The organism is Ruegeria sp. CDSA020 (assembly GCF_059612345.1).
This window is the reverse complement of record NZ_JBXWQK010000004.1, coordinates 346030-401345: the sequence shown is the minus strand read 5'-3', so window position 1 is coordinate 401345 and position 55316 is coordinate 346030. Positions and strand designations below refer to the sequence as shown.

General features: G+C 55.0%; 58 protein-coding genes and 3 pseudogenes (2 of these 61 only partly in view). 28 read left to right on the top strand and 33 right to left on the bottom strand.

What is annotated here, in order from left to right; genetic code table 11:
- Positions 1-766, top strand: partial view of a DUF2950 family protein gene (locus AC2FJW_RS09400; RefSeq protein ID WP_496749934.1) — the 3' portion only. Its footprint begins 125 nt before the window's first position; the window shows 766 of its 891 coding nt (coding positions 126-891); the start codon falls outside the window, past its left edge; its stop codon occupies positions 764-766.
- Positions 767-1109: 343 nt separating this feature from the next.
- On the opposite strand, the gene AC2FJW_RS09395 is transcribed toward AC2FJW_RS09400, so the two are convergent.
- Together AC2FJW_RS09395 and AC2FJW_RS09390 are read right to left on the bottom strand one after the other, a co-directional pair.
- Positions 1110-1583, bottom strand: coding sequence for a tyrosine-type recombinase/integrase (locus tag AC2FJW_RS09395; protein ID WP_496749933.1), 474 nt, complete (start codon positions 1581-1583; stop codon positions 1110-1112).
- A 304-nt stretch (positions 1584-1887) separates the two neighbouring features.
- Positions 1888-2745, bottom strand: coding sequence for a LysR substrate-binding domain-containing protein (locus AC2FJW_RS09390; protein ID WP_496749932.1), 858 nt, complete (start codon positions 2743-2745; stop codon positions 1888-1890).
- A gap of 85 nt (positions 2746-2830) precedes the next feature.
- On the opposite strand from AC2FJW_RS09390, the gene AC2FJW_RS09385 reads away from it, so the two are divergent.
- A complete protein-coding gene (locus AC2FJW_RS09385) occupies positions 2831-3853 on the top strand; it encodes a permease (RefSeq protein ID WP_496749931.1) in 1023 nt (340 codons plus the stop codon).
- 239 nt (positions 3854-4092) lie between these two features.
- Positions 4093-4368: a hypothetical protein gene (locus AC2FJW_RS09380; protein ID WP_496749930.1), complete on the top strand. Its 276-nt coding sequence runs from the start codon at positions 4093-4095 to the stop codon at positions 4366-4368.
- Between the two features lie 188 nt (positions 4369-4556).
- Here AC2FJW_RS09380 and AC2FJW_RS09375 read toward each other — a convergent pair whose 3' ends face one another.
- From AC2FJW_RS09375 to AC2FJW_RS09325, 11 genes are all read right to left on the bottom strand, one after another.
- Positions 4557-5000, bottom strand: a complete 444-nt coding sequence (locus AC2FJW_RS09375; protein WP_496749929.1) for a YqfO family protein — start codon at positions 4998-5000, stop codon at positions 4557-4559.
- An 80-nt stretch (positions 5001-5080) separates the two neighbouring features.
- On the bottom strand, positions 5081-5566 hold the full coding sequence (locus AC2FJW_RS09370) for a hypothetical protein (RefSeq protein WP_496749928.1): 486 nt from the start codon (positions 5564-5566) through the stop codon (positions 5081-5083).
- A gap of 1326 nt (positions 5567-6892) precedes the next feature.
- On the bottom strand, positions 6893-7150 hold the full coding sequence (locus AC2FJW_RS09365) for a hypothetical protein (protein WP_496691457.1): 258 nt from the start codon (positions 7148-7150) through the stop codon (positions 6893-6895).
- Between the two features lie 13 nt (positions 7151-7163).
- Positions 7164-7865, bottom strand: a complete 702-nt coding sequence (locus AC2FJW_RS09360) for a NapC/NirT family cytochrome c (protein WP_496749927.1) — start codon at positions 7863-7865, stop codon at positions 7164-7166.
- A gap of 29 nt (positions 7866-7894) precedes the next feature.
- On the bottom strand, positions 7895-8332 hold the full coding sequence (locus tag AC2FJW_RS09355; RefSeq protein WP_200818550.1) for a nitrate reductase cytochrome c-type subunit: 438 nt from the start codon (positions 8330-8332) through the stop codon (positions 7895-7897).
- A 12-nt stretch (positions 8333-8344) separates the two neighbouring features.
- Entirely contained in the window at positions 8345-9262 is a 918-nt protein-coding gene (gene napH / locus AC2FJW_RS09350; protein ID WP_496749926.1) for a quinol dehydrogenase ferredoxin subunit NapH, read from the bottom strand.
- Entirely contained in the window at positions 9259-10077 is an 819-nt protein-coding gene (napG, locus tag AC2FJW_RS09345; RefSeq protein ID WP_496749925.1) for a ferredoxin-type protein NapG, read from the bottom strand. Before napG ends, napH begins: the two co-directional genes overlap by 4 nt.
- Before the next feature lie 27 nt (positions 10078-10104).
- Positions 10105-12597: a nitrate reductase catalytic subunit NapA gene (napA, locus tag AC2FJW_RS09340; RefSeq protein ID WP_496749924.1), complete on the bottom strand. Its 2493-nt coding sequence runs from the start codon at positions 12595-12597 to the stop codon at positions 10105-10107.
- The gene (locus AC2FJW_RS09335) at positions 12594-12887 is read right to left on the bottom strand and encodes a chaperone NapD (protein WP_496749923.1); all 294 of its coding nucleotides are present in this window, start codon (positions 12885-12887) and stop codon (positions 12594-12596) included. The genes napA and AC2FJW_RS09335 overlap by 4 nt, the downstream gene beginning before the upstream one ends.
- Entirely contained in the window at positions 12884-13399 is a 516-nt protein-coding gene (gene napF, locus AC2FJW_RS09330) for a ferredoxin-type protein NapF (RefSeq protein WP_496749922.1), read from the bottom strand. Before napF ends, AC2FJW_RS09335 begins: the two co-directional genes overlap by 4 nt.
- Positions 13400-13582: 183 nt before the next feature.
- On the bottom strand, positions 13583-13783 hold the full coding sequence (locus AC2FJW_RS09325) for a transposase (RefSeq protein ID WP_496749921.1): 201 nt from the start codon (positions 13781-13783) through the stop codon (positions 13583-13585).
- 22 nt (positions 13784-13805) lie between these two features.
- Between AC2FJW_RS09325 and AC2FJW_RS09320 the strand changes: the two are divergent.
- Positions 13806-14066 (top strand): annotated as a pseudogene (locus AC2FJW_RS09320) (IS110 family transposase); the annotation flags it as partial.
- A gap of 350 nt (positions 14067-14416) precedes the next feature.
- Here AC2FJW_RS09320 and AC2FJW_RS09315 read toward each other — a convergent pair.
- The 3 genes from AC2FJW_RS09315 to AC2FJW_RS09305 form a co-directional block, all read right to left on the bottom strand.
- Positions 14417-15124: a hypothetical protein gene (locus AC2FJW_RS09315; protein WP_496749920.1), complete on the bottom strand. Its 708-nt coding sequence runs from the start codon at positions 15122-15124 to the stop codon at positions 14417-14419.
- 486 nt (positions 15125-15610) lie between these two features.
- Complete coding sequence (locus AC2FJW_RS09310; protein ID WP_496704945.1) at positions 15611-16237, bottom strand: DUF2306 domain-containing protein; 627 nt, start codon at positions 16235-16237, stop codon at positions 15611-15613.
- Positions 16230-16940: a hypothetical protein gene (locus tag AC2FJW_RS09305; RefSeq protein ID WP_496749919.1), complete on the bottom strand. Its 711-nt coding sequence runs from the start codon at positions 16938-16940 to the stop codon at positions 16230-16232. The genes AC2FJW_RS09310 and AC2FJW_RS09305 overlap by 8 nt, the downstream gene beginning before the upstream one ends.
- Before the next feature lie 83 nt (positions 16941-17023).
- Here AC2FJW_RS09305 and AC2FJW_RS09300 point away from each other — a divergent pair, with 83 nt between their 5' ends.
- From AC2FJW_RS09300 to AC2FJW_RS09285, 4 genes and pseudogenes are all read left to right on the top strand, one after another.
- A complete protein-coding gene (locus AC2FJW_RS09300) occupies positions 17024-17476 on the top strand; it encodes a MarR family winged helix-turn-helix transcriptional regulator (RefSeq protein ID WP_496749918.1) in 453 nt (150 codons plus the stop codon).
- Between the two features lies 1 nt (position 17477).
- The gene (locus AC2FJW_RS09295) at positions 17478-17702 is read left to right on the top strand and encodes a hypothetical protein (protein ID WP_496749917.1); all 225 of its coding nucleotides are present in this window, start codon (positions 17478-17480) and stop codon (positions 17700-17702) included.
- 5 nt (positions 17703-17707) lie between these two features.
- Complete coding sequence (locus AC2FJW_RS09290; RefSeq protein ID WP_496749916.1) at positions 17708-18331, top strand: SAM-dependent methyltransferase; 624 nt, start codon at positions 17708-17710, stop codon at positions 18329-18331.
- A 438-nt stretch (positions 18332-18769) separates the two neighbouring features.
- Positions 18770-18942: pseudogene (locus AC2FJW_RS09285) on the top strand (IS6 family transposase); the annotation flags it as partial.
- Between the two features lie 264 nt (positions 18943-19206).
- Here the strand turns inward: AC2FJW_RS09285 and AC2FJW_RS09280 are convergent.
- From AC2FJW_RS09280 to AC2FJW_RS09270, 3 genes are read right to left on the bottom strand one after another with little or no spacing between them, the layout of a single operon-like run.
- The gene (locus AC2FJW_RS09280; protein WP_496749915.1) at positions 19207-20583 is read right to left on the bottom strand and encodes an MATE family efflux transporter; all 1377 of its coding nucleotides are present in this window, start codon (positions 20581-20583) and stop codon (positions 19207-19209) included.
- A gap of 12 nt (positions 20584-20595) precedes the next feature.
- On the bottom strand, positions 20596-21183 hold the full coding sequence (locus AC2FJW_RS09275) for a helix-turn-helix domain-containing protein (protein ID WP_496691476.1): 588 nt from the start codon (positions 21181-21183) through the stop codon (positions 20596-20598).
- A gap of 11 nt (positions 21184-21194) precedes the next feature.
- Positions 21195-21773 carry a carboxymuconolactone decarboxylase family protein gene (locus AC2FJW_RS09270; RefSeq protein ID WP_496749914.1) on the bottom strand — a complete coding sequence of 193 codons (579 nt, stop codon included), beginning with the start codon at positions 21771-21773 and terminating at the stop codon, positions 21195-21197.
- 334 nt (positions 21774-22107) lie between these two features.
- Here AC2FJW_RS09270 and AC2FJW_RS09265 point away from each other — a divergent pair, with 334 nt between their 5' ends.
- Genes AC2FJW_RS09265 through AC2FJW_RS09245 form a run of 5 tightly spaced genes read left to right on the top strand, consistent with a single transcriptional unit; the run spans position 22108 to position 26110 of the window.
- Positions 22108-22836 carry an amino acid ABC transporter ATP-binding protein gene (locus AC2FJW_RS09265; RefSeq protein WP_496749913.1) on the top strand — a complete coding sequence of 243 codons (729 nt, stop codon included), beginning with the start codon at positions 22108-22110 and terminating at the stop codon, positions 22834-22836.
- Position 22837: 1 nt separating this feature from the next.
- Complete coding sequence (locus AC2FJW_RS09260) at positions 22838-23680, top strand: amino acid ABC transporter permease (RefSeq protein ID WP_496749912.1); 843 nt, start codon at positions 22838-22840, stop codon at positions 23678-23680.
- A gap of 36 nt (positions 23681-23716) precedes the next feature.
- The gene (locus AC2FJW_RS09255) at positions 23717-24550 is read left to right on the top strand and encodes a transporter substrate-binding domain-containing protein (RefSeq protein ID WP_496691480.1); all 834 of its coding nucleotides are present in this window, start codon (positions 23717-23719) and stop codon (positions 24548-24550) included.
- 55 nt (positions 24551-24605) lie between these two features.
- The gene (locus AC2FJW_RS09250; protein ID WP_496691481.1) at positions 24606-25487 is read left to right on the top strand and encodes an amino acid ABC transporter permease; all 882 of its coding nucleotides are present in this window, start codon (positions 24606-24608) and stop codon (positions 25485-25487) included.
- A gap of 14 nt (positions 25488-25501) precedes the next feature.
- Positions 25502-26110: a glutathione S-transferase family protein gene (locus tag AC2FJW_RS09245; protein WP_496749911.1), complete on the top strand. Its 609-nt coding sequence runs from the start codon at positions 25502-25504 to the stop codon at positions 26108-26110.
- 30 nt (positions 26111-26140) lie between these two features.
- On the opposite strand, the gene AC2FJW_RS09240 is transcribed toward AC2FJW_RS09245, so the two are convergent.
- From AC2FJW_RS09240 to AC2FJW_RS09230, 3 genes are all read right to left on the bottom strand, one after another.
- Entirely contained in the window at positions 26141-26458 is a 318-nt protein-coding gene (locus AC2FJW_RS09240; protein WP_496691483.1) for a non-heme iron oxygenase ferredoxin subunit, read from the bottom strand.
- Between the two features lie 3 nt (positions 26459-26461).
- Positions 26462-27418: a fatty acid desaturase family protein gene (locus AC2FJW_RS09235; protein ID WP_496691484.1), complete on the bottom strand. Its 957-nt coding sequence runs from the start codon at positions 27416-27418 to the stop codon at positions 26462-26464.
- Positions 27419-27574: 156 nt separating this feature from the next.
- Entirely contained in the window at positions 27575-28660 is a 1086-nt protein-coding gene (locus AC2FJW_RS09230; protein WP_496702243.1) for a hypothetical protein, read from the bottom strand.
- Positions 28661-28754: 94 nt separating this feature from the next.
- Between AC2FJW_RS09230 and AC2FJW_RS09225 the strand changes: the two genes are divergently transcribed.
- Complete coding sequence (locus AC2FJW_RS09225; RefSeq protein WP_496698230.1) at positions 28755-29684, top strand: LysR substrate-binding domain-containing protein; 930 nt, start codon at positions 28755-28757, stop codon at positions 29682-29684.
- Between the two features lie 96 nt (positions 29685-29780).
- A complete protein-coding gene (locus AC2FJW_RS09220; RefSeq protein WP_496749910.1) occupies positions 29781-30830 on the top strand; it encodes an aromatic ring-hydroxylating dioxygenase subunit alpha in 1050 nt (349 codons plus the stop codon).
- A 43-nt stretch (positions 30831-30873) separates the two neighbouring features.
- Here AC2FJW_RS09220 and AC2FJW_RS09215 read toward each other — a convergent pair whose 3' ends face one another.
- The gene (locus AC2FJW_RS09215; RefSeq protein WP_496749909.1) at positions 30874-31662 is read right to left on the bottom strand and encodes a phytanoyl-CoA dioxygenase family protein; all 789 of its coding nucleotides are present in this window, start codon (positions 31660-31662) and stop codon (positions 30874-30876) included.
- A gap of 356 nt (positions 31663-32018) precedes the next feature.
- Here AC2FJW_RS09215 and AC2FJW_RS09210 point away from each other — a divergent pair, with 356 nt between their 5' ends.
- The 6 genes from AC2FJW_RS09210 to AC2FJW_RS09185 all read left to right on the top strand — a co-directional run bounded on the left by AC2FJW_RS09210 (position 32019) and on the right by AC2FJW_RS09185 (position 38345).
- A complete protein-coding gene (locus AC2FJW_RS09210; RefSeq protein WP_496749908.1) occupies positions 32019-33269 on the top strand; it encodes an FAD-dependent oxidoreductase in 1251 nt (416 codons plus the stop codon).
- Between the two features lie 13 nt (positions 33270-33282).
- Positions 33283-33540 carry a sarcosine oxidase subunit delta gene (locus AC2FJW_RS09205; RefSeq protein ID WP_496698237.1) on the top strand — a complete coding sequence of 86 codons (258 nt, stop codon included), beginning with the start codon at positions 33283-33285 and terminating at the stop codon, positions 33538-33540.
- Complete coding sequence (locus AC2FJW_RS09200; protein WP_496749907.1) at positions 33527-36397, top strand: 2Fe-2S iron-sulfur cluster-binding protein; 2871 nt, start codon at positions 33527-33529, stop codon at positions 36395-36397. The genes AC2FJW_RS09205 and AC2FJW_RS09200 overlap by 14 nt, the downstream gene beginning before the upstream one ends.
- 1 nt (position 36398) lies before the next feature.
- Positions 36399-36896: a sarcosine oxidase subunit gamma gene (locus tag AC2FJW_RS09195; RefSeq protein ID WP_496749906.1), complete on the top strand. Its 498-nt coding sequence runs from the start codon at positions 36399-36401 to the stop codon at positions 36894-36896.
- Positions 36897-36909: 13 nt separating this feature from the next.
- Entirely contained in the window at positions 36910-37320 is a 411-nt protein-coding gene (locus AC2FJW_RS09190; protein WP_496702232.1) for a RidA family protein, read from the top strand.
- Between the two features lie 92 nt (positions 37321-37412).
- On the top strand, positions 37413-38345 hold the full coding sequence (locus AC2FJW_RS09185; protein ID WP_496749905.1) for an AEC family transporter: 933 nt from the start codon (positions 37413-37415) through the stop codon (positions 38343-38345).
- Positions 38346-38367: 22 nt separating this feature from the next.
- On the opposite strand, the gene AC2FJW_RS09180 is transcribed toward AC2FJW_RS09185, so the two are convergent.
- Genes AC2FJW_RS09180 through AC2FJW_RS09150 form a run of 7 tightly spaced genes read right to left on the bottom strand, consistent with a single transcriptional unit; the run spans position 38368 to position 45993 of the window.
- The gene (locus tag AC2FJW_RS09180; RefSeq protein ID WP_496749904.1) at positions 38368-39666 is read right to left on the bottom strand and encodes an amidase; all 1299 of its coding nucleotides are present in this window, start codon (positions 39664-39666) and stop codon (positions 38368-38370) included.
- Positions 39663-40853, bottom strand: coding sequence for a YlbE family protein (locus AC2FJW_RS09175; RefSeq protein WP_496749903.1), 1191 nt, complete (start codon positions 40851-40853; stop codon positions 39663-39665). The genes AC2FJW_RS09180 and AC2FJW_RS09175 overlap by 4 nt, the downstream gene beginning before the upstream one ends.
- Positions 40853-41479 (bottom strand): hypothetical protein, encoded by a 627-nt coding sequence (locus tag AC2FJW_RS09170; protein WP_496749902.1) that lies wholly within the window; start codon positions 41477-41479, stop codon positions 40853-40855. The genes AC2FJW_RS09175 and AC2FJW_RS09170 overlap by 1 nt, the downstream gene beginning before the upstream one ends.
- Positions 41479-42111 (bottom strand): hypothetical protein, encoded by a 633-nt coding sequence (locus AC2FJW_RS09165; protein WP_496749901.1) that lies wholly within the window; start codon positions 42109-42111, stop codon positions 41479-41481. Before AC2FJW_RS09165 ends, AC2FJW_RS09170 begins: the two co-directional genes overlap by 1 nt.
- Positions 42108-43478, bottom strand: coding sequence for a Rieske 2Fe-2S domain-containing protein (locus tag AC2FJW_RS09160; RefSeq protein WP_496749900.1), 1371 nt, complete (start codon positions 43476-43478; stop codon positions 42108-42110). Before AC2FJW_RS09160 ends, AC2FJW_RS09165 begins: the two co-directional genes overlap by 4 nt.
- A gap of 31 nt (positions 43479-43509) precedes the next feature.
- Complete coding sequence (locus tag AC2FJW_RS09155; protein ID WP_496749899.1) at positions 43510-44970, bottom strand: aldehyde dehydrogenase; 1461 nt, start codon at positions 44968-44970, stop codon at positions 43510-43512.
- Positions 44971-45993 (bottom strand): succinylglutamate desuccinylase/aspartoacylase family protein, encoded by a 1023-nt coding sequence (locus tag AC2FJW_RS09150; RefSeq protein WP_496691501.1) that lies wholly within the window; start codon positions 45991-45993, stop codon positions 44971-44973.
- Between the two features lie 131 nt (positions 45994-46124).
- On the opposite strand from AC2FJW_RS09150, the gene AC2FJW_RS09145 reads away from it, so the two are divergent.
- From AC2FJW_RS09145 to AC2FJW_RS09135, 3 genes are read left to right on the top strand one after another with little or no spacing between them, the layout of a single operon-like run.
- The gene (locus AC2FJW_RS09145) at positions 46125-47219 is read left to right on the top strand and encodes a pyridoxal phosphate-dependent aminotransferase (protein ID WP_496749898.1); all 1095 of its coding nucleotides are present in this window, start codon (positions 46125-46127) and stop codon (positions 47217-47219) included.
- Positions 47219-47767 carry a decarboxylase gene (locus AC2FJW_RS09140; RefSeq protein WP_496749897.1) on the top strand — a complete coding sequence of 183 codons (549 nt, stop codon included), beginning with the start codon at positions 47219-47221 and terminating at the stop codon, positions 47765-47767. The genes AC2FJW_RS09145 and AC2FJW_RS09140 overlap by 1 nt, the downstream gene beginning before the upstream one ends.
- The gene (locus AC2FJW_RS09135; RefSeq protein WP_496749896.1) at positions 47764-48336 is read left to right on the top strand and encodes a thiamine pyrophosphate-dependent enzyme; all 573 of its coding nucleotides are present in this window, start codon (positions 47764-47766) and stop codon (positions 48334-48336) included. Before AC2FJW_RS09140 ends, AC2FJW_RS09135 begins: the two co-directional genes overlap by 4 nt.
- Here AC2FJW_RS09135 and AC2FJW_RS09130 read toward each other — a convergent pair.
- Together AC2FJW_RS09130 and AC2FJW_RS09125 are read right to left on the bottom strand one after the other, a co-directional pair.
- On the bottom strand, positions 48323-49213 hold the full coding sequence (locus AC2FJW_RS09130; RefSeq protein WP_496691505.1) for a LysR substrate-binding domain-containing protein: 891 nt from the start codon (positions 49211-49213) through the stop codon (positions 48323-48325). The two genes, AC2FJW_RS09135 and AC2FJW_RS09130, sit on opposite strands and share 14 nt — an antisense overlap.
- 141 nt (positions 49214-49354) lie before the next feature.
- Positions 49355-49933, bottom strand: coding sequence for a helix-turn-helix domain-containing protein (locus AC2FJW_RS09125; protein WP_496698260.1), 579 nt, complete (start codon positions 49931-49933; stop codon positions 49355-49357).
- A 269-nt stretch (positions 49934-50202) separates the two neighbouring features.
- Between AC2FJW_RS09125 and AC2FJW_RS09120 the strand changes: the two are divergent.
- The 4 genes and pseudogenes from AC2FJW_RS09120 to AC2FJW_RS09105 form a co-directional block, all read left to right on the top strand.
- Positions 50203-50400 (top strand): annotated as a pseudogene (locus AC2FJW_RS09120) (IS6 family transposase); the annotation flags it as partial.
- A 300-nt stretch (positions 50401-50700) separates the two neighbouring features.
- A complete protein-coding gene (locus AC2FJW_RS09115) occupies positions 50701-51663 on the top strand; it encodes a LysR family transcriptional regulator (protein ID WP_496749895.1) in 963 nt (320 codons plus the stop codon).
- A gap of 95 nt (positions 51664-51758) precedes the next feature.
- Positions 51759-53459, top strand: coding sequence for a hypothetical protein (locus AC2FJW_RS09110; protein WP_496749894.1), 1701 nt, complete (start codon positions 51759-51761; stop codon positions 53457-53459).
- Positions 53456-54190: a DUF3726 domain-containing protein gene (locus AC2FJW_RS09105; protein WP_496749893.1), complete on the top strand. Its 735-nt coding sequence runs from the start codon at positions 53456-53458 to the stop codon at positions 54188-54190. The genes AC2FJW_RS09110 and AC2FJW_RS09105 overlap by 4 nt, the downstream gene beginning before the upstream one ends.
- A 199-nt stretch (positions 54191-54389) precedes the next feature.
- Here AC2FJW_RS09105 and AC2FJW_RS09100 read toward each other — a convergent pair whose 3' ends face one another.
- Positions 54390-55316, bottom strand: the 3' portion of a protein-coding gene (locus tag AC2FJW_RS09100; RefSeq protein WP_496749892.1) for a nuclear transport factor 2 family protein. The gene runs 75 nt beyond the window's last position; 927 of the gene's 1002 nt are visible here — the last part of the coding sequence; the start codon falls outside the window, past its right edge — the gene reads right to left on this strand; it ends in the stop codon at positions 54390-54392.

Genomic DNA, 55316 nt, shown 5'->3' with positions numbered 1-55316 from the left:
TGATCAGAACAAGCTGCTCGAGATTTTCGGACCAGAGGCAGAAGATCTAATCGGAACGGGTGATCCGGTGGAAGATCAGCAAAGAAGGCAGGAAGTGCTTGGCATGTATGCTGAGGGATACCGCTTTCAGCCCGAGGATGATGGGGTTTTTCTTCTGCTTGGCGAAGATAGTTGGCCCTTTCCGATCCCAATTCTGCAAGCTGAGAATGGTTGGAAGTTTGATTTAGAAGCCGGGGTAGAGGAGCTTTCCGCCCGTGAAATCGGACTGAATGAATTGGAAGTAATCGAAACGCTTGAGGCCTATGTTGATCTTCAGGCGGCGTTTCGTCTTGTGGACCACAATGGCGATGGCGTCATGGAATTTGCCCAAACGATCATATCGGATCCCGGCGCACGAAACGGCCTCTTCTGGCCAGAAGAAGACAGTTTTGTCGGTGAAGCCCTTGCCCGCGCCACCGCCTCGGGGTGGAGCGACGGTGCGGATGATTTCGAACCCGAACCTTTCCTCGGTTACTACTTCGCAATTTTGCAGGGGCAGGGACCAAATGCTCCGGGTGGTGCCTATTCCTATTTTGTCGGCGATCGGTTCGTGGCAGGTCACGCCTTGCTTGCGGTGCCTGCGGACTACGGAGAAACGGGTATCCATTCTTTTCTCGTGGGTGAAAACGGCACCGTGTTCGAGGCGGACTTTGGGCCGGATACGCTTGAAAAAACAGCTGAGATATCGACCTATGATCCCGGCCCAAATTGGTCACCAGCCGAGTAAAATTAGATCGGCGGCGACGCTTAGTTGCAGGGCTTTGGTTTGACCGATTTTTTGCCGTGTGCAGGTGTAGATTGAATGCAATTTTCGACTTAAGTGGCACTGGTTCGGGAAGGATCGATTTTGGGAAATCTAATTAATCGATGAAATAACTGCCCTTGATTCAATTTGACCCAACTTGCCCGCAATGGTTTGACCGAACGGCCGCTTTGTCCGCGTTCTGTGAGTCCGCTTGTGTTGAGATATTGCTGTCGTAGCGAATGACCGCAAAGTGGGCTGCAACTGCAGCATAGTGACGGCATGTCGAGTGACCGGTAAGGGCCGACCGTGTAGGCGGCCCAGAATGTTAGATTTCAATGGCTTCAGCAATGGCCAAGGCATCCTCAAGTTCAACGCCAAGATAACTGACTGTACTGTCCATCTTTGTGTGCCCCAACAGAAGCTGAACGGCGCGAAAGTTGCCAGTCTTCTTGTAGATCTGAGTGACTTTCGTGCGCCATATCGAATGCGTGCCATATGCACTGGCTTCCAATCCGATCGACGTGACCCAGTCCCGAACAATCCGCGCATACTGACGTGTCGATATGTGAAGCCGCTCATGAAAACGGCCTGGCCAAAGATACTCTGATCCGACCATCAGTTCGTCTTCGATCCATTTCTCGACGGATGTGCGGGTGCCTTCCGATATCTCAAACCGAACTGACTTCTGCGTCTTGTTCTGTAGCACTGAGGCGCGTTCCTTGATCTGGCCTGACGCCATCACATCCACAACTTTCATCTTCACAAGGTCGCAGCCGCAAAGCTTGCTGTCGATTGCCATATTGAACAGAGCAAGATCACGATGGTTCTCTGCCAATTCAAGCCGCACCTAGATTGCTCAGACATGCTTAGGTTTCAGTGGCCGCTTCTGACCGACAATGCGGCCCTTGTTCCAGGCTAGCCGAAGTGCGCGAATGGCAGGTAAGTTTGGTATTTCCATGACTAATCCTCCGATCCGCCATGCCCTCCCAAAACGACGACCCGACGTTGGCACAGGCGTCATACCACAGGATGCCGCGCCGCCTCCGATGTCAGGAACCGAGTCCGACCTGCCCATTCGACAGAGCGCAGCGAAAGTCAGCTTTTTATGGCTTGGCCATAAATGCGGCTCGGATCGCCTCCTTCATAGCGTCCTGAGGCCCTCGTTCTTTCGGCTTGCTGGATGCCATCACCAGCTTGGAGGCAGGTGTGTTCCCGAAGCCCAATGCGTCGTTCACCACAGATAGACCTGCGTGAAACGACGAGCGACCAAGTAGACCTACTGCAATCCCAGCTTCAACCGCTGCAATCACGCCAGAGACGCTCTGGCTGGAATATACAACGCGATATGGCTCTCCGCGGGCCTGCAATGAATTGACTGCCGCGTCGCGCCACCAGCATGCATGATCGAACAAGGCAACCGGAAGGCTTTCATCGATCTGAAAATTGCGGCGCGCCGACGACACCCAACAAGTTGGGTCTTCATAAAGAACTTCTTCATGGCTGGACGGGTTTTCGACCTCATAGACCGCAAGGTCCAGCGAACCTTTGTCGAGGGCCTCGGGAAAACTGGTGCTCAGAGCGCATGTGATATCCAGTTCGACTTTCGGATGATGGCGGGTGAAGGTCGCAATGATCGCCGCGAGTTTCGTTCGTCCGTGATCGTCGGGTATGCCCAAACGTAGTTTCCCGCTTACAGTGTTCTGGGAAATCTCCTGTAGTGCCGCGTCGAGACGTGCCGTCACCTCCTGCGCGACTGGAAAGAGCTTTCGTCCCGTGTCGCTCAGGACCACCCCGCGACCATGCCTGTCAAAGACCGGCTGACCCAGGATCGCTTCGAGGCGCTTGATTTGAAGACTTGTTGCAGATTGCGACCGGTGGATGCGGGCAGCACCGTCTGTGACGCTTCCGGCATCAGCCACGGCGACGAAGGTTCGCAGAAGATCGCTATCCAGGTTTTCCATTTGATTTTCCAATATCGGAAATTGAAACTATGCGTTTCACAGATGCCTCGCGCCGCACTATTTTTCAAGGTCAGAGGAGTATCCCATGTCCGATCAGACAGCTGCCAACCGACCATCCAACCGGAAACCCTTAGTGTGGGGCCTGTTTCTGCTTCTGTTGGCAGGTGTAGGTTTTGCTTGGCCGGAACACGCCGCAAACGCAGCAAGGTTCGTCCTATGGGGTCTAATTGTCGTTGCCCCCATTGTCATTCCGGGCATCGTTCTAGCAGCTTGGATCATCGCCAGCGGCGCGGATACCCACATCGCTGGCGCGTTCGAAGGCAGGACGCTGAGAGCGGTTTTGGCTGCATCGCTCATCGGAGCCATCACGCCGGTCTGCGGTGTGACAGTGCTGCCTTTAATGGCCGGATTGCTGGCAGCGGGCGTGCCACTCGCTCCGATCATGGCATTCTGGCTGTCCTCCCCAATAACTGATCCGGCGATGCTCGCGACTACAGCCGCGACACTGGGTTTGAGCTTTGCGATCGGCAAAACACTCGCAGCTTTCGGATTAGGCATATTCGGGGGCGTGGTCACAGGGCTATTCGCCAAGACACCTTGGGCAATGAGCGCGCTTCGAGACAATGGTCTTGCGCGCCAACTGAGTGCCGCACGATGCGGCAGGGATCAACCCTTTGATCCATGGGTATGGCGGTCAGAGACGCGGCGGAGATCGTTCAGCAGACAGTTCTGGGCGACCACGCGGCTGATCCTGATCTGCCTGATCCCGGCATTTGCCGCCGAGTATGCCCTGAACACCGCACTGACGCCGGGCGCACTAGGAACATATGTTGGCGAAGACAAATGGTGGGCAATACCCGCCGCAGTCTTCGTCGGTGCCCCGGCCTATATCGACGGTTACGCTGCGCTCCCGCTGACACGCGGGTTGATCGACAACGGCATGTCCGAAGGCGCGGCGATGGCTTTCCTTGTCTCGGGCGGTGTTGTCAGCATCTGGGGTGCTATGGCCATCGCACCGGTGCTCAAATTGCAACCGTTCATGCTCTATCTGCTGCTTGCAGTTCTGGGGTCGCTTGGGGCGGGGTATGTCTTTGGGTGGATCGTCTGAGATTCAGCGTTAACGGGAAGCAGACGTTCAGCAACCGGCAGCTTCGTCCGGCGGGCTGTAAGTTCGACTCGCCCCCGATTTTGCGCTCGCAGCGAAAGTCCGGTCTGGTGAAGCTGCATTGCGGCGTGGTCTGTCCTGATGAATGGCTGGTATGGGCCGAACCAAGAGTTTTCTAGGTCTGCTAGAATGCCCCCTGAGACGCATACGAAAAACCCACGGTACCCGATATGTCGCCGCCGATGAACCTGCATGATCTCATTAAAGATCAGGACCTGGCACCCGACCTCATCGGGCATATTGACAGACTTTTGGTGTTAAAAAGCAAAACCAAGAAAATCGGCCGTGGACAACGCATAGCGATCCTTGACGATTTCATACACGATCAAATGGCGTGGGCAGCCGTGGTGAAAAAGAACGAAGATCGCCTCGACCTCATCGCCGAGGGTAATAACTTGCTGCGGTACATCGTTAGGGAAAATGCCACGGCCAGAAATGCCATTATCGAAGGCATGTGACAGCAGATCGGGCGTTCAACTAGGGACAGGTGCATATAACACCCGAACTGCGATGTGCAGGAGCTTTCCGCTATTGCCTTGTTTCCAAGAAACCAAAACCGGACCCTAGTACAGCGTGCGGCGAAGGTTCCAAAGGAGCCCTTGCTACTTATTCCTTGGGGTTCGGAGATTGCTGGGATCAACTTCACTTACCAGTGCTCTTTTGGCACCCAATCTTCGGTCTCGTTGTTCCAGAACCTGTTAGGATTGTCCTCGTCCATTCCCCGGATATGAAGCGTCCGCATGCACGGCTCTACGAAGATCACCGGCTCTTCGTAGGGGTGTGATGAATAGATGTTTCTTAGAACCTGCACGGTTTTGGCTTCGTTACTGCCCAGAAAGAATGACAGTTCCACACAGGGTACCTCGACAACCTTTGAGGTTGCCGTGTTGCGCCCACTCCCCAGGGATCTGAATTGTTGCATTCCCGGCGCGGTCTGATAGGCGACGCAATCGTAGTCGCCATATTTCAGAACGTCATCGACCAGAACCGCGTCAATGATCTTTTGCGCATGTGTATCTGGCACCTGGACGACGATCCGCAGACCGTTTTCAGGAACGAACCTGTCATTTTCGAGTTTGGGCAATGTCATGTTTATCTCCAGCAGCTTCTACCGAAATAGCTCGTATTGGCGATGCTGTGGAAAAGGACGGTTCGTTATCGGCCGAACTGTCAATTGTCGTCCGAGCCGTCCAGAGCCTTTCTGCTCAGGCCAAACCAGCGTTCGAGCGCATCGAACCCGTCGTCGGAAATGGTAAGAGCGCGACTACCGGTCCTGCGCTCCAACCAGTTCGCTGTCAGTAACTTCTGCATGATCGCTGTGGCCAGCGGGCCGGAAATGTGGTGCCGACGCTCTGTCCAGTCAAGGCAGAGTTTTGCCGGAGGTTTCCCCGATGAAACAGGTGGCGGCTCGATCCCGATATCATCGAGGAAATCCTGATAGCGAGGTCCGGATGTCAAAGCGTCATCTCTGAGATTCAGCACATTAAGGGCAACAAGGCGCTTCGTCATCAGGACGCCGAGCTTACCAGCAATGTGATTGTAGCAACTGCGTGCGCGTTGTGTGTCTGTCGCGATCCGGCCAGGCCGAGACAGGTGGTCGGTCGGCGACAGGGTAGCCAATCCTTCCAGCACCCGGGCAACGTCAGCACTTGCCACCCAGTGATAAATATGCCGGCCGCTTCGCAAAGAAGCGGTCAGACCGGCAACTTCGAGTTGCTTCAAATGGGCACTCGCGGTCTGCGGGCTTACCTTGGCCGCACAAGCCAGCTCTTTGTTGGTGAATGCGCCCGTCCATCAGTTCGCACAGGATGCGGGATCGGCTGGGATCGGCGAGCGCGGCCCCGATTATATCCAGTCTCGGTTCGATTGCCATGCAAGACAGATTAAAGACAGAAAGCGAATGCAGCCAGTAATAACCGTTCGATGGCGAACGAAATGAGCTTTAAAGCGGACGCTGATCAAGTGTCTGTGTTTGTCCCGCTAGAGAGCCACTGGCGTTAGTCCCACTGAATCGCCACTACTCAACCAGAGATCGCTTCACATAACACCGGTTCAGGACATTCGCAGTTTGTTACAGCGCAGCGATTCAGCCGAAGATTGCGAAATCTGCCGCTCCCGACGTGGGGCGTCGACAACCGCAATGCGAACAACGTTGACCTTCTTAACGCTTACCTCAAGGCTAGGTTTCGGAAACTGAATGCCCAAAGCAACAACAATGTCTGGGCCTTGTACTTTACCAATCCGGAAAACGTGTGGTGAAATAATTGGGGATACGGACTGCAAACAGGCGCTTCAGCGCAGACCTATAGGCAATGCCTGTGGTAACTTTTGCCGGGCTCCCATCTTTCGGACCTTAGACGTCCAGACAGTATACACTGTGCCGGGTGAGCGTTGATGCTAGGCGTCGACGGTAAACTCGACCTTGCGTTTGATCTTCAGGCCGGACGTTCGAGTGCGGCTGCGGCGTCCCACAGGCAAGAGCTCGCGTTGTTTTTTGCGCAGTACAAAATGGTGGGAGTAGGACAAGCAGAGCGCTGATCCTGCCAGGCCAAATCATGGCTCCTAGGATTATGCGCTTAGGGGCGCCATTGTGCGCAACAAGATATGGAATCAATCTGCAGTGGACACATTGAGGCCTACTTGCCTGAATCAATTTGGCCGAAACACTATCTTTAAGGGTTTGATATGATATCTATTTTATTGCAGCTAGATGTCGTAATACCGGTCCATTGCAAGGCGTGGTCGAATACTCCAGTGGCGCGTAGGCTGCAACTGACAATCTACACCAACGTGAGCAATGGTCCCTCGGCAAGGATTGCTCGACAGTTCTGACGGCTTCCATCTCGAAAACCTATCAGATGAGAAATCAGGGGATGTCCATTCCATCAGAGCCCTTCCGCACCTAGCCGCTATCTACCCCAGAGCATCGGGTAAAGGACCAATCACTAAGCCGCCATTGCCCAGCACGCTCCGGTCTTTCTGTTAGACCGTTGCCCCTTTGATACGGATCGCAGAACCCAGTGTTCCGGCACACAGACCCACAACAATGGCAATCAAAAGTTCGGTCGTTGCAACATTGGCAAAGTCCCAATGGGCAAACAGCAGCGTCCCAACAATGCCGATCAAACCACCCATCATGGCCCCCAGCCAGAGGCGGCGCGTCATCATGCCAAGCGCAATGCCCAGAATGCCTGGAAGGCCGATGATGTTGCCTCCGATTGTTCCCAGAAGTTCCAGCATGACTTACCCCTTTTCAGTCCGACTGTGTGGTCAGGTATGACCGGATTTCTGTGCTGCCGTCAGCAAGCTGTTGTTGCAAGTTACCTGCAGATTTATTAGCCAGCGCATCGGTGATTTTCTGGTATTCTTCCTGATAACCCTGCGGCAGGCTGTGTGCGATGCCTTGGTGGCAGTCGATGCAGGTCATGTTGTTGTCAATTGCCCGCTGATGTTCCGATGCAGCGCGTGCTTCTTGAATGGTGAAATCCATATAGTCAAAGTTATGGCAGTTGCGGCACTCGCGGCTGTCAGAGGCCTTCATCTTTTTCCAGACCGCCGAAGCCATACTTAGCCGATGCGCTTCGTATTTCTCAGGCGTGCTGATGGTTCCGGCAAGCTCGTGATAGACATCTTTGACAGCCATGATCTTGGCCTTGATCTTGTGGTTCCATTCATGTGGCACGTGGCAGTCAGAACAGATCGCGCGTACACCGGAGTGGTTGTTATAGTGGATCGTCTCGCGGTATTCGCCCAGATTGGTTTCCATCGTGTGGCACGAGGTACAGAATTCCTCGGTATTGGTCAGTTCCAATGTCCAGTGGAACCCACCCCAGAACAGAATACCGGCCAGAAACCCGGCGAGGATCAGAAAGCCCGAGCTGAACATAACAGCCGGGGTCCAGATCGCGTTCCAGAGGCGGCGGATCCAACCGCGGTTTTCGGGGGAGTCTGCCATCTTGGTGCTCCTTTCAGACATGTGTTGGATTAGTTGCCGGACGAGGGTTCAAACACGTTGTCGACCAACGCAGGCGCATCTGCCTGAGGCACGTGGCACTGGTTGCAGAAATAACGGGTCCCGGCGATGTGATCCAACTCATTGCCGTCACGATCCAGATAATGGGTCATCGACAGGGTCGGCGCATTGCGTTCCCCGGCTTTGGTCCAGTCATGGCAGGACAGGCATTGATTGGTGCGCACGTCAATCTGGTATTGCTCGATCGAGTGGGGGACAAGCGGTGGTTGCTGGCGATAGTTGCGCTGCATCCGTCCTTCCACGTTCTTGTGAATCTGGTCCAACGGAATGGGTTCATCCACCTCGGCGCCACGCAGGGTTTGTACCGGCGCGGATTGCGCAAGGACGAACCCACTCAGGAATATAACGGGGATCAGGGCGACGACACCTGTCAGGATTGGCTTGTTCATCTCGGCACTCCCTTAAATAGGTCTGGCTACGCGCGGTTCAGGCGCGGGAACTGGGTCGGAAGGTGCGGCGACTTGGTCGTCGAACCGGTGAGTAAATTTGAAGACATCAACTGCACAGACATCGAGACAGCGACCGCAGTTTGAGCAGTCGGTTGATAGGATCAGCGGCGTGGCACCCGGCTTGCCCTTCAGCGCGGGCGAAATGATGTGGTTTTCGGGGCAGACGGCATAGCAATCCATGCAATCGTCACAGGCCGAGCGGTTAACCGCGCTGACCCGTAACAGGCTTTTGGTGCCGATCAGGCCATAAAACGCACCGACCGGGCATATGTGGCCGCACCAGCCGTGACGGGCGACAAGCACATCAAAGACAAAGATCGCAACGACCATGGCCCAGACAAAACCGGCCCCAAAGATCAGGCCGCGATGCAGCATGGTGATTGGGTTGATAATCTCCCATGCGATCACGCCGGTGAGGCCCGAGACGATCAGCGCGGTGGCCAATATCCACAACCGCGTGCGCCGTTTAGGTTGCCAACCTTTCGGCAAATCCAACCGCCTGTGCAACCAGTTGGCGGCGTCGGTCACCGGGTTGATCGGACAGACCCACGAACAATAGACGCGGCCCCCGACCAGCGCATAGGCCACCACGACGATCAAGCCGCCAATAAAAGCGGTCATCGCCGGCCAATGCCCGGCGATGATGCTTTGCAACAGGATGAATGGGTCCGTCAGCGGCAGTACATCCAGGGTCTGCGATCCTGCCAAGGTACCTGTAACGACCCAGATGCCGAACCAGGGTCCCAACAGGAACAGGACCAGAAAGAACAGCTGACTGATACGGCGCAGTATCAGGTATTTATGCGCACCGACCCAGCCTTTGACCGCCACGGCTTCTTGGCCTATGGGCATATGTGTGCGGGTGGTCATTGTCCCACCCCTGGAAGATCATAGCCGGGTTCAAAACCACCTGGTGCGATCAGGTTGTCGACCCCCGGGCCGGGCAGGCGGTCGGGCAGGTCGATTATGCCTTCGACAACCGGCGCGCCCTTGGCATCTTTTTCTTCCCAACCTTTGCGGTAATGATCCGCGCTGCTGCCCCGCGCAAGACGTGCCGGCAATACCTTGATTGCGGCTTCTGGCAGAACACAGCTTTTTTCACACATGCCACAGCCGGTGCAGCGGTCGGCATGTACGGTTGGGATAAACATCGCATGGTGGCCCGAGCGGGCGTTATGCGCCGTTTCCAGCGTGATCGCTTCGTCTATCACGGGGCAGACACGGTAACAAACGTCACACCTCAAACCCAGGAAGTTCAGGCAGTTTTCCTGATCGACCAAAACCGCGACGCCCATTTTGGCATCGTCAATGTTATCCAACTTGGGATCTAGCGCACCGGTCGGGCAGGCGGCAACACAAGGAATATCGTCGCACATTTCACAGGGCACATCGCGAGCGGTAAAATATGGCGTGCCCGTCGCCCCGGCATCCGACCCAAGCTCGGCCAGTTTCAAGGTATCATAGGGGCAGTCTCGCACACACAGCCCGCAGCGAATGCAGGCCGATAGGAACTCCCGCTCTGGCAACGCGCCGGGGGGGCGCAAAGCTTCGGCCGACAATGCACGGGCGTCGCGGGCCAGCCAGGCCAGCAGTGACCCGCCGACCACACAGCCGCCTGCCGCACGCGCCGTATCCTGAAGGAAGCGGCGACGTTTCGGCGAAAGAGGTTTCTCGGCGAGGGGCATGGGGATTACCTTTGCGATCCGTGCCGATTACGCGCGCTCGACCTTACAGGCGCATTTCTTGTAGTCGGTTTCCTTCGACAGCGGACAGGTTGCATCCAGCGTCAGCTTATTGGTCAGCTGGTGTTCATCAAACCACGGCATAAAGACCAAGCCGCGCGGCACCTTGTTGCGCCCGCGTGTCTCAACCCGACTGGTGACCTCGCCACGGCGGGTCGACAACACGATCTCCTGGCCGCGGCGCAAGCCGCGATCCTTGGCGTCCTGTGGATGCATATAGACAACAGCCGACGGGAACGCCCGGTGCAGTTCTGGCACCCTGCGCGTCATCGAGCCTGAATGCCAATGTTCCAGCACGCGACCGGTAGACAGCCACAGGTCATATTCTTCATCTGGCTCCTCAGCGGCGGGTTCGTAGGGGGCAAAGATGATTTTTGCCTTGCCGTCCTTGTGACCGTAGAATTTAACATCCGCGCCTTCGGGCACATACGGATCGTACCCTTCGCGGAAGCGGTAAAGGGTTTCTTGCCCGTCCACGACCGGCCAGCGCAACCCGCGCGCCTGATGGTAGGTTTCGAACGGTGCAAGGTCATGTGCGTGGCCACGGCCAAATTCGGCATATTCCTCAAACAGGCCTTTCTGAACGTAGAACCCAAAATGCTCGGATTCGTCGTTGTCAAAGCCTTCCGCAGTTTCGGCTAGGGGGTACTTGTCCACCGATCCGTTGGCGTAAAGCACATCATACATCGTCTTGCCGCGGTGTTCGGGCATCTTGGCCAGCAGCTCTTCATCCCAGACCTCTTCAACGGTGAAGCGTTTCGAAAACTCCATCAACTGCCACAGGTCAGATTTTGCTTCTCCTGGCGCTTTCACCTGCTGACGCCAGAACTGCGTACGGCGTTCCGCGTTGCCATAGGCACCTTCTTTTTCGACCCACATGGCGGTGGGCAGGATCAAATCTGCAGAGACAGCCGTGACTGTTGGATAAGGGTCAGAGACTGCGATGAAGTTTTCCGGGTTGCGATAACCCGGGTAACCTTCCTCGTTGATATTGGGTGCCGCCTGCATGTTGTTGTTGCACTGCACCCAATAGGCATTCAGTTCACCATCCTTCAGCTTCCGGTGCTGCAAGACAGCATGGAACCCGGGCTTAGGTGGAATAGTACCTGCCGGGATATTCCAGGCGGTTTCGCAAATCTGACGGTGTTCGTCATTTGCCACCACCATGTCAGCAGGCAGCCGGTGTGCGAACGTGCCCACCTCACGCGCGGTTCCACAGGCCGAGGGCTGACCGGTCAGCGAGAAAGGCGAGTTGCCGGGTTCTGAGATCTTACCAACCAGCAGGTGTACATTATACATCAGCGAATTCACCCACGATCCGCGGGTGTGCTGGTTGAAGCCCATGGTCCACAAGCTCATCACTTTGCGGTTCGGGTCTGCATATTGTTGCGCCAGCTTCTCAAGTTTATCGGCGGGCACGCCAGACAGTTCGGCTGTGTATTCCAACGTATAAGGCGCGACCGCCTCGGCGTATTCTTCAAAGCTGATCGTCTCGAGCTTGCCCGAGTTTGGGTTCTCTGCCTCTTGCTGCAGCGTGTTTGTATCGCGCAGACCATAACCGATATCGATGGCGGTCTTGGTGATGTTGAGGTGTTTGTTGACAAACTCTTCGTTCACCGCGCCGTTCTGAATGATGTAATTGGCGATGTAATTCAGGATCGCCAGATCGGTCTGCGGGTTAAACACTAGGCCATTATCGGCCAGTTCGAACGAGCGATGTTCGAATGTCGATAGAACATGCACTTCGCATCCCGGCTTGGTCAGGCGCGTGTCGGTCAGGCGCGACCACAGGATCGGGTGCATTTCGGCCATGTTCGATCCCCACAGCACGAAAGTATCCGCGTGTTCCAGATCGTCATAGCAGCCCATCGGCTCGTCAATTCCGAAGGTACGCATAAAGCCCACGACCGCGGACGCCATACAGTGCCGCGCGTTGGGGTCGATATTGTTGGACCGGAACCCGGCTTTCATCAATTTCGATGCAGCATAGCCTTCCCAAACCGTCCACTGGCCTGACCCGAACATGCCGACACTGGTCGGGCCCTTCTTGGCCAGCGCCTCTTTCCATTTGGCAGCCATGACGTCAAAGGCTTCGTCCCAACTGACCGGCTCAAACTCACCGTTCTTGTCATATTCGCCGTTGGTCTTGCGCAGCAATGGGGTGGTCAGGCGATCCTTGCCATACATGATCTTTGACAGGAAATAGCCCTTGATGCAGTTCAGCCCGCGATTGACCGGCGCGTCAGGGTCACCCTGAGTGGCGACAACACGCCCGTCCTTGGTACCTACCAGCACAGAACAGCCGGTGCCACAGAACCGGCAGGCGGCCTTGTCCCAGCGAATGTCAGGGGTGCCCACCTGCGCGGCGGCCTGACCAGTGGCCAGAGGAATACCTGCGGCAGAGGCCGTCGCTGCGGCCGCTGAGGACTTGAGGAATGTCCGACGAGTTTCTGATATGGTCATAGCATGGGCCTCCGGCTGGTGGTTTGGCTTGGGGCATCGGGATGCGGATGGCCGTCCGCAGTGTCCTCGAAATGGTGGTACGTCAGCGTCAGAGAAATCACCCCGGGGATCTGGTGCAGGTCCATGATGATCTCGGACGCAAGGCGTGTCGGCGTGTCTTCGACAACAACTACGAAACGGCCGTCTTCGGCCTCGGCGTGAATTTCGACACCGACCGTGCCTTTCATTGCCTCGGACGCCGCCAGTGCCTGCGCTGGTGCGATATGTAAAAGGCATCCGCAGATATTCATTGGCTGACTTCCGTTTGAGATATGGTTTTGCGTTTCAATGTGACGGCATCGACCGGGCAAGACGCCATACACGACCCACAGCCAGTGCAGGCGTCGAGGTCTATTGATGGATCCGCGCGGCCACCTAGTTGCAGCCTGAAGTTGATGGCGTTCTGTTCGCAATTATCCTGACACACCCGGCAGCTGACACCATTGACAGACAGGCAGGACGCAGTTTCGACCGACGCGCGCCACGGCCAATCTTGCAGGCGTTCTATGTCCAGGGCATCCGTGGGACAGGATTGAGCGCAACTCCCACAAAAAGTGCAGGGACCCTCGGTGGGTTGAAACACCGGATACCCATCCTGACCAATGGCAATCACACTTTCGGGGCAAGCCTCGACACAGTCGCCACATTTACTGCATTGATCTGCAAAATCAGGCACATCCGAACCCGGAGGTCGAACAAGATTACTGTCCTCCCGGAATGCGGTGACGCCCAAAAACGCGCGTCGGCTGGTCAGTTGGCTCATATCGCTTTGACCCGGCTACCTCTGATTCCTTTTCTGAGTTTACTGCATAATCGTTCTGAGGCTGGTACATTTTGATCCAGATCATTATTTGAGCGCATCGTTCTTAAACGATTTGAGCTATTTGACGTCTGGAATGCCACCATCCGTACTGCTTGAAACCAGATGAGCGATGACACAACAAAGTCAAACCGCCATCTGTCTCAAAACATCTGATGACGTATAGCCGTCCATTGCCAACCGTTGCCACGTCGACAGGTGATTGGGCCGTAGATCATGTCGTCGCGCAACTTCATTGACCTCACACTCAGGACCAACGACTTGGCCACAACACGACCCTTGAACGGTTCTGAAGGTGTAGTCGCCCCCAAGGCCTCGGTGTGCCATTGTGGGTTTGCAAACATCCTGAATGGAGGCGTCACTGGAAGAGATTGGCCTGAATTTGGCGAAGAATGTGTTCCAGGTGCACGGAGCGGCTAGAACAGGTCACCCGGTTCTTCAGAAGAAACTGCGCAGGGGCCGGGTCCTCGAGTACTTTGCCAAATTGCCGTGTTGCGTGGTTGCAATGGGGGCCTGCGCCAGTGCGCATTATTGGGGGCGCGAGATCGGCTGTTTGGGTCACGAAGTCAGGCTGATCCATCTGGCCCTTGTTTCAGGCTGGGCGAAGCGCGCGAATGGCGGGTAAGTTTGGTGTTTCCATGACTGATCCTCCGAACCGCCATTCCATCCCACTTCGACAACCCGACGTTGACCGGTGCAGCATATCACTGGATGCTGCATCGCATCCGACGTCCAGTTTGAGCCCAGAGCGACAGATACTGCGAGATGCACAAACGGCTGCTATCGCGGTGGTTGTAGTAACCTTCAACAACTGATTGAGTTTTGAACGGGGTTTGTGGCGTTATCGGAAGATGTGGTTCGCTCATGTTCCAAAAGCGAGGGTTTTGACCATGAGCGTGATGCAGTTTTACCCGGAAAGGTCTTTGGGCGAGGTTGGTTGGCTGAAGCTTCGGTGATGTATCATCTTTTTTGATCTGCGATCATTTCCTCAACCATTTCAGAAACTCGTTGAAGGTTAACTGTGCGAAAGCAAGGCAGGTTATTGTTTGTCATGAGTGCTTCGACGGTGAGATAGCATTGCAGGCGGGCTTTTTTCTCTTCCTCTGCACCCTCGTGACAAAAAAGGTCATATAAGCCGAGGTACCCAGATCCGCCGTGAAAATCCTCACAAGCCGCAAGAAGCGGGTAGAGTGCCAAAGGGTTCTTTTCGAAGAATCTGCACACAAGACGACCTGCAAGAAGCATGTCCTCTTCCAGCCGTTCCTCTATGTCCAAATCCCGCCATTTCTCGTAGCTTTCGTCTGTGTAGGGTAGGTTCAACCCGAACATAATCTGAGAGAACTCGTCTCTGAATAACTCCTTTAACTCATTTGGTAGGTCCAAGTAGTGAGAAGTCAGAATTGACCCTATTCCGTCCTTGGCAACATCAAGTCTGACGACGTGAATTTTGTTCTCGATCAGGGCGTAGAACTCGACCCAGTCGCCTTGCTGTCGAGGCACAACTTTCCGCACATGGCATTTTCTCTTCTCAATGTAGTTAATAACATCAGCGTGGGAGATTTCACGGAATGCTGTTCCAACCCTAACGTCATCTTTTGCGAGGCTTTCGATTGCCATCTCTATAGATGCGGTCTTGAACAGAGATGATCCTAGTAACTTTCGCAGCATTTACGTTCCTGAATGTGTTTGAGGCATGTAAAATGTAATAAATTCAATATATTAAGAGAATCTTTCTCTGCGGCGGCTTCTTATGAAGCGATTATGTAGCTGCTATCACCCGCCAATGGCAAGAGAAGGAAGGTTTTGAGCCGCCCATGGTTTCTTGGTAATCACTTCCCAAAAACGACCGGTTGTTGAACGGTTCGCCAAACCGGTCCTTGATGCGCTTTCCACGAAAGGCAGCAAGGTCCCGCAAACAGTGAGCATAATGGCCTTCTGGCTTTGCACTCGCGGCGAAGGGCAGTAATGCGGGCTGCGACCGCAGCATGTAAGTTGGCTGAGGGATGTCGGCTCTGGGCCGTCAACGTCGGCACGGGCGTCTTCCTCCGAAGCGGTGATCTGCACTGCCGCATGATCGCAAAGAGCCCATTCTGACAAACGCTGCGCTTCCGACGCATATCGGCTCCTTGGCAAAATACAAAACCTCGCGTTCGGTCAATTTGTTGACGCTCTGCCTCTCTTGCGCGTTCTTCGAATCCATACTTCTGCAAGTAGGAGGTTGGGGACCCAACTCATCGCTACAGCGATGAAATATGCCGTGCCTGTTCCCTGACTGTCGCCTGCCAGGACCGGCACCCAGAAGCTGAATGTCACGAAGAAAAACGCCAGGAAATAACTTCGCAACATCCATTCACGGTGGAGAGAAATATTGCGTTTCCGGATCATCTTGTATGCGAAAATCGTGGACAGGAGCCAAAAGAATCCCAGCAGGAAAAACGACAATCTCGCGGCCCAGCTCACATCGAAGAATGCAGCATTGAGTACCGCCGCGATGCTCGCCAGACATGCGCTGTAGACGTAGATGCGGCCACCCCAGCGATGCGCGCGAATGAAACGGGTTCGTATCGCAGGGTTGAACTGCATTATCCCGGCGATCAATGCGATTCCGCCAGCCAGAGCATGGATTTGAAATGGCAACGGCAGCGCGCGCATCTTGTCAGTTTCAGCAAGGCCAATACTTGCTGCGATAGCGAAAACCCCATACGCCACGCCGGTAGCCGCAAGGATGCACCATGCGCCCCACATTTTCCAACGCCATCGCATGAAATGATCTTTAATCATGGCCATCTCCGTGCGCGCCTATCATCGACTTGCCCGCACCGGCAGTGAGCATTGACGCAGCATCCAGTTCCAGAATTTCGCAGGACCCTGGCCCCCGCACGTGGTCGTCACCGGACACCAGACCAGCGGCAATCGACCCTGCGTAACCAAGCGACACAATTGCAACCGCCGCCCATACGCACCTTGACCGAAACTGCAGGCCGATCAATACGGCGAGAGTGAGCCCCAAGCCGATCTCGAGTACCATGAAAACCCGACCGTAGTATCGAGGTTCCCAATAGGAAACTGGTGAGCGGAAGATCCAGTCCGTGAAAGGCATCCATTGCGCGCGCGCATCGTCATGGTGCAGCAGAAAATCAATCCCCACATGCAGCAGCGCAGAGCTGGCGAACACGATCACGATCAGCGCGATCCTACGTGACCAAACGGCAGGCAGGATCAGACCGGTGAGGCCCAGGGCGATAAGGGCGAGATACAAGGGGATCGAGTTCAGCAGCATCTGAAGCGTTGTCCACGGCTGCTCCCAGTACCGATAATGAAACACTTCGCACCCGCTGGCCCCTTGCTGCCGCTCGACTATGAACATCGCCCAGACATCGGTATCAGGCACTAACGCACCCATCAGACCAGCCAGAGCAACTGTAGTACGTCCCGGCCTCGCGAAGATTGCGGCTCCGATTAGTAGATGGGTTTGCGTGAACATGAGCAGCATCACCATATTGACAATTAAGTTGTCATAATTCACATTGACACCTAAGTTGTCAAATAGAATCCCGGAGCCCCCGCGTGACGCAGCAAAACAAAGAACTCACCGCACTGATCAGAGAAATAAGGACAGCGTTCAACCGGCTCAAATCCGTTTCCGAAGCTCTGCACGCCGATCTGGATATCAATCCGTCGATGCGGGCGGTCCTTCAGGCATTGATCTTCAAGGCGCCACAAACGGTGCCCGATATCGCCAAAGCCAAAGGAGTCTCGCGTCAGCATGTGCAGAAAAACATGAATACCCTACTGGAGAAGGGTCTTGCCCACGCGCAGGACAATCCCGATCACAAGAGATCAGTACTTTATTTGCCCACCCCAACCGGCATTGATCTTTTTGCCGAGATGCAGGACCGGGAAGACGCACCGATGGCCGCGTTGGCCGAGGCCACGGCAGCGCATGATGTCGCAGCTTCGGCGCAGCTGTTGGCCAATCTCAACGACGCGCTTGAAATCATGATAGAGAAGGGGAGCTAACATGATTCAGCACTCGAAACGTCACAGCAAGACCCTCGGCATCGTCATTGGCGCACTATTTATATGGGGTGTCGCCGCCCTGTGGTCGTGGAATGCTTTTGCGGTGGACCTTCTGGGGTTTCCCGAGATGGCGTATCGCCATGCGCTTGCCCTCGGCGTTCTCGTTCTTTCGATTGGCGGGTTGCTGGCGATGCCCCTGTGGATGTCTCGCGCGGGTAACGCGTAGTGTCGATGAAACCGAAGATCGTCGCACAGTTTCGGCATCCATCGGGCCTGTTGGGTGCGTTGGCGGGACGGATCATGGCAGCGCGGCAATCGAACCGTTTCCGAAATGACAGAACAGTCGATTTGATGGCTCTGTCGCCCGATAGCCGCGTGCTTGAGATCGGCTGCGGCCCCGGTCTGGCCCTCGCAAAATGTGCCTCTGTTGTAACGTCAGGGCGGGTGGTAGGTCTTGACCATTCCGAGGTGATGATCCGGCAGGCTCGCAATCGGCTAAGAGAACAGTGTGCCGCAGACAGAGTCACGTTGATCGAGGGCGGGATCGCCCGCCTTGCTAACTGGCCGGGCGCATTTGACCGCATCTTCTCGCTGAACGTCATACAGTTTCAAAGCGACAAACACGGGTTTTTTGGTGCAGTATATGAAGCATTGGCTACTGGCGGGCATTGCCTGACCACCTATCAGCCACGGCTGGACGCGGATGGCCCGGGTGCTGCGCGACGCATGATCGCCAGCATCGAGGAAGCGCTCCACGCTGTTGGTTTCGAGAACGTGACCGAAATCGAGATCTTTGGCGGGGCCACTCCGGCGATTTGTGTCATCGGCCAGAAGAACGATCCTAACCGAAACTAACCAAAGGAGATCTAACACTGCACAAATTTATGGAATTGGAGGATCTTTCTTCAGATCTGATGATCCGGCTAGACTAGCAGAATGGTATGGGACCCATCTATCAATCCCGTCAACTCCGGCTTCGCCCACCATGCAATCCTGGATCAGCGAGCGCGGCGTGACAATCTTTTCGACGTTCCCGAAAGACAGCGACTACTATCCCGGAGACCGGGGCTTCATGCTGAACATTCCACGTCGCGGACTTTGATGCGACGTTCAAAGAGCTGAATGTTGCCGGAATCGAAAGCGGCGCCGAAGTCGCGATAGGGGATTGGAAGGTTTGCTCGCATTCACGATCCGGAATTAAATCCAATCGATCTGTGGAAACCCATTCAGAGGTGTTGTCACATTAACCGTTGTTCGGTTACTCATGCTTGGAATTGGTCGTAGGTGGCATCGATAAATCCATCGCCCATCACCTGCAAGCGTCACCGATTTCCTTCTCGGATCATTACCCAGGCTGTGTGGCTTTATGTTCGAGCTTGCGTGAAGTTGACGCGAGGCTTCTGCAGCGCGGGGTCGATATTTCTTTCGCGACCCCCCGCCGCTGGGTCATCAAGTTCGGACCGCTGACCGTAACACTGCGCGCAGCGCGCAGAATTTTAACCTGAGCAGTACTGAGCGCAAAACGATGGTAAATCCAGGCGGCTTAGGCGATGAGCTCTCGTGGAAAAACGATAGCCCTTCAGGCGCGGTATTTTGAACGGTATCTTCATGCGTGAGCGGTAACCAGTTCAGAACGCGCAAACAAGTTGGCACTATCCATTTGATGCCTGGAATGTCGCCTCCCAAGCAGCTTGAAATCTGAGCATGGGCACTTCTTTGTGGGCTGGATGTTAACGTGACAACACCCAAAACCCCCCTATCTCGCGCTGTGCTACATGTGTGGTCACGATGAGAGCGATCGCCCATCCTGTCACAACGGCAGCCGCGGTGCCAAACCAAACACCGGTTTCGTTAAAGCCCAGCAGCCAAACAAAAACCCAGACAAAAAAGGCTACCCCAAACCCTTGCCGATACAGGCTGATCCACACCGTCCAGATCGGTCTTTTCAAAGCTTGCAAAAGAGAGTTGATCGAAAAAAGCATCATATAGAAAGGCAGTATCAGGCTATCGACGCGCAAGTAACTCACTCCAACGCGGATGACTTCAGGGTCATCAGTAAACTGCCGCAGCAAGGGTCTTCCAAATATCCATAGTGTTGGCGCTGCGATAGCTGTCATGATGAAGCCAACTTTCCAGCAATAAAACATTGCTTCCCTTACTCTGGCGTATTCATGGGCTCCAAAATTTTGGGACGCAATTGGTAGCAGCGCCCCGGTTACACCCAGCACCGGCAAAAGTAGAATCTGTTCAAGTCGAATTGCCACTCCATGGCCCGCGATTGCGTGTTCCCCAAAGATTTTCAGGGCGAACTGCATGACAAAACCTGACAGCAACATCACCATGAAGGATGTGGCTGTTGGTAGAACCTGGACAGATATTTCGGCAAACTTTTCCAAACGTGGGGCAAAGTTTCTGAATCGTATGCGCCTCATCCTTCGCCGTCCGAGTACTTGCCGGACCATGAAGACCATGACGCCGGTCTGACTGATGACGGTCGAGACAGCCAAACCATCGAAGCCTATGCCGGGAACCAGACCTGGAATGCCATAGATCAACAGCGGGTTTAGACCGATATTGACAAAAAATGCGACCACGAGTGCGCGCTGCATCGAAACCGCATCGCCGTGCGCCTGTAGGATACCGTTGCACCCAAACGCCAGCAAGAACCCAGGCAGAGCCAAGAGCAACCAATAGAAGTAACGCAGCCCCGCATCACGATATGCGCCCGGCTCAGACACCAGCCGGATCAGAGCTGGACCATACCAGTGCCCAGCCAATGCCAATAGGCCGGACGCTATGAGTCCATAGCTCATTCCTTGCGCGGCCAGCCGACGGGCTTTGCGATGATCGCCGGCTCCCAGAGCGTTTCCAACAAGAGCGCTCATCGCGGCCCCAAGCCCAACGCCGACCGATATGGCAATAAAAAACGCCTGAAACCCCAGTGCCAACCCGGCCTGTGCGCTGGTGGACAAAAGCCCTGCAAAGAACATGTCCACGACGTTGTAGAGGGTGTTGAACAGCATTCCGACTGCGGCAGGAATTGCCAATGTTCGAAAATGCGCCGAGATCGGTCCGCGTGTCAGATCAAGTTCGGCTGGAATGGCCATGTCAGCAGTTCATTACGGGCGCTCGGCCTGCACAGTCAAAAAGACAAATTCGGGTGTTAAAACTTCTTCAAATCCATGGTTCAGTTCGGCATCCACGCTGATACTGTCCCCCGCCGACAAAGTGAACCGGGCCTCACCATAACGATAAACCGCCTGCCCCTCGATCGCCTGAACAAAGACAACGCCGTGACCCACGTAGGTTGGTGGATGGCCCTCGTCACGCAGCAGAGTTACACGGCGTGCCTGAAACCTCAGATCTTTCCGGGAATGTAGTGCGAGATTGACATACTCATGGGAATGACCGCTCGCCAGCCGGGTGGATTTCAATCCCTGACCGTGACGGACGAGGGTATAGTCGGTGTGATCCGTTCGTGCTTCGCGAAACAACGAGACGATGGGAACTTCAAGCGCCTCGGCCAATGCGGCCAATGTGTCGATCGAGGGCGAAACCAATCCATTCTCTATGCGGCTTACCATCGCCGCAGATATGCCAGACTGTTCGGCAAGTCGGCGGGCTGATTGCTTCCGGCTTTGGCGCAGCTCTTTTAGCGACGCGCCGATGGCGCGATCAATTTGTCTTCCCGGAGTGTCACCTTGCATGATACATCCTGTCACTCGTCGGCGTAGTAACCCACGACGTCCCCATCCGTGGTGACGCCCAGACCGTTTAGTAAACGGTTGGCATAGTTGAAATAGCTCACAATCTGGTTGATTTCGAGGATCTCGCCGTCCTCCCAACCTGCAACTTTCAGAGTGGTTGCATCCGTCTCAACCATCGTTCCGGGTGCTAGGGTAAGTTTCTCGGCATAGATCAATGCAGCAAGGTGTGCCCCTTCAAAAGCATCCTGCGGTTGGTGGGCCTTTAGCGCAGCTTCAATTTCATCGGCGCGCACATTGTCATCAATCAGGTGCCGAGCGTTTGCCCAGTGGTTGGCATAGGAGTAGGGGCAGTTGTTCAGGGCCGACACGTAAGAGCTGATGACTTCCTGAAACCACATCGGTATGGAGTTTGCGTGATCGTGCAGGCACGCCCGGTACAAAATAACATGCCCTTTCATTGTGTTGGGCCGCAGGGAATGCACGCGCATGACATTATCCACTGTCCCGTGCGGCGTGCGTGCCATATCCAATGTGGCCTTTAGCTGATCGTCGGCTTCTTCGTCAGAAATCATCCGAATCCAGGCAGACATTTATGTTTCCTCCCTTGGTCGTCAGCTCAATTTTGAGGCAGCCAAAACCTGCCCGTTGAGTTTTTTATTGACGAATATTGCATATTAAGCAACCATATTAATTAGCGTGCAACAGAATTGAGGATTCTATGGCCTTGCCCGATTGCTCCACTCAATCGCATCGCCAAGCCAACGGCTGCTATCTGGGCAATCCCCGGATCGTGCCACGGCAACAGAATTTCCCGACGGATTTTCGGGGCGGTAGCTTTCTCACCTCTGATTTCATCCACTCACGAGGACACCCGAAAGCGTGGTCTCCCGAAACGACAGGCCCGTCATGAACCAACCTTCTCCCATGATTGAGGTAACCAACCTGGATAAATTCTATGGCTCATTTCATGCGCTTAAGAACATTGATCTGAGTGTTCATCAGGGTGAAAAGGTGGTGATCTGCGGCCCGTCCGGTTCGGGGAAATCCACGTTGATCCGCTGTTTCAATGGTTTGGAGTGGCACAATTCCGGGCGTCTCGTGATCGATGGGATCGAAGTATATGAAGGCATAAAGGAAATCCGCGAATTACGGCAAGAAGTTGGGATGGTCTTCCAACAGTTCAATCTGTTTCCGCATCTGACGGTTCTTGAAAACCTGATGATCGGACCGATGAAGGTGCGCAAGGTATCAAAATCTCAGGCCGAAGAGATTGCGCGCAATTATCTGGACCGGGTCCACATTCCTGAACAAGCAGATAAATACCCGGCTCAACTATCTGGTGGACAACAACAGCGGGTGGCCATTGCCCGATCCCTGTGCATGGAAACCCGGATCATGCTTTTTGATGAGCCGACCTCTGCCCTTGATCCCGAAATGATCAACGAAGTGCTGGATGTGATGGTTGAACTTGCTGAGACCGGTATGACCATGGTCGTCGTCACCCATGAGATGGGATTTGCCCGTAAGGTCGCTGATACGATGGTTTTTATGGAAGCGGGGCAAATTGTCGAAGTTTCGCCGCCGGAACAGTTCTTTACCAACCCCTCAAGCGAACGCTGTCGCTTGTTTCTAAACCAAATTCTGGAACACTGATATGAGCGATCTGGGCATTTCGGGACCTACAGGTCAGGCGCTGCCGAAACCGCCGGTCATTAAGAGGTTTTTTGGCTCAGTACCCGTATCGATCGCTATCTATACAATCATCGTAGGTTTGATTGCCTATGGCTCTTATGCTGGTGCTCAGGGCATGGGGTATAATTGGCAGTGGTACCGCGTACCACAGTTCCTTTACCGCAATACCGAGGTTGGGTTCGAGTGGGGCGAAATTCCTATTGGTCTGGTCGCCACTATTCAACTATCCGTCACGGCCTTTTTGCTGGCAACCGTTCTGGGGTTGTTGTTGGCGCTATTGCGGCTGTCCGGACTGGTCGTGGGTTCAGCGGTTGCGGTTGGCTACCTTGAGCTTATCCGAAACATCCCGCTCTTGGTTCTGCTTTATCTCTTTTACTATGTGCTGGGTCCGATCTTCGGGTTTAATCGTTATACCGCGAGTATCTTGACCCTGGCGGTGTTTCATTCTGCGTTGATATCTGAGATTTTGCGGGCGGGGATCAACGCCATCCCCACGGGTCAGTGGGAAGCGGCCAAATCCATCGGGATGAGCCCCTTTCAGTTATATCGTTACATCATCCTGCCACAATCGGTGCGGTTCATGCTCCCGCCGATGACCGGCGAGGTCGTTCATCTGATCAAATCATCAGCAATTGTCAGCGTGATTGCGGTGGCCGAACTGACCACTTTCGGACGTAACATCATTTCTGACACCTACATGAGTTTCGAAATCTGGTTCACCATCGCATTGGTCTATCTGGTGGTGACCCTGATCCTGTCGATCGGCGTGAGCTATCTGGAGAAGAAATATGCCGTCGACCAATAAACCTGAACAAATTGTCGGACAACAAGGAGAACCAATATGAAGCTTTCTCGCAGAATGCTCGGGGTAGCCCTGGGTGCGGTCGTGGCGACTGGACTGGCGACCTCAAGCTGGGCACAAAGCGCGACCCAGGAACTGTCCAGTGAAAGTGTGATTGAAACCATCAAGCAGGACGGGGTGATCCGGATTGGTCTTTCACTGTTCGTGCCGTGGTCGATGCGTGACAATAATGGTGAGCTGATCGGCTTCGAACTGGATGTCGGGCGCAAATTGGCCGAAGACATGGGGGTCGAGGTCGAATTCGTTCCAACCGCCTGGGATGGCATCATCCCTGCGTTGGTGTCGTCCAATTTCGACGTGATTATCTCAGGTATGTCGATGACCGCGCAGCGAAACCTGACCATCAACTTTACCGATCCTTACGCCTATTCAGGTCTGGCCATCCTGGCCAACAAATCGATGACCGAAGGCATGACCCTGGAAGATTTCAATAAACCAGAGATCACTTTTGCCGCCCGCCGCGGTGCGACCCCGGCTGCGGTGATCGCACAGAACTTCCCTGATGCGACCTTGCTTTTGTTCGATGAGGACGGGGCTTCGACCCAGGAAGTTCTAAACGGCAACGCGCATGCATCAATGGCTGCGCAACCGACTCCAAACCGCGAAGCGGGGCGCAATCCTGAAACGTTGTCCGTTCCGTTCGAAAATCTCTATGACCCGCGCGGTGAGGCCTTTGGGGTGCGCAAAGGTGATCCGGATGCCATGAATTTTTTCAACAACTGGATTGCACAGCAATGGCGGTCCGGTTGGCTGGAAGAGCGTCACAACTATTGGTTCGCCACCGAAGAGTGGGCTGATCAGGTTGCGCAGTAACTAAACTAACCGGGGGCGGGTGCACCGCCCCCGAGATTGACGCGGAGCGCGCCCGGTGCAGAATTTCATCAAGAAGCTCAGATGGCCCGACTACCTGATCATGGCGATTTTGATTGCCTTTTTCGGGTATATCTGGCTGTCGATCGAAGGCACGCTCAATTACAAATGGCGCTGGGAGCTTATTCCTGGATATATCGTCGGCTGGCATTCAAGTCGTGAAGAGTACTTTGCCAACCTGCTTTTGCAGGGGCTAGCTGCCACCGTCCGCATCAGTATCTATTCCGGCATTCTGGCCCTTCTGTTGGGCACTATTTTGGGCGTTGCCCGGTGTTCAGCTAATTTGACAATCCGGATGCTGGCCCGAACCTACCTCGAGTTTCTGCGCAACGTGCCACCGGTTGTTGTCGTCTTTATCTTCTTCTTTTTCCTGTCCCAACAACTGATTGACGCCCTAAATCTTGAACGCTGGGCGCGTGGAATCGCTCGGCAAGAGAACAACCAGGTCTGGACTTTCTTTTTTGGCGAAATGCGGCGTTTCCCTTCGCTGGTTTCCGGAGTCATCGTTCTGGCGTTGTTTGAAAGCGCCTTTGTCGGGGAAATTATCCGGGCGGGTATTCAGTCAATTCCGAAAGGCCAGCGCGAAGCCGCGCGTTCGATCGGGATGAGTCAACTACAAGAACTTCGCTATGTAGTCCTGCCTCAAGCGTTGAAGAAAGTGGTCCCGCCGCTGGCAAACCAATTTATTTCGTTGATTAAGGACAGCTCGATCTTGTCACTGATCTCAGTACAGGAACTGACATACAAGACCGTCGAACTTGTTGCGTCCTCACGTATGATCTTTGAGGCCTGGATCACGACAGCAGCTTTCTATTTTATCGTCTGTTTTGGCCTCAGCCGTATCTTTGCCCGCCTCGAAAAACGATCGGATAAACGATAGGTCGGACGACCCGAATGATACGTCTTTATGATTTCAAGTTATCTGGTAGCTGCCACAAAGTCCGATTGTTGTTGTCGATGCTGAAGCTTGAATATCAGCTCATCGATATTGATCTGCTGAACTGTGACCAGACACAAGAAGAGTTTCTGCGGATAAACCCGCTGCACAAGGTTCCTGTTATCGATGATGACGGATTTGTTCTGCGCGACAGTACGGCAATCATGTTGTACCTGGCACAGAAATACGACGCTGAGAATTGGGGACCCAGGACACCGGAAGAACACGGCGAGATTCAGCAGTGGCTCTCATTCTCGGTCAATGAGATATTTCACGGCATGGCAACAGCCAGAGCGATTGTTTTATTTGAACGGGATATTGATCTGATCGGACCGCAATCACTGGGCGAGGCGTCGCTGGAGATCATGGAGCGGCAATTGTCAGACAGCCCTTGGCTGACGTGTGGCAGGCTGACCCTGGCGGATCTGGCCTGTTACCCGTACACAGCGTTAGCTTATCAGGGCAACATTCCATTGTCCCCGTACCCGTCGGTTCAAAATTGGATCCGACGGGTTGAAGCATTACACGGATATGTGGCTATTCCCGGAATACCGGCGCTTGCCTAGCGCACATGGCTGACAGGTATGTGGACACATTCATAGCCTGACCTGAACCATTCCATTTTCGACCCGAGTGTCAAAAATGCGCATTGCTCGCGTTGCGGGTGCTGACACGGGTTTGCCGTCTCGTACATCGAACGCGCCCTGATGCAACGGACATTCAATCACGTGTCCATCGAAGTAGCCGTCACATAAATCAGCGCCGCCATGGTTACACAGCGCCAGCGAGGCAAAAACACCGCTTGGCGTATCATAAACGGCAATTAGCCGTGGTCCGATCTCAACGCGCGTGACCCAGTTCTTTTCCAGCTTCGCAACATCGATCAGGTCGCGCCATGGTTTCTCATTTCCCATCGCTCAAACCTCTGCCGATTGCTCGGGTTCACGCTGCAAAATTTGCCGCAGAATGTCACGATGCGCTGCCAAGTAGCCGCCTCTTTCGACAAAAATGTGATCCTTCAGCTTTTCATGCAAACGCGGCAGCGAATGGAATGGAACCGATGCAACGTAATGATGTTCCGCGTGATAGTTCATGTTCCAGCACAGAAAGGCCATCGGTGTTGATACCAGATTGGTGCGGGTGTTTTCCGACATCTGGGCAACCGTTGGTCGCCCCACATGTTCGGTCATTCGCACAAATCGCATAACTGGTTCCCCCAGAAACAGTGGAATGATCCAATACCAGATCAGGCCCCACCAGCCGGTCAGAGCCATGGCTAGAAAAATGGCGGTGTAAATGGCAAGCATCCTGCGCGCGTCCCGAAAAACCGCTTTGTGCTCGACCTTGGGGATAAAGCGCAGCTCTGTCTCGTTCAGCCGTCCGCGGGCATGTCGGAACACTTCGGTGAACTTACCGCGCCAATAGGGCAGGGCTGAAAGGTAAAGAAGATACTGTCCAATCGTCTTGGGCATAGGGATAAGTTCAGGGTCTTCGCCGGTGAGTTGGGTATAGGTATGATGGTCGCAATGCTCGTACCGGAAAAACCGGTGTGGCAGAATGATGATCAGCCCACAGATCTGACCAACCAAATCATTCAGCCAGCGTGTCCGAAACACAGTGTAATGCACACATTCGTGCTGCAACGAAAAATGATGCACCAGGACAACGCCTTGAAGGAACATTGCCAGCCAGATCAGCCAGCTGTTCCAGGCAAGTGTTATCAGCGTCGTGGTGAACGCAAGCAACAGGATCCAAAGCGCCAGATGGCGCAATCCCGGTCCGTTTGAACGTTGCATGAATCCTTTGAGTTCTTCGCGCGTGAGTTTTCCTTCGGCCAAGGCCTGAGTCAGCGGCGTAACGATAGCTTTTGACATATGGGTTCCATAATTTTGCCGGTGCGGGGGGACTTGCCCTCTTCGTACATACCGGCACCGGAGACGGGAGTGCTCCGCACCATAAGACCAACTTGATCGGGTCCTATTAACAATAGATCATCCTATCTGGGCGCGATTCGATCAAGTTAGGAATGATCAGATAACCGCACGCAATCCGATATTCGGATCAGGATCAGCAAACAATGCCGCCGCGCAGGAATGGCGATCGAGAATTGACGGTCCAGCAGGCAGCCGTTCAGCGTAAAAAACACCATTGTCCCAGTAAGTCTCGCCGTCGATCACAATGGTCGGATCGATTACGTTCCAGCTGATTTCACCGGGGGCATAAGCACCACAAGTGTGGAAATGCAGAATACGCGGATTGCCAAAAGCAGACCCGCCCCATCTTTCGTAATTTTCTCGCATATCCCAGGGATATCCGCAGCCTGGGTGAATCCCAGCATGCCATGAATGTACAAAATTACGATCTATGTCGAACTGCCCGGCAACCCGATCATAGTGGGCCTCAGCTCTTGCAACATTAGCAGGGTCGCCGTCAAACCGCGTTAGCTGGCCATTTTCCATGATTGCAAAAACCGGTTCGTCGAATTCGATAGTATAATTGTCATAATACCTCGACCCGGTCCCGGTAAGAAAACTGACGGCCACCCTGCCAGAAAAACTATGTGCTGGAACCGGTGTAAAGACGGACATTGGAAAGCGCAGGATCGAGGTATCCCCAGTGGGCTTCAGATCCATAATCGGGTGTCCACGTACATCAGTTCCCAGCGGGCAGGTGATCCGGACTTCGTCTGCCGCATCAAGCACCGCATTGACGTCTGACTTGAGTTCCAAAAACGCATCGTGGTGGCCGTTCGAAAACCCCGAGCCCAGCAGTTCTTTGTTCACCGCAAAACTGACAATGATCCTTTTGCCCCGCGGCATGTCCGAAAACCGCAACTGATCGCCCAAGCGCGCCAAGAACAGGATGATGTCTGCAGCCCGAAATCGGACAAGAAGGTCGGGCGAGAGATGGGGGTTGTCAGGGTTGAAACCCACATCAACCGCATCAACAATTAGCCCTAGCTGCTGTGCCGCCTGGCTGACGATGTCTACACAATTTGAGTCGAAATACCCGAACTGCGGAGGCTCGTAGGCGATCAGCAACCGGTCGCCCGCTGTTGCATGGGCACAGTTCACCAGAAGGTTTAGCGCTCCTCGCCCGGGCGTTGTGTCGGACATCAGTACCCCCAAAGATTTGATCTTAGAAATCTAGAGCCCTGTATCGACTCTAATCCATTTGAAAGAAGTAATGCCTGACATTAGGATAGCTAATATGATCCTGAATTTGCCATATTCGGCGCTTCGCGCTTTTGAGGCGGTCGTCCGCCATTCCGGCTTTTCGCCAGCAGCCGAAGAGCTGGGTGTAAGTCAAAGTGCGGTAAGCCAGCATGTAAGGTCGCTGGAGGAATGGCTTGGCAGAGAATTGCTGGTACGCGGTGCGCGTCAGTCACGTCCTACACGTGAGGGCGAACAGCTGGCTCTGGCTATATCCGATGGATTGGGGCGTATTTCTGACGTCTGCGCTCAGCTGCGGGATAAAACTCGCAGCGACCGAACAATAGTCATTTCATGTCTGCCGGGCTTTGCGTTTAACTGGTTGTTTCCGCGGCTTATTCACTTTGATTTGGCGCATCCCGACCTGTCGATTTCGATCGCTACAGATACCGGGCAGCACCCCTTTTCTGGTGCCGATGCGGATATCGGCATTCGGTATGGGCTGGGTGAGTACCCAGGGTTGCAGGCCGATCTGTTGATGGAAGAACGGCTTTTTCCTGTCTGTGCTCCAGCTCTGTTACCCGATCTTCATGGCATCAAAGATTTGTCTCGTCACACACTGCTTGTGGATGAAAACCTACGTCATGGTGCGGCTAACCCGACGTGGGAATTCTGGGCCCGGCAATGTGATCTTAACTTGCCGACAGTGCTGCGTACACGTCGGTTGGGGCAGTCGAATATGGTTGTACAAGCTGCAATCGAAGGGCTCGGCGTGGCGCTCGGTCGTGAGCCGCTCGTGATCGACGCACTCTGTGATGGCCGATTGGTGCGACCGTTCCCACATTTGACGCCATCGCCTTTGTCCTACTGGCTGGTGCGGCGGCATGAGACGAAGGATAGCCAAAAGGTCAGCGAATTCCTGAACTGGATTCATGCCGAAGCCAAAGCGCAACCCGACATCCCGCTGCTCGCAAACGAGTCAAATTAGTAAGCCTTATATCTCCCATTACCAATCCAGCATGGCGAAGTGCGGGGAAATTACCCCATATTGGCGCAAGCTAGATATTGAACGGAGAGCGGGATCATGTATCTGAAAAACTGCTGGTATGTTGCCGCATGGAGCAAAGATATTGGTCGCGAATTGAAGGCCGAGACCTTTCTGGGCGAAAACGTCGTGCTTTATCGCCAGCAGGATGGCGCGCCGGTTGCCCTGGAGGATGCGTGCCCACATCGCAAGCTGCCTTTGTCAAAGGGCAATCTGATAGGCGATCTAGTCGAGTGCGGCTATCACGGTTTGACTTTCGACTGCTCGGGCAAGTGCATAGACAGCCCCACCCAGCGTGGGATGACGCCACGCCGTGCGGTTGTCAGATCTTATCCGGTGGTTGACCGCTATCGATTGCTCTGGATCTGGATGGGGGATCCGGCACTGGCAAATCCTGACCAGATTTTCCCCGTAGAGAATTTCGATAACACAACCTGGGGCATGACGGATGGTGGCGTGATGGATATCGATTGCCACTACCTTTGGGTCTGTGACAACCTGCTTGATCCCAGCCATGTGGCTTGGGTGCACGTGAGTTCGTTTGCGGGAGCAGGGACGGACGAAGAACCATTGAACGTGGAAAAAACAGATCGCGGTGTAATCGTGTCGCGCTGGATTGAGAACAAACCGCCTTCACCTTACTATTCCAAGCTTGTGGCGTTCGGGGGCGAATGCGACCGCCTGCAACATTATGAGATGTGCATGCCTGCCATCGGGTTGAACAAGTCCGTTTACACGCCGGTTGGAACCGGTGGGTATGACAAGAGTCCGGTTGCTGAAACCTTCATCAATATCTCATATAATTTCATGACCCCGATTGATGAGGATCGGACGAGGTATTTCTGGTTCCAGCATCGTAATTCCCTTGCCGACGATGCCGAAGTGTCAACCTACATGAATGACGGTGCGCGTATGGCATTTCTTGAGGATAAGGATGTGCTGGAGGCAGTCCACAAAGGTATGAAGAACGCCACTACATCGAATATTGATTTGGGCCTCGATGCGGGCGCCAAACAATTCCGACGCGTTCTTGACCGTGCTATCGAGGCCGAGAATACGTCACAGGAGGCCGTCGCGCGGAAGGCCTGAGATCTTGGCAGAGGGCTGGGAAATCCGGCCCTCTGCTGCAGATTTACGCAGTTTCGTAGATGACGGGGAACCGTCCACCGGCAAACGGCGCGCCCGGTTTAAGACTGTCATCATGCAGCCATTCGGTGACGGAATCGCGTGGCTCATAAGTTGCTCCGTCAACGGCAAAACGGATTGCATACCCTCGCCTGCGACGGGTGGTGGTTCTGTTACCCATAGCAGAATGCACGGTCATCCCGTCAAAGGCCAATGCATCACCGGGCTGCATATTCTCAAAATGGAAGATGTCGTAGTCGTCGCGGTTTGCCTCAAAATCTGGCATATCGATATAGTCGGGATTGTCCTGTTCCAGATAGTGTAGAAAACCACCGAGTTGATCGGTTTTGAACGGACGGTACTTGGCCCCCCACGCATGTGAACCACGTACAAATTCCAGCGCTCCATTGTCCGGGTCGACTGGGTCAAGCGCGATCCACATTGTCATGATCGGGCCGGATACCGGCCAATAAGGCTGATCTGTATGCCATCCGGTTTGAGTCTGCGTTCCCGGCTCCTTCACGAATATTTGGTCATAGATCAGCGATGTCCATGGGCTGCCAGCTACCTGAGACACGCGCTGGCCGATATCCGACTTCAGGCAATAGTCCTGAAACACACCCGGCGTTTCACGCATGTTCTTGTAGGCGAAATAGCGGTCGCCCTTTTTGGTTTCGGTATCTACAGCGTGTCGCAGTTTGGTCAGCCATTCGTCAGATAGGATATCCCTTAGCAGCACGACACCGTCGCGTGCATAGGTATCCTGAACCGTCATAATTTCAGTTGATTTTGTCATTGCTTTTCCATCCATAAATTTCACCCGAGATTCAGGGCAGTAAAAAAACAGGCGCTATGCGCCCAAGTTCTCATGGAGTCAGGATGTTGGAGAGCTGCGACAGTTAATGATGAAACAGGGCCACTTCGACCGGGTTGACCATTTTCCGGCTAGGTTTTGGTGAAACTGTTTGATGCGAACCTGCATGGCGCACCCTACCCGAAATAGCCGGACCAAACCAGCAAATACCACAACAAGTCATGTACGCGATGTGCGCGATGACCCGTTCAAATGCTGCGGCGCGCCAAAACGGGGATTGCTTTTAGGTAAATTTATTTATTGACGAACATTGCTTATTAGTAAATATAATTACCAACATGCAAAAATATTCTGTGTTCTCACTCGCTCGAAACGCGCTCTCTGGCCATCGCAACTGGCCCTTGGCCTGGCGAAGCCCACCCCTGAAAGACCGGTATGAAGTTGTCGTGATTGGGGCAGGGGGTCACGGTTTGGCCACTGCCTATTATCTGGCCAAGGAATTTGGCATTACCGACGTCGCCGTGCTGGAGCGAGGCTGGCTGGGCGGCGGTAACATCGCGCGCAATACGGTGACAATCCGTTCAAACTACATGCGGGACGAGTCGATCCCGTTCTATGTCAAATCAGTCGCGATGTACGAAGGGCTTACACACGAGCTGAACTTCAATATGATGCACTCAAAGCGCACCATGGTAGATGTCGTACAGACTTGGCCCAAGCTGCGAGAGCTTCGGCGACGGCAATTGGTCATGGACATCTACGGCTCAACTTACGAGCAGATCAATACAGACGAATTGCGCCGTCGCATTCCCGCGCTGACTGGCGGAGGACCTGATGCTCGCCTGCCAATCATTTGCGGCATGGTACATACCGATGCGGGTGTGAACCGGCATGATGCAGTGGCCTGGGGATATGCCCGCGCGGCGGATGCGATGGGGATCGAGATCCACCAGCAGACCGCAGTGCAATCGCTGATCCGAGGTGCAGACGGCGCGATCGACGGTGTCGAAACCAATCGCGGAACCATTCGAGCCAAGAAAGTTGTCGTAGCGGTGTCTGGACATACCACAACGTTAACGGAAACCGCCGGGCTGAAGCTGCCGCTGCGAACTATGAACCTGACAGCTTTTGTTTCCGAGCCAGTCCAGCCGTTGGTCGATGTGATCGTGAATTGCCCCGACAGCGGGTTCTATTTCAGTCAATCTGACAAGGGTGAAATGGTAATTGGCGGCGCGCCTGACATGGGCCAGAGCTTTCGCCGGGACATCAAGCAAAACGTGTTCGAAGATACTGTGACGACGATGTTGTCGTTGTTCCCGTCATTCAAAAAGCTCAAGCTGATGCGACAATGGGGCGGACATCTGGATATCGCGCATGACGCCTCGCCTATCATGGATCAGACCGAAGTGCCGGGGCTGTTCATCACGGCGGGTTGGTGGGGTGGTTACAAGGCGATCCCGGCAGGCGGTCTGACCCTGGCCCATCTGGTTGCTAAGGGTCAGCCTCATCCGCTGATGTCTTCATTTACCCTCGACCGCTTCCGTCATCTGGATTTTGTGATGGAAGCCGGCACCACAACCGCCCGATAGAGAGGACAGGACCATGTTGCTTATCCCCTGCCCATTCTGCGGCAAGCGTAACGAAAGTGAATTTATCTTTGGCGGCCCTGTCGGTGCCGATCGGCCTGATCCAATTGCCGTGAGCGACGCGGAATGGGTTGAGTACCTGACTGTAGCACCGAACCCGTTAGGACCGGTGCAGGAAAAATGGTGGCACGGGCGAGGTTGCGGTGAATGGCTGACAATCTGGCGCGATACCCGAACCCATGACATTGTGGAGGCACCCGATGGCTCAGAGTAATCGTCGTGCCTCGGGCGGGCGTATTGATCGCACCTGCCCAATGACGTTCCGGTTTAACGGAAAAACCTATGAAGGCTACAAAGGAGATACTCTGGCCTCGGCCTTGCTGGCCAATGGGGTCCGTATCACAGCCCGCAGTTTCAAATATCATCGCCCGCGCGGCATCGTTGGTCATGGACCTGAGGAACCGGCGACTTTAGTCGAGCTGGACGGTGAAGATTCATCGGGTAACCGTCCGGCAACAACTGTGCCGCTGCGCGATGGGCTGAGCGCCCGCTCAGTCAACTGCTGGCCTTCGCCCGAGTTTGATCTTGGTGGCGTTAATCAGCTGTTAGGACGTTTCATTCCAGCGGGCTTCTACTACAAGACATTCAAGTGGCCCAACTGGCATCTGTTCGAACCATCTATCCGCAAAGCCGCGGGGCTAGCGGCAGCACCCTCGCAACCTCCTACTTCGGGCCACTTCGAAGCGCGTCATGCCCATGCCGATGTGTTGATCGCTGGTGCGGGACCTGCCGGATTGCAGACCGCGCTGGAGGCGGGCAGGGCTGGCAAACGTGTGTTCATTGCTGATGAGGGAACAGAGGCGGGCGGCAGCCTGTTAAACCGGGATCTAAAAATCAACGGGCGATCCGCATTGGACTGGGTGGCTGAAGCTGTTGAAGAATTGCGTGGGATGGGCAACGTTATCCATCTGCAAAATGCAACGGTCTGGGCCTATCGCGAACATAATCTTTTGATTGTGAATGAACGGGAACCCTTAGAAGGCAATATTTTGGAGCGGAGCTGGCGGGTGCGTGCAGACGAGGTGGTTGTCGCCACCGGGTCCACCGAACGCGCCATGGTTTTTGCAGACAATGATCGGCCGGGCGTCATGCTCGCTTCGTCAGTACAGGCTTATGTCAATCGTTGGGGTGTCACTCCGGGACAGCGAGTTGTTCTTTTTACCAACAACAACAGCGTTTACGCAGTTGCAGCTGACCTAATGGCAGCAGGTGTGTTGGTCGTCGCAATCCTAGACAGTCGCGATACAGTGCCGCAAGCCGCACTGGATATGGCACAGGGCGTCACCGTTCATACAGGCACCGTCGCCGCAGGTGTGCGAGGTCACAAGCGGGTGCGCGCGGTACGTGCAGTATCCGTCAGTAGTGGGGCGGAGACCTGGATCGATTGTGACCTGCTGGGCCATTCCGGCGGTTGGAACCCAACCGTGCATCTGTGGTCTCAATCCAGAAGTACTCTGCGGTTTGATGAGGAGTTGTCCGCTTTCGTACCCGATCAGGCCGCCCAAGCTTGCCGCGCTGTCGGAGCTGCCGCAGGAGAGTTGACGCTTGACGGGATTATCGAAGGAGGTTCGGACCTGCCCTATGCCATCGAGCCGCTATGGCGCGTAGACGTCGCGGGGCAACGTGGAAAGGCATTTCTGGATCTGCAGAACGATGTGGCGGTTAGCGATGTACACTTGGCCCTGCGCGAAGGCTATGACAATGTCGAGCACGTCAAACGCTATACCACCGGCGGCATGGGCATCGACCAGGGAAAAATCGGTAATATCAACATTATCGGTACTGTTGCGATGCAAAAGGGTGTGCCCTTGCAGGATGTCGGAACGACAACCTTTCGCTCTCCCTACACACCAGTTTCTTTTGGCGCGATCGGAGGCTTGCGCGAGGAGACAGTGCTGTTCCCCTACCGCCACACGCCGGTCACGCAGTGGAACAAGGACAATGGTGCGGTGATGTACGAAGCTGGTGCCCGTTGGCAGCGTCCTGGATACTTCCCCAAACCTGGTGAAGGGTTGCAGGAGGCAGTGAACCGCGAATGTCGTGCGGTGCGTGACGGTGTAGGCGTCTATGACGGCTCCCCCCTCGGCACATTCGAGCTGAAAGGGAGTGATGTCCCGCACTTTCTCGATTTTCTTTACTCAAATGTCATGTCCAGCCTGAAACCCGGTGATGGGCGTTATGGTCTCATGCTGTCTGATGACGGGCTGATCCTGGACGACGGGGTGGTCTTTCGACTGGACGAGCACCGTTGGATGGTCTCAACGTCGACGGGTCATGCAGACGCGGTCAACCAGCACATGGAAAAGCTTCTTCAGACCGAGTTTCCCGACTGGCAGGTCATGATCACTACTGTGACCAGCCAATGGAACAACGCCACCATATGCGGCCCCCACGCACGCCATGTCATGCAGGCGTTGGGAACAGATATTGACCTGTCGTCTGAGGCCTTTCCTTTCATGTCTTTCCGCGACGGCACCGTGGCTGGGATCCCGGCCCGCGTCGTGCGTGTCAGTTTCACTGGCGAGCTGTCATTTGAGGTCAACGTCGCGCCGCGCCACATGGCTGTACTGTGGAACAAAGTGATCGAGGCGGGCGCCCCCTTTGGCATTCTGCCAGTGGGTTCGGAATCCAGCCACGTTCTGCGGGTCGAAAAGGGCTTTCTGTCACTGGGGCATGAGGTGGACGGCACTGTAGATGCCTACGATCTGGGTATGGGATGGGTCATGTCGAAGAAGAAGCCTGACTATTTGGGTAAACGTTCGATTGGGCTGCGTCGTGAAGGTGGCGGCACCCGGCGAGAACTGGTTGGCATTCTTCCTGAAGACCCCAATCGACAAGTGCCTGAAGGTGCACCGCTCACCCCCGGAGGCCGAAAAGAAGCCACCGAGGGGCTCGTCACCGCCTGTGTCTGGAGTGTGGTGAACGACCGTTGGGTCGGTTTGGCGTTGCTGGAAAACGGGCACGCGCGGCATGGGGAATCCGCCCATGTGCGCCTGAAAGATGGGGTTATCCCAGTCACCATTACCAAGCCGGTGTTCCACGACCCCGACGGCAAATTGCTGAGGTCCTGAGATGAGCTATGACTTACAGATCACACGCCAGAGTCTGAACGCACTGTTCGATCTCAAAGGGGCGTCGGCAGCGATTGAAAACTGGGTGGGGGACGCTTTGCCCCGTTTGTCCGATAAGCCTAATAGACGAACAGAGAAAGATGCGATTGAGCTGTATCACATCGGGCGAGACCACTGGATCGCCCGTGCTTCGCTGGATTTGGAACAAACGTTGAGAGCACAGCTCAAGCCTACCGATTGTCCCGCCAATATCAGTATTGTGCAGATTTCGGATACTCTGGCCTTTTTCAAAGTAGTGGGTCCGCAGGCGGGCGAAGTGATGGCCATTGCCTGCCCGTTGGATCTGCATGACACTGCATTCGGCAAAGACGCTGTCACCTATACTGAACTGTTTGGCCTCAAGGCATTGGTGATGCGATGCAAGGATGGTTTCGAATTCGCTGTCGAACAGAGCTTTAGTGACATGGTAGAGGACTATCTGGCTCGCGCCGTCACCTGAAGAAAGGGATGCCATGACCCGCACACATATCCACAAGTACCAAACCCGCTATCACGCGCAGGCGACCTATTCCAAAGCGATCCGGGCCCGAGGTGATTTTGTGTTCATGCAGGGACAGGTTGGTACTCTGCTGGACGGAACATTGATTGGTGAAGGCGATCCGGGCGTACAGGCAGATCAGGCCTGCCGCAACATCCAGCGCTGGATGGAAGAAGCCGGGGGCAGTTTGGCGGATGTCTGCAAACTTACCGTCTATGTCACCGACATCTCCTATCGCCCCGCCGTTTACGAGGCGATCAATCGCTGGTTCGACGGCGTGCACCACTGTTCGACCGGTGTTGTCGTGCAGGGATTGGCTGATCCATCGTTATTGGTCGAAATCGATGCAATGGGCGTCATCGACGACGAGTCCGAAGCATCCTGATGACCGAGGTACAATTTCGGCGTCGAATGACATTGATCTTCACGCTTTGAAAGTGTCGGGTTGGGTGTGTTCATTTTTGCCCACGGATCGCCATGCTGACGACACTGACTTCCATCCTGCCGATCTTTCTGATCATCGCTTTGGGCTTGGCTCTTCGAAAGGGCGGCATCCCCAGCACTGATTTCTGGAACCTGAACGACAAGCTTGTCTATTGGGTACTGATGCCTTGTCTGCTGTTTACCAAAATCTCGCTCTCGCCACTCGATAAATCCGCGCTTGGCCTTTACTCGGTTACCATTCTGGGCGGGTTTGTTGCGGCGCTGATCTTTGCCCTCATAAGTGCGCGCCTTTTTGGGTTCGCGGCGCCGCAAGGTACATCGATACTACAGGGAAGCGCTCGGCATAACTCATTCATCGGGCTGGCGCTGGCGGCAAATCTTTTTGGTCCCACAGGATTAGATATCGCTATTCTTGCGACTGCGATACTGGTGCCGACCACCAATATCGTAATGGTAGTCATGCTGGTCGGTGCACTGCAACGCGACAATGCCACCAGTTTGCCTGTTGCAATCCTGCGCGAGCTTGCCCGCAATCCTTATGTTATTTCGATATTGCTTGCGTTCGGCGCCAACCAGCTGATCGGTGACCGGATCCCGGTTTTACATGATGTAGCAGACGTTTTAGGGGCCGGGGCTTTACCGATTACCCTGTTGGCCGTAGGCGCAAATTTGAGAGTGCGCGCTATGGCCGCCAGTGTGCTACCGCTTATCCTTGCGTTCTTAGGCAAGATGGTGGTCTTCCCCATAGCGGTACTGGTGGTTGGGTTGGCGGTTGGATTGCCCCGGGATGTGCTGCAAATTGCTGTCGTTTATTCTGTGGTTCCAACTGGTGCATCCGCGTACACGCTGTCAAAGCAACTGGGTGGCGATGCCCCTTTGATGGCAGCGATTGTCACATTGCAAACCCTGATCGCCGCAGTGAGCATCCCTCTGTCTTTGGCAATACTGCTGCCGCTGGTCGGTTGATACAGCATCCGGAGAGCGGGATTTATGCTGCTCGGCAGGATACCTGCAGAATCCCGTGCACCCATTGGGCGATGTCCAGCAACCGCTTATCTGCTCCGTACGGGCCGATCAGTTGTATACCAAGCGGTAGCCCAGAGTGATCCGCACCAAAGGGCAGGGCGATTGAGGGCACCTGAAGCAGAGTCCACATCCGCGAGAACACCGGGTCACCTGTCGCGCCAAGCCCTGCCGGTGCCGGACCAGGAGCTGAGGGAACCAACAACGCATCCACGTCGCGGAACATTTGATCCAGCATGGTTGATGCACGGTTACGGGTCTCAACCGCAGTAAGATATTCGTCTTCTGTAACCAGCAGCCCATAGGCTATCAAATCGTGGAATTGCTGGCTGATACCGGGGACGCCAATTTGGTACTCTGTTTTGCGAAGGCGGGCTGCCTCGTACCCCATGACGGTTATTTGCGCCTGTGTAAGCCGGGAAAATATCGGCGGGTGCGTGATTTCACCTGTTTCCGCACCGGTCGCGGCAATGGCTGCCAGCGCACGTGTGCAGGTGTCGCGCATCTCTATCGATCCGTCCGCCCAATGGGGACCACGCATCAGGCTGACCCGGGGCAACGCAACGTCGTATTCAGGTGGCGGTGTCAGTTTTGCTCCACGCAAAACGGCATCTGCCAACGCCAGATCACGCGGATCTCTTGCCAGAACTCCCAGCGTGTCAAGGCTGCCTGACAAGCCCATAACCCCGCTCAGATCGTAGTTACCGGTGGTCGGTTTGAGGCCGCAGATACCGCAATAAGCGGCCGGCCGGATCAAAGAGGCAGCTGTCTGCGAGCCAAATGCGAGCGGTGCCATGAAGTCGGCGACCGCAGCGGCAGACCCGGAGGAAGAGCCGCCGGGGGTATGTCCAGGACTTGCCGGATTTGCAGTATTGCCCGGTCGAAAATAGGCAAACTCGGTTGTGACCGTCTTGCCAATTGGGATCGCCCCTGCGTTCAGAAAAGCCTGGACGCATGTCGCGTTTTTGTCTGGTTGTCGATCGGAATAAAGATCGCTGCCCCAACCTGTTGGCAAGGCTTCTGTGTCGATAATGTCTTTGATAACAAAAGGTACGCCATGGAGCGGCCCACCGATTGGAAGTGTATCGGCAGCGTGAGCAAGCTCCATGGCGTGATCCGCATCGAGGTACTGAAACGCCCCGATCGCAGGTTCCCGTTGCGAAATTCGGTCCAGATGTGCCGCCATCACCTGAGACGGTTTGACTTCACCCTCGCGGATCAACCGGGCCAATTCATGCGCGCTGAACCGGTTTAACTCCGTCATTTCTCCAACATTTCCATGGCCACAGCGAAGGGGGTGACCGGCATGTCATAAATACCCCCTCCCAGCCGGCCAGCTTCGCCAAGCTTGTCGAGGATACCCAGACCAATTACCGGCCCCGACCCTTCGGCCACCGCGCCTCGTGCCGTGCTGCCTAGTCGAATATCTAGTGTTCGAAAATAAGGATGTGTCCCTACGGATAGGCCGGAACTGCGCGCTTGAGCGTTGTCGGGCAGAAAGGCACCCAGACCCTTTTTCTGATCTGGGCTCAATTCGATGGCCATGGCGCCGAGTCCGAAAGCCTCAATTACGGCGCTGTCACCGATTGCTCCTAATGCCCTGTCCTGGGGCACATCGACTTCGAATTTCCCTTTTGGTGGATCGGCTTGAATTGTAAACCATTGGCCGGGCAAGCCCGAAATCTGGATGCCAACCTCGCGCCCGTTGCCACCGGCAGCAGTGACAAAACTTGAACCTTCGACACCTTCGGCCAACTTCATCATGCATTTTGTGGCTGCCATCCAAAGATTGAGGAACAGCGACGGCGAGCTGGCCATGAAGGCCAGTGCTTCTTCGTCCTTGATCCCGCCAATGGTACGATCTTTCAGTTCGGCGACAAGCGCGTCTGTTGCAACGGGTGTTCGTCCATGGCAGTCGTCCCCCCATACCAGGCCAGTCACGGCCAGCGGCACAAGTGCGATACCTTCGGCGAGCCCATTGTCCAACACATCCACAAATCGGGTGTTGAGCCAGCGGATGTGCTCCAACACTGCCTTGGATCGTTGACCCAGCCGCATCGCTGGGCGGCTGCCCGCATTGATCGGTGTGAACACACGTTGCTGCCCGCGCCAGGCATCATAAATTGTGTGTAGTGGCATGTCTGCCGAGACAACAGCGGCCAGAGGAGTGACAAGATCGTGATCCTGCGCGGGTTTCAACTCGATTTCACCATTTAGGATCATCGCCTCGGCTTGGTCGAAATCCCGAGCAAGCCCCTGCCAGACTGCTGCGACGCAAGCTGAATTAAGGATCGGGGCCGTGATTAGATTGGGATCGGCAAAGGCGGGCCCTGCATGAAGCAGTGTGTTTTCCGCAAGCCCCAACGCGTCGGCGGCCGTGTTGAACCGGTTCCAGACCGGCTGTGTAACCATTGCCCTGTCAAATGCGAGTTGATCCGCAGGATGCAGCATCACGGATCCTCCGGCGGGATGATCCATGTCTCCGAGAAATATAGGAACGCGGTGGTCGTTTCGTAGCCGGCCTGTACCCTTGTTCCCAGCTTACCTGGCAGCAATTTGCCATTGACAATGATCTGTGCCGAATGCGCCGGCACGAGTAGCGAAAACATGTTCTGTTCGCCCGAGGCAACCTCATGCGGCGACAGTTCCAGCGCCCGTGGCGGTTGGAGCCCCTCCCAGACGAGTTCGACGGTCAGGCTCTCACCTACTATTGTCTCGGTATAACGGTGGCTCATCGGATCGCCGGAGGTTCGCACAGCTTGTGCGCCGATTTCAGGCATGGTGGCAAATGCTGGTGCATCGGCAAATGCAGCCAGTTTGCTGATGAAGTTCTTTTTCAGGAATGTGGTCAGATCTGGATTGTCGCTGAGGATCACATTTGGAGCCTCTGGCGGTCCTTCAACCTGATCAGGTGTCCCATAAAGCAGCAATACCTGACCCTGTCCGACCGGCGACCAGGCAACGCGAAAGAACAAAGCCATCGCTGTGAAATCGCCATTGTCGTCTTTTAGCAGAATGCCAGGGTTTTCACCTGTCCAATCCACGGTGCCCGGTGTGACCGGCTCGTTCAATGGCATCACAGATCCTCCTGTGGCGTTACCCAGGTTTCCGAAAAGGCTAGAAAAGCCGTGCTCATGGTTCGGCCAAAGAACTGCCGATCGGCAACGACGCCAGGCAGGGGCGTACCGTTGATCACGACCTGTGCGGATTTTGCTTCCAGAAACACCGAATACATTTCATGCTCTTTGGTGGCCGAGTTTTCCTTGGTCACCTCGACCGGCAAAGGTGCACCCATGTCGTGCCAGATCATTTCGACCGTGACGCCTGATCCACGTAATGTTTCTGAGTAACGTGCCTTCAAATTGCCAGGGCGCTTTTCGACACTGTCGCAGTCGAGCCAGGTCATCGCCTCTAGACCCGCTTTGCCGACGAAGGTCGGCATTTTGGTCACCCAGCCATCCACGATCCAACGCATCAAACGCTGGTTGTCGGTCATGATCAGATTTGGAACATGTGGCCAACCTTGCGCCCGATCCGGTGCACCTAAGATGACTGCCGCGTGACCGCGACCATAAGGCGAGAGCACAACGCGGAAAAACAGTGCCAGAGTATCATACTGTTCCTGATCAGCGTTCTGCTTGAGGTAAATGCCCGGGTTTTCACCTGCCCAGTCAACCCGGCCAGGGTTGTGAGGGATACGCTTGGTCATGACCAACTTGCCTCGTATGTTTTTAGTGCCTCTATGATGAAGACTTTGCGATCATCGCCCTGCAAGTGATCGCCGGACATGTAAATCTCGGCCACCTGATGCGAGATCTCCTTGAGAACTGCACCATCGTCGCGCCCCTCCTGCACGGGAATTCTCAGCATCGTATCACCGGCGTAGGTTGGGATGATCTGTCCGGAGAAATTGTCAGACGGTTGTGTCGGACGTTCTCCGTTTTGCAGCGCGCGGATGGCATTTCGCAGCAGCCGGCGCGCCTTGGCCACCCCCCTGTCGGAAAAGCTGAGATTTTCGCGTGAATGGATATTTTTGGGCCCCTGACTGACCCAGGCATCATAGTCGCCAGGGTCACGTTGCCGCATTTCATATGGGCGATCGGGATCCTGCCCATAGAAGTCGGTCTTGCCAAAGCCCACTTTGCTTTTGTCAGTCAGGCCCTTCGGATCATCGTTGGCAACAGCGTTGCGGAAATGACGCCAGGCAATGACCATGGTGTTCGTGTCGTCAATGGGTGTGATCCAGCGCGACAACCCGCAACGCCCAAAGTAACGCGGCCCGTTTGGCACTGGGAAATGTCCACCGTTCTGGGTAAATGACGGCAGCATATGATCATGGATACGGATCCAGACTATGTCATCTACACGCCGCACATTGGTGTAAAAATCACCAGTGGCACTGGCATGAAACTCAATCATCGGCATTTCGGCGAAGGCGTCGATGAATTGGCTGCGCACGGCCAGCGTATGAAGATAGACCACATGAAACGGATCCCAGGCGTTCTCCATGACCTGAAGCCAGTTGCAAGGGGATTTGATCAGGTAGGGCACCAGCTCGTCATCCTCATCATCGAAAGTGTCCATTACAGGGAAAGGAGGTTGGGCTTCGGGAGGACCCATATAGGCAAAGGCGAGCCCTTTGTATTCGATCACAGGATACGCCCCCAAACAGGCCTTTTTCTTGACCTGTGATGCGGGCGGTTCGCAGGGGGTCTCCAGAATGGTGCCGTCCAGCCCGTATTTCCAACCGTGATAAGAGCAGCGAATGCCGCCTTCCTCCACGATCCCGAACTCTAGGCTCATGTTGCGGTGGCAGCAATGCAAGTGAGTCAGCCCCAGCTTGCCTTCTTTCTTCTCGCGAAACAGAACAAGGTCTTCGCCCAGAATGCGTAAACGATAGGGCAGATCACCAACCTGATCTGTCATTGCCACCGGCATCCAGAACCGGCGCAGATATTCCCCGCATGGGGTGCCTGGGCCAACCTCAGTCAGCTCCGGGTCAGGTTTCTGAGCCCAAACTGACTGCTTGTCATGGCCTCTAAAATCGCCTTTGGGGGCGTCGAAATGGTCATTCATGGCGTCCTCCGTACGTATTGGTGCTGACAGATCAGGGAAACGGATCCGGGACCGGCGCTACGCCGGTCCAGACGGATTTGATCTGACAGAAATCCTTGATCGCGTCCGGGCCAAGTTCTCGCCCATATCCGGACTGCTTGACCCCGCCAATAGGGCTGGCGGGATCGACGCTGCGATAGTGATTGATGTAAACGGTGCCTGCAACGATAGCCTCGGCCACTCGCTCGCCTTTGGTGGGATCCGTGGTCCAGACACCGGCGGCCAACCCATAGTCGCTATCGTTGGACAGCGCGATGGCCTCGGCTTCTGTATCAAATGAGGTAACCGCCAGCACCGGCCCGAACACCTCTTCGCGCCAGAGCTGCATGTCGGGCGTCACATTGTCGAAAATGGTTGGGCCAACAAAAAACCCGTCTCGCCCAGCGGCAGCTTCAAGCCCGTCCAACAGGCAAACAGCCCCATCCGCCTTTGCCCGTGCAATCATATCGGTCACTTTGCGCAGGTGCGGTTCATTGGCCAGCGGAGCAATCTGAGTCTCAAGCTCCATCGGATCACCAAGACGTAAGTCGCGCGCCCGTGACAGCAGTTTTGCCAACAAGTTTTCTTTCATGCTGGCTTCGACGATTAGACGTGACCCGGCGACACAGGTCTGTCCATTAGACAGAAAAATACCAGAGAGAATGCCGTTGACGGTGTTGTCCAGATCACAGTCCGCAAACACAACCTGCGGTGATTTTCCTCCTAACTCCAGCACTGTCGGGACCACACCCGCCGCCGCTGCTTCGGCGACTTTACATCCTCCGAGATCTGACCCGGTAAAGGTCACCTTGCGGGTCAATGGATGGCGAACGAGCGACTCGCCAACCTCATAGCCGAGCCCAGTCACTACATTAAGGACGCCAGGCGGTAACCCAGCCTCATGTACAAGCCGGGCAAATTCCAGCGTTGAGGCTGACGCCATTTCCGATGGTTTGACAACAACCGTGTTGCCCGCCGCCAGTGCCGGAGCCAGCTTCCAAGCAAGGATCATCAAAGGAGAATTCCAAGGTGTTATTGCCACAACCACGCCATAGGGGATGTAGTGGCCTACGCTGCTCACACCGAGGACTGTATTTGCCTGTTGTTCGGGCTGCATTTTGCGAGCTTGTGCTGCGAAATACCGAAACCAGCTATGCAATCCGGCAAATTGCCCCCGTACTTCGGAGATCCGCTTGCCATTGTCGCGGATCTCGGGCTCGACCAGTTCCTGCCAGCGGGCCTCCAAAGTATCGGCAAGCTGATCCAGAACATGGGCCCTGTCATTTGGGATGGTGTTGGCCCATGGGCCTTCCCGAAAGGCGCGATCGGCATTTCGTATGGCTTGATCGGCTGTTTCAGCGCCACATCGTGCGATCTTGCTCCACTCAGTGCCGGTGGCCGGGTTGACACTCGGCAATGTCTCAGCGGCCCAGGGTAGAAATGACCCGTTGATGAATGGCGTATAGGTCCGCATCTATGGCCCCTCGGGCAGAGGTTGCGCCACTAAGGTCAGCAAATCGCCCCGGCGCACCACACCGCGATTGCCATGGGCAAGAACAAGACCCGAAGCTGGAAACCTCAGATCCAACGGTGTGCGATCCGGTTCGGCTGGAAAAAAGAGCGTGCCAGCAGATGCTCCGGCCTCGACATATTGTCCGGCGGAGCAGCGTCGATCAAACAGGCCATCGGCAGGGGCGTAGAGACTGTGCGTTGGGTCCGCGATTTCTACGCAGTGCGTCGGGACAGATTCCGAAGACCTGCTGGGTAGAACACCCAGATGACGCAGGCAACGCATCAGGCCAGCCTCAGCAAGATCGGTCACATCAGGGTCGACACCGCCGCCACCGCTCAGTTCCGCCGCGATCATAGGGATCTTGGCCCGAGCCGCGGCGGAGTTAACAGATCGGTTGTCGTTGTTCGCACCGAGTACCCAGATCAACGGCAACCCAAAGGCCCGAGCCAATTCCATATTGGCTGCAGTGAGCTGCGCATCGTCTGTGCGTGCAGCCAACGCGCAGGGTTCGAACACTGATGCCTTGCCACCCGAATGCAGATCAATCACGGCATCTGCCCGCGGGATCATTTCAGTTTCAATAAAATGGGCAAGCATGGCGGTTGGGCCGCCGTCTGCATTTCCGGGGAATGCGCGGTTCAGGTTTTGACCATCTAGCGGCGAAACACGCGAAGAGGCGTGAACCGCCGGCGCGTTCAGAGCTGGGATCAGGATGACCTGTCCGGTCAACTTTAACGGATCAAGTTGCGCTGCAAGCCGAAGGATAGCTGCCGGACCTTCGAATTCATCTCCATGAGTTCCCCCAAGCATCAACACGACAGGCCCCGGCTGTCCGCGGATGCTGATGACCGGAACGGGGTAATACCCAAGGGGCACAGCATTGTCGGACCATTTCAACATCAGATCACCGGTATTCCGTCCCGGTAAGTCCAGATCCGTTGTGAGATGAAGCCTGCTGTTAGAGGTCGCGTGGGGATCAGTCATGTGAGTCCTTAGGGTGGTATTCTGCACATCAATAACATAACATTAAAGAAAGTGAATTGCTAAAAATGACTAGTTATGTGATATGAAGGAAAATCACAACCCACCCCGCCTATTGGTGCAGGAGGACATGAATGACCGTTGCCCTCGCGAAAGCGGGAATTGACAGGATCAAACCCCATATGGTGAGCGAGGCGGCCAATATCGCGCCGCCCTCCGCAGTCCTGCTCAATTCAAATGAAAGTGCGTTTGGTCCAAGTCCGATTGCCCGAGACGCGGCACGGGCTGCCGCCAGCTCGATTCAACGTTATCTGGAAAATCCGGATCACATTCTTGCCCCGGCAATCGCGAGCCATTTCGGACTGGATGCGGCGCGCATCACAACAGGGCAGGGGTCCGACGACTTGCTGGCGCGGCTGGCGCGGGCATATCTTGGACCCGGTACCGAATTGATCCGCAGTGCAAACGGCTATCTGAAGGTCCCGAACTACGCCTATGCCAACGATGCCGAGGTTGTGTCGGTTGCAGATGATCATTTCAAACCATCCGCTGACCGTATGATCAATGCGTTGACTGATCGGACGCGGGTGGTTTATCTGGCTAACCCCGAAAACCCGGCAGGTACTTACCTGAGCGGAACTGAAGTTCGCCGCCTGCATGCTGCACTGCCAGACAACGTCTTGTTGATCATCGATGCAGCTTATGAAGAATACGTCGACGCGCCGGATTATGAACCCGCCCATATTCTGGTCGAACAGGCGGAAAATGTCGTCATCTGCAGGACGTTCTCCAAGATTTACGGATTGGCCGGCGCGCGCGTGGGCTGGATGTACGGGCCCGATGACATCATCGATGCTGTTCGTCGGGTCGGTTTGACTTTTCCAGTGGCGTCGTCCTCTGCTGCAGCTGCGATTGCGGCATTGGAAGATGAGGCGCACACACGCTATGTCCACGATGCGAACCGTAGGGGCCGGGACTGGATCAGCGCCGAGATGCAGGCACTTGGGTTGGGCGTAATACCCAGTCAGGCAAATTTTGTTCTGGTTCATTTTCCCGATATGCAAAGATCCGCAGAAGCGGCCACAAGCGCGCTTTTGCAGGAAGGTGTCGCGGTGCGGCGGTTCGCCTCGTCCGCATACGGGGACTATTTGCGCATAACTGTCGGACATATGCGCGATCTGAGGATTGCGCGGGACGGTATTGCAAGATTTCTGGGCGGAGGCGCGTGATGGTCGCTTCGTCTAGGGTGGCGGCGGATGTGCCAAAGGTGGCGCATCCTTCTGGTGCAGCAATTCTGGCACAAATTAAGGCGGCGCAGGTGCGTGAAATCGTGGCCCTGCCTGATATTGTTACCAGTGATGGGTTGCTATGGCCAATTTCTCGGGATCCGGAATTTCGTCTGACCCGCATCTGCAAGGAAGATGAAGGTGTCAGTATCTGTGGGGCTATGTCATATAACGGAACCCGTGCGCTTTTGATGATGCAGCAAACAGGATTGATGGATTCTCTCAATGCAATCCGGGCTATCGGGGTGGATTACGAATTACCGGTCGTGATGATGGTGGGTCTGCAAGGAAAAGAGCCGCATATACACCCAGATTACTCGGCCTCTTACGGGGTCAGGATCGTCCGTCCGGTGCTGGATGCAATGGCACTGTCGCATTCGCTGATCGAAGAACCCGGAGATGAGGCACATATCTGCCAGGCCGTTGAGGCCGCCTATACATCGTCAAAACCCCATATTTTCCTGATAGGGCGCCCCCCGGAGACACCATGACAATGCACCGAGATGCGGCGCTCGAGGCGCTGATCCCTCATGTTCGCGACGACGATATTGTGGTCGCAGTCTATCAAAGCTGTTTCGACTGGCTGGCGCTGAACCCACGTGAACTGAACTATGTCGCAGTCGGGGCGATGGGGCAGGCCTCATCTCACGGATTGGGGCTGGCGTTGGCCAATCCAGATCGGCGCGTGATTGTTCTGGATGGTGATGGCAGTCTGTTGATGAACCTCGGGACATTGGTCACAATTGCCAGTGCCGGGGCAAGAAACCTGTATCACTTTCTATCTTTCAACAGGGTGTACGAAGTGAACGGAGCGCATCCTCTGCCTGGGGCGGACATGGTTGATTTCGCTGCTATGGCCTGGGCTGCAGGGTACGCGGGTGTGCAACGTTTCACGGATATCGACCGGTTTTCCGAAGCGGCACCACAGGTTTTATCTTTGTCGGGCCCGCAGTTCATTTCGATGGAGGTAAAGGCAGGCGCGTCCTATCCCCGCGACTATGCCTATATCCACAGCGCGCAGGCGCGATCCACTTTTCGGGCGGCTCTCAATCGGCGTTGAGATCTGATTGGACGATGTTCAGAAAAGACTTTCCAACGGCAGACAGGGTCTTGTTCTTTGACCAAAATAGAACAGCCCGGAAGTTCAACGGCGCGGCAAAAGGTATAGCCACGCAACCTGGAATGGTCTTGAGGTAGTCCAGACTGGCGCCGACGACAGAAACTCCCAAACCACGTGAAACCAGCCTGCAGATAGAGTCGGTTGTGCGCGTCTCATACTGCATGCGCCGTGCAATCCCTTTTGCTTCGAAAAACTGGTCGATTTCATAGCGAAAGCGAGAGGACGGCATATAGGAAATAAAACTTTCATCTGCCAGATCCCTCGCCTGGGCAAGAGCATTGTCGGCCAATGCGTGATCCACCGAAACCACGCAGCACACATCACTGTCTTTGATCACAAGGCTTTCAAATGACGGATTTGCCGGTTGGGTTGTCGTGATGCCAAAGTCATAATTCTGGGACACCATCCATTCGACTGCATCATCGCTGGGGGCAATTTCCATTCGGGCCATCGCATGTGGGCAAGTGGCAGCAAATTTCCCTATCAGGTCCGGCGCGAGCTGCGAAGAAACGCCAGGCGTAATCACAAGATTGAGGCGCGCGTGGCCAAATTTCCCAATAGCTGTGGCAGAATCCTTAATATGTTCCATACCGCTAACGGCTTGGCGCACCTCTTCAACCAGTAATCTGGCCTCGTCTGTGGGTATCAGCACACGGCCGACACGCTGAAAAAGTGGAAACCCAACTTCTTCTTCGAAATCAGAGATCAGCCGGCTGACTGCAGGTTGAGAAATACCCAACATCGCTGCGGCCTCGGTCACAGTCCCGGTCGAGACCACCGTTCGAAACGCGTCAACTTGTCGGAATGTGATGTTCATTTGGCCTCAGTGGTTTTTGCCTTGTCATTTAGGGTGTCAGATTCGACCCATAAGATATGGTTATTCGAAATTCAAAAATCTGGCCAGCATGCGATATCACTTAGTTGGCGCCAAATTGGGTTGTGTATCTGGAATGCCCTACTATTGCTGACGAGTAGAGACGGCTATGAATTCGATCTTTTGCGAGTGGATTTTACGGAAACCATGCGGAAGCTTGGCATCAAAACTCAACGTATCTCCCGCTGACATATCAAAATCTTCGCTGCCGCAACGATAGATTGCCTGGCCCTCGATTATGTATATGAAGACATAGCCTTCATGCTGATAGCCGGGCAAATTGTCTGATTGTTCTTTTGAAATACTGATCCGCGCCGACTGGAACGTCCCTTGGGGTGCGCTGTGCTTACCCAACAGAAGGTAGTTATGCGTGTGCCCCTGAGTGATACGCCGCGCCTGGAGACCATCCCCGGCACGCGCGTGATGCACATCTGCTGCCGCGTCTGAGCGTGCAAACAATGCCACCAATGGCACATCAAGGGCATCCGCCAGTGATTGCAGCATCGCAAGCGAAGGTGAGACATTACCATTCTCTATACGACTGATCATCGCAGTGGACACCTGTGCCCGAGTAGCCAGGTCACCCAACTTAAGGTCACGCTCTTGGCGTAACCGTTGCAGTGTCTGACCTATTTCACTTTCAGTGCAGTTTTTCTTTTCCACTATTTTTGCTGCCGATCATGGAATTCAGGATATGGATACAGCGCATCCGGGATGTCAACATCAGTGCCCTAATTCGAAAATGCGTCAAGGCTCGAGTATTCAGAACACTTTTTGGATTCCCGATACCAGCAGATTGTTCAGCTGACTGGTCATTGTATTTGGGGCTTGGTCAGGTTGTTGATCGGAAAATGTTGCAATCTTTTGACCATCGACGCATTCGCAATCAGCGCGTGAATGACTGCTGGTCATATCAAGTCGAAAGCCGGTTCATGATTTCCTTTAAAGGCGCGCAATATCCGAAGGATGTATTCCTGTTCTCAGCGTTCTTCTACGTCCGCTACGGAGTCTCATATCGTGATCATGAAGAAATCATGGCAGATCGCGGGGTCTCAGTTGACCACACCACGCTGAACCGGTGGGTCACACGATATTGCGGCGCTATTGCTGATCCAGTGCACAGACGCAAAGGCCAATGCAGGCCCGGACTCTGTCATTCAAACAATTCGCTGAGCTGACCGTCTAGCTCCAATCCGATCATTGAAACAGCTCTTCGTGCTCAAAACTTTGCGACAAAACCCTCCACCTGAGGCTATTTCAAATTAGTCTAGCAGCACCGCCCATCACACCAGTTTTGGCATCTGGCGCTTGCCTTTCAAGCTGTAATAGCATCAGTGCCTCAACCCGTCATGTGTCTGATGTTTTGCAGAAAGCTACGCCGAGGAGCGAATTCGCAGGCACTTGCTGCGTGGCTGGTGTAGACTCCGTCTATGTCCAGGTTGGTGTCCAGAAATGTAACGCTTAAGCAGCTTCGTGCTTTCGTTCAGGTAGCGAAATGCGGGTCGTTCAGCAAGGCGGCGGACGAACTCGCCATTTCCCAACCTGCCCTGACCCTCAGCATCCAGCAATTCGAGGAAAACGTAGAAGCGGCTCTGCTGCAACGTACCACTCGCTCCGTTTCTCTGACACCTCAGGGAAAAGAGTTTCTGCACAAGGCTGAAGCCATCCTGAGCGGCCTTGACGCGGCGATCCTTTCGGTACGGAGCAGTGCCAGGAAACAGCGCAACCTGGTGCGTATCGCAGCACTGCCTTCCGTCGCAATTCGGGTACTGCCGCGGGCCGCCCGTGATTATGCGACTGTTAAGCCGGATGTCTCGCTGCAAATTCAGGACGATAACGGGCGCGGGGTTGAAACCCAGATTCTGAACGGTGCGGCCGATTTCGGGATCGCAAACAAGTGGTCCGACAATCCGGCTTTGACCTATGCTCCCTTCCTCCGGGATCGCGTGGGTTTGATCTGCCGCGCGGATCATCCGCTGGCGCGGCGCAAGGACAGGTTGGCATGGGCCTGTCTTGAAGATCAGTCTTTTGTCGGCATGGCCGCCGATACCGGGATCAGCCGCCTTACCGATGGCGTGCGGGGGCTGCCCGTTTCCGTATCCGATCCGGGCTTTACGGTACTGACCATTGCCGCTCTGGTCGGAATTGTCGAACAAGGGATGGCAGTGTCGGCGTTGCCAGCACTGGCCTCGCCGGATTATCTAAACCCGTCGCTGGTTTACCGCAGCCTTTCCGAACCCGATCTGAATCGCGATCTGTGCCTTATTACCTCGGGCAAACGGCCACTGCCGACCGCCGCAAATGAGTTTCTAAAATTTTTGCAGCTCCGTTCGCACAAGATGTCTGCCATGTTCCCGAACAATACGGTTCAGGCAAATGCTGATAAATTATAAATTCTGCAAATAAGTGCGCAAAATATTCAAATTTTACTCTACGGCCCATTCCGACGAAGCATTCCTCCAACGCAAATCAGTCTTAGGAGAGTCAAATGCTTGCTGCAATTTCCGACAGAATGCGCCCCGAAGCCGAGGTCATGGATCTCGCGCGGTTGGGGTCGCTGCATTCGTCGACACTCAGCTTCATGCGCACACTGGTGCGCCGGATCATGAAAGAGGAATGGTCCATCAACCGCCAACGCTTCGATCTCGACAACGACGGCTATGGGACTGCGATCTACCGGATCGAAACACCGAATGATGTATTCAGCTTTGTGCTGTTTTCAAATTTCTTGTCAGACGAAGATCGCAACGACCGCGTGATCGCCACCAGCTGGGATCTGACCATGGCGCTTTGCGAGGGCGAGGTAGACGACATCTGGCTGGAAGACATGCGCGGCAACGTGCCTCGGCAGGAAGCGGGCAGGGTGGATGCGCGTGTTTTCAGTCTGTCGCGGGCCAACCGCAGTTCGCGCCTGTTCACCCATGTGCTGGAGGAGCTCACCGCCGGGCGCCAGCCCGACGCTGAGCGGATCGCTGATGTGGGATACCTGTACCGCACTACTGCCGTTTATGGCAGCGGCAAGCTGGGCATGGCGGACTGGAACAAGGTGCGGGTTAAGTTTGCCGACTTCAACCGCCCCTTCGCGCCCGAGATGTTCATTTGCTACATGCTGCGTCAGTTCAGCCTGGATCAGGTGGATCACATCGCGAAGTCTCGCGCGCCCGAAACCGCCGTGGCACTGGACGATCGGCTCAAGCGCTTCTTTGGCATCGGAAACTCGACCGGCCTGGGAATGGCGCCTTATCTGGTGAACCATGGGGAGTTGCTGAGCCAGTGGATCGAGATGCGTGAAACAGCACTGGCGCAGGTCTTGCACAAAGCCACCCCGACCGACTGGCGCATCCAGCTTTTCCATGACCTGATCGACCGGGCCGAGCAACATTTCACCGAAAGTCGCACGGCGGACGAAGAGCAGCTCGAACGCAACCGGGTTCTGATAGCGGAACTTGCCGAAGTGCGCGTCTGGCTATCGGCGCAGGGTGATGCGTTGGAAACTTGGTCAGTACTGTCGGATCATGCCCGCGACGTCTGGAGTCTGGAGACTCAGGAACTTATCCACGCTTTATGCCTGGAGATTCATCCCGAACTGGTGAACGATCTGGAAGATAGTTTTACGGTCCTCCCCAATCCGGTGATTGACCCCGACATGGCCACCGATCAGCTGCGCACACTGATCGAGGATCGCTATGACTGGGCGTTGGCAATTGACTTCTCAGACCCGGAAAAATCGGATGCGTTCTGGTATCGCTCGGAAGAAAAATTGGAGCCCCGGCTGGGATTTGCCGGTGCTGATCCGGGGATTGAGAAACAAATGCCGTTGCCCATCGGTCGCCGTGTTCGCGCCTGCTATGACGTGTTGTTGGAAGACCTTGAAGAGCATCCAGGCAGTGACGTCATTCATTTCCTGTTGCGCCGCCCAGCTCTGAAAAGCATCGTGCGCCGCATCCAAACCATGAGCAGGCACAAATACGCCGAGATCCGAGCCAACCTTGCGGACCGGAACGTGCGCCCCATGGATCTGTTGCGCTGCAAGCTTGCCTTCTTTGGCGTCAGCAAGTTCGACCCTCGTTCGAAGCTATGGGTACGTAACACAATGTATCAGGGGGCACCGCTGATTGATGACATCGGCCAGACCTATGAAAGCTGGTTCCTGCCACTGAAACCGCAGATTGAGGAGGCACAGGCATGAAAGTATCCCGTAACGAAATGATCACCGCGCTGTCCCGCGCCTACGAAGGAGCCGGGCACGAGATCGGTGACTATGAGGACGCTGCCCAATTGGTCACTTGGTTGCAAATGGCGGGTCTGAGCGGGTTCGACCGTATCACCCTGCCACCACTGGCCCCCAAGGGTGGAGCGACTCCGCGGTTGGTGTTCGAAAATGACGACATCGCCGTTCTTGATGCAGGTGGCGCGGATGTCTGCGAGCACGGCTCATTGGCGGCCTATCTGATGCACTCCAAGGCCAACAAGTCGGGCTTTGCGATCATCGAGCTGGCCAACTGCCGCTATCCTGGCCTAATCCTGCGAAGCCTATCGATGGTTGCGCAGTTGGGCGTGTATATCTCAGCCTATTGGAAAGATCAGGTTGGATCACACGGAGCGAGCTTTGAAAGCGGCGCGACTTTCCCGCATTACTGGCGTTTGGATAATGCAGATGATAGCAAAGAAATCTCGACCATCACAATCATCTGCACAAATCAGCCTGCATTGCTGGCGGACGCGGTGACACGTCAGGTGGAGCAACCCGAACTTCAGCGGTTTGAGATTTCGGCGGCGCAGCTAGCAGCCAACTATAACCAAGCTTTGGAACAGGGGATTGAGGTTGACCCCGACCATTGGGATGCCCTGAACGCCGCCGCTTGGCCCATTCTCGTTCGCTCGGATACGCAATCCCGCTCAGGCGCGGGGCCCATGTGAGGCTTGGGATATGAGCCAGCGCTTGCTCCGTTTGCAAACAAGAAATGCCGCCCCGATTGGGGCGGCGTCGGACCGGAACTCGTTCAGCATGTATTCCCGGTGAATCGGCGCTGGGTCGCCAAAGAACCTTTTGACCCTACGCGCCGCGAGCCAGGGGTAGTGCACAGAGCCAAGGTCTGATGTGCGTCAATCCTGCCGGTTATGTTCGCGGTAGCTCGGACATTCTGGCAAGGATGTCCACGCCCTGCTGTTTCCAGAAATGTAAAAGGTCGATGAATATCCAGTTCTCGGCCAGCTTATCCCCGTCTCGCCGATAGATATCTATTACCCGAAATTCACCGGCTTTGTCAGTCGCAGGCATTCCCATGAACCCGCCAGTTGGACGGGCTGTGAAGTTCGGCCAGCCAAAAAAACCGCCATAATGACCCTCTGCCAGGCGGCATATGTGTTTGGTTTTCGACCGGTCAGTGAAACCAGCACGGAAAGGGCCTGCATGCTGTTGGGCGTAGCGTTCGATCGTGTAGGTCGCCCCGATCCCGGATGGCCCCCACCAGATCATGTCTTCGGACCATGTGCGCCGTAGCTCGTCCTCAAGGCTGAGGCCGCTGTTCCATTGGCCCAGATCGGAGATCATAGAGTTGATGGCCGCCAGAGTCCGCTCTCCTTCCGCCGCAGGTTGCGGACCGACCATCAGGCCGTCATGGGTCATGGGCCCCGGCTGCACGAGCTGCGCGGCTGTCTGAGGCGGGAACGGCTGCAATCCGGCCTGCATCATGAAATGAGGTATGTCGAAATACATCGCCGTTTCAGTGATTTTTCCGTTTTCGACCTTGTTGAATTCGCAATAGCGCAGAAATGTCATTTTGCCGTTTGGCGAGATACCTAGCCAATCTTTGTCGAACAGCCCCATGAGATGGCCCATTGATACAACCCAGACCGAGGTGAAACCGTCCATCTCGTTTTCTCCGGCCATGAATATGTCCATGCGGCGCTGCATTCGGGTCAGGCTTTGTTTCAGCGGAAGCCAGAACTGGGCACCTACGTCACTGGGGCCATGCAGTTCGTCAAAGGGATGGAATCCACGCCACAGATAGTCATCGGCGCAATATTTCGAGATCACGTCAGG

Bases quoted from the DNA above. Each gene is read 5' to 3' on its own strand.
- AC2FJW_RS09395 (WP_496749933.1), bottom strand. From the start codon at position 1,583: ATGGCAATCGACAGCAAGCTTTGCGGCTGCGACCTTGTGAAGATGAAA.
- AC2FJW_RS09390 (WP_496749932.1), bottom strand. From the start codon at position 2,745: ATGGAAAACCTGGATAGCGATCTTCTGCGAACCTTCGTCGCCGTGGCT.
- AC2FJW_RS09385 (WP_496749931.1), top strand. From the start codon at position 2,831: ATGTCCGATCAGACAGCTGCCAACCGACCATCCAACCGGAAACCCTTA.
- AC2FJW_RS09380 (WP_496749930.1), top strand. From the start codon at position 4,093: ATGAACCTGCATGATCTCATTAAAGATCAGGACCTGGCACCCGACCTC.
- AC2FJW_RS09375 (WP_496749929.1), bottom strand. From the start codon at position 5,000: ATGACATTGCCCAAACTCGAAAATGACAGGTTCGTTCCTGAAAACGGT.
- AC2FJW_RS09365 (WP_496691457.1), bottom strand. From the start codon at position 7,150: ATGCTGGAACTTCTGGGAACAATCGGAGGCAACATCATCGGCCTTCCA.
- AC2FJW_RS09360 (WP_496749927.1), bottom strand. From the start codon at position 7,865: ATGGCAGACTCCCCCGAAAACCGCGGTTGGATCCGCCGCCTCTGGAAC.
- AC2FJW_RS09355 (WP_200818550.1), bottom strand. From the start codon at position 8,332: ATGAACAAGCCAATCCTGACAGGTGTCGTCGCCCTGATCCCCGTTATA.
- napH (WP_496749926.1), bottom strand. From the start codon at position 9,262: ATGACCACCCGCACACATATGCCCATAGGCCAAGAAGCCGTGGCGGTC.
- napG (WP_496749925.1), bottom strand. From the start codon at position 10,077: ATGCCCCTCGCCGAGAAACCTCTTTCGCCGAAACGTCGCCGCTTCCTT.
- napA (WP_496749924.1), bottom strand. From the start codon at position 12,597: ATGACCATATCAGAAACTCGTCGGACATTCCTCAAGTCCTCAGCGGCC.
- AC2FJW_RS09335 (WP_496749923.1), bottom strand. From the start codon at position 12,887: ATGAATATCTGCGGATGCCTTTTACATATCGCACCAGCGCAGGCACTG.
- napF (WP_496749922.1), bottom strand. From the start codon at position 13,399: ATGAGCCAACTGACCAGCCGACGCGCGTTTTTGGGCGTCACCGCATTC.
- AC2FJW_RS09325 (WP_496749921.1), bottom strand. From the start codon at position 13,783: ATGGCACACCGAGGCCTTGGGGGCGACTACACCTTCAGAACCGTTCAA.
- AC2FJW_RS09315 (WP_496749920.1), bottom strand. From the start codon at position 15,124: ATGCTGCGAAAGTTACTAGGATCATCTCTGTTCAAGACCGCATCTATA.
- AC2FJW_RS09310 (WP_496704945.1), bottom strand. From the start codon at position 16,237: ATGATTAAAGATCATTTCATGCGATGGCGTTGGAAAATGTGGGGCGCA.
- AC2FJW_RS09305 (WP_496749919.1), bottom strand. From the start codon at position 16,940: ATGTTCACGCAAACCCATCTACTAATCGGAGCCGCAATCTTCGCGAGG.
- AC2FJW_RS09295 (WP_496749917.1), top strand. From the start codon at position 17,478: ATGATTCAGCACTCGAAACGTCACAGCAAGACCCTCGGCATCGTCATT.
- AC2FJW_RS09290 (WP_496749916.1), top strand. From the start codon at position 17,708: ATGAAACCGAAGATCGTCGCACAGTTTCGGCATCCATCGGGCCTGTTG.
- AC2FJW_RS09280 (WP_496749915.1), bottom strand. From the start codon at position 20,583: ATGGCCATTCCAGCCGAACTTGATCTGACACGCGGACCGATCTCGGCG.
- AC2FJW_RS09275 (WP_496691476.1), bottom strand. From the start codon at position 21,183: ATGCAAGGTGACACTCCGGGAAGACAAATTGATCGCGCCATCGGCGCG.
- AC2FJW_RS09270 (WP_496749914.1), bottom strand. From the start codon at position 21,773: ATGTCTGCCTGGATTCGGATGATTTCTGACGAAGAAGCCGACGATCAG.
- AC2FJW_RS09265 (WP_496749913.1), top strand. From the start codon at position 22,108: ATGATTGAGGTAACCAACCTGGATAAATTCTATGGCTCATTTCATGCG.
- AC2FJW_RS09260 (WP_496749912.1), top strand. From the start codon at position 22,838: ATGAGCGATCTGGGCATTTCGGGACCTACAGGTCAGGCGCTGCCGAAA.
- AC2FJW_RS09255 (WP_496691480.1), top strand. From the start codon at position 23,717: ATGAAGCTTTCTCGCAGAATGCTCGGGGTAGCCCTGGGTGCGGTCGTG.
- AC2FJW_RS09245 (WP_496749911.1), top strand. From the start codon at position 25,502: ATGATACGTCTTTATGATTTCAAGTTATCTGGTAGCTGCCACAAAGTC.
- AC2FJW_RS09240 (WP_496691483.1), bottom strand. From the start codon at position 26,458: ATGGGAAATGAGAAACCATGGCGCGACCTGATCGATGTTGCGAAGCTG.
- AC2FJW_RS09235 (WP_496691484.1), bottom strand. From the start codon at position 27,418: ATGTCAAAAGCTATCGTTACGCCGCTGACTCAGGCCTTGGCCGAAGGA.
- AC2FJW_RS09230 (WP_496702243.1), bottom strand. From the start codon at position 28,660: ATGTCCGACACAACGCCCGGGCGAGGAGCGCTAAACCTTCTGGTGAAC.
- AC2FJW_RS09225 (WP_496698230.1), top strand. From the start codon at position 28,755: ATGATCCTGAATTTGCCATATTCGGCGCTTCGCGCTTTTGAGGCGGTC.
- AC2FJW_RS09220 (WP_496749910.1), top strand. From the start codon at position 29,781: ATGTATCTGAAAAACTGCTGGTATGTTGCCGCATGGAGCAAAGATATT.
- AC2FJW_RS09215 (WP_496749909.1), bottom strand. From the start codon at position 31,662: ATGACAAAATCAACTGAAATTATGACGGTTCAGGATACCTATGCACGC.
- AC2FJW_RS09210 (WP_496749908.1), top strand. From the start codon at position 32,019: ATGCAAAAATATTCTGTGTTCTCACTCGCTCGAAACGCGCTCTCTGGC.
- AC2FJW_RS09205 (WP_496698237.1), top strand. From the start codon at position 33,283: ATGTTGCTTATCCCCTGCCCATTCTGCGGCAAGCGTAACGAAAGTGAA.
- AC2FJW_RS09200 (WP_496749907.1), top strand. From the start codon at position 33,527: ATGGCTCAGAGTAATCGTCGTGCCTCGGGCGGGCGTATTGATCGCACC.
- AC2FJW_RS09195 (WP_496749906.1), top strand. From the start codon at position 36,399: ATGAGCTATGACTTACAGATCACACGCCAGAGTCTGAACGCACTGTTC.
- AC2FJW_RS09190 (WP_496702232.1), top strand. From the start codon at position 36,910: ATGACCCGCACACATATCCACAAGTACCAAACCCGCTATCACGCGCAG.
- AC2FJW_RS09185 (WP_496749905.1), top strand. From the start codon at position 37,413: ATGCTGACGACACTGACTTCCATCCTGCCGATCTTTCTGATCATCGCT.
- AC2FJW_RS09180 (WP_496749904.1), bottom strand. From the start codon at position 39,666: ATGACGGAGTTAAACCGGTTCAGCGCGCATGAATTGGCCCGGTTGATC.
- AC2FJW_RS09175 (WP_496749903.1), bottom strand. From the start codon at position 40,853: ATGCTGCATCCTGCGGATCAACTCGCATTTGACAGGGCAATGGTTACA.
- AC2FJW_RS09170 (WP_496749902.1), bottom strand. From the start codon at position 41,479: ATGCCATTGAACGAGCCGGTCACACCGGGCACCGTGGATTGGACAGGT.
- AC2FJW_RS09165 (WP_496749901.1), bottom strand. From the start codon at position 42,111: ATGACCAAGCGTATCCCTCACAACCCTGGCCGGGTTGACTGGGCAGGT.
- AC2FJW_RS09160 (WP_496749900.1), bottom strand. From the start codon at position 43,478: ATGAATGACCATTTCGACGCCCCCAAAGGCGATTTTAGAGGCCATGAC.
- AC2FJW_RS09155 (WP_496749899.1), bottom strand. From the start codon at position 44,970: ATGCGGACCTATACGCCATTCATCAACGGGTCATTTCTACCCTGGGCC.
- AC2FJW_RS09150 (WP_496691501.1), bottom strand. From the start codon at position 45,993: ATGACTGATCCCCACGCGACCTCTAACAGCAGGCTTCATCTCACAACG.
- AC2FJW_RS09145 (WP_496749898.1), top strand. From the start codon at position 46,125: ATGACCGTTGCCCTCGCGAAAGCGGGAATTGACAGGATCAAACCCCAT.
- AC2FJW_RS09140 (WP_496749897.1), top strand. From the start codon at position 47,219: ATGGTCGCTTCGTCTAGGGTGGCGGCGGATGTGCCAAAGGTGGCGCAT.
- AC2FJW_RS09135 (WP_496749896.1), top strand. From the start codon at position 47,764: ATGACAATGCACCGAGATGCGGCGCTCGAGGCGCTGATCCCTCATGTT.
- AC2FJW_RS09130 (WP_496691505.1), bottom strand. From the start codon at position 49,213: ATGAACATCACATTCCGACAAGTTGACGCGTTTCGAACGGTGGTCTCG.
- AC2FJW_RS09115 (WP_496749895.1), top strand. From the start codon at position 50,701: ATGTCCAGGTTGGTGTCCAGAAATGTAACGCTTAAGCAGCTTCGTGCT.
- AC2FJW_RS09110 (WP_496749894.1), top strand. From the start codon at position 51,759: ATGCTTGCTGCAATTTCCGACAGAATGCGCCCCGAAGCCGAGGTCATG.
- AC2FJW_RS09105 (WP_496749893.1), top strand. From the start codon at position 53,456: ATGAAAGTATCCCGTAACGAAATGATCACCGCGCTGTCCCGCGCCTAC.